Source organism: Veillonella parvula (assembly GCF_001553335.1).
GTDB lineage: Bacteria > Bacillota > Negativicutes > Veillonellales > Veillonellaceae > Veillonella > Veillonella parvula_S.
In genome coordinates, this window is record NZ_KQ960792.1 from 2,868 (window position 1) to 51,026 (window position 48,159).

Here is a 48,159-nt window from a genome sequence, read left to right on the forward strand (position 1 = left end):
TATCATAGCGAAAAATTACAGAGTACTAAAACCTCAACAACGAAGTTAAGCACTTTTGTAGCCTTTCGCTATAATAAATCAATAAACAAAAAGAGCACAGATCATAAGACCCGTGCTCAAAATTCCACACAAAAAACATTAGTAATATGTACTACTAACTCAATTTACATATACTATTGTTAATAACTACTTAAAAGTAGTGATTTCGACATAAAGTCTTATTTTAGTAGATTCTGTAACCTTTCGCTATGATAAAATCTAATTACATATTATATCAGTATTACTTATATGTCAACACTTTCTAATTTTTATTCATCAATTTATTATATTTTTTATCATATAACCTTAATTACTCTATTATTTTCTTGATAACAAAATAATTTAATATACTCAAAAGAAGAAAAGGACACAATAAATTGTGTCCTTTGATTTCGGCATAAGGCCCTACCTTAATAGATTCTCACGAGTATTAAGGCGAAACTGCAGCTCTATCCTTCTGGTGCGCCTAGAGGGAATCGAACCCCCAACCTACAGTTTAGGAAACTGACGCTCTCTCCGGTTGAGCTATAGACGCATGTATACTTTATTATATCGTTTTTAATAAAGTATACGCAAGACATCCTTATTGTTGTAGGTATTGATTATTTACTTGTTTTTGTTCTTCTGGGCTTAGGTTTTGATAGCCTTTCGCTAAAGAACTTACCCAGGATCCATAGGCAGGGTTTGGGAATATGACAAAGGTAGTACCAAAGTCCTCTTTATGATTGTCGATGATGGCATTTCTTTCAGCTAAGCTCTTACCTTTTGTACCAATAGGAAAATCACCGGCGTTATCACCCATGTATACAACGACATAATATTTTTTAGCAATCATATCAAAGCGAGGTTGTTTATCAGAGTCTTTTTCGAATAGTAGTACATGGTCTTTATCGACAGATGGGAATCCTAGTTCTTTAAAATTCTGTATCGTTACGTCAAGGTTTACAGGTGCGTAGCGGTTTGAAACATAGAAGATTTCTACCCCTTGTTTATGTACTTCATTTAAAAATTCAACGGCGCCAGGCATGGCTTGCGATTTTCCTTGATGTACGGCTTGGCGCCACCAAGGAGCATCAAAACGGCCATTACCATTTACAATGCTTTCACCCATCAACTTGGTATTGTCCACTACTGTTTCGTCCGCATCAAGAACGATAGCTAAAGGTTTTCTTTGATGAGATGGATCAGTAACGGCCATCTTAACGGCATTCATTGCCACATTGTACCCTTGATACGCTAGCGCTCTGTACTCTGCAGAGGTGCGCATCCATAACAAGCCCATCGTTTCAGTTTCGGCTTGGTACTGTTGCTTTTGTTTGAGCGCTTCCTGTGCCGCTACATCATTAGTTACTGCATTATTAACTACTGCATTATTAGTTACTGTATAATTTGATGTAGCACTAGCTACATCATTCTTAGTTGCTGTAACCGCCTGAGCTGCTTGGACCTGCGTTACAATAGCTACGGGAACAGAGTTATTTGCTTTCACCGTCGCTGGAGAATTCGCCTGTACTACAGATCCAACGCAAAGGCTCCCTCCCATGCAAGCCACCGCCACATACCATGCCAAACTACTAGATTTCATAACTGCCTCCTATTCACATGTAACATTTCGTGCAAATTCAACACATCATATAATTCTACATAGTTATACTAAAATCATTTTAAAATTTGTATATTTCTGAAAGTAAAAAAGAGCCTATGCACCATACCATAAATCGATTCGATTCAGGTAGTTGCTTAGGCTCTTTTAGAAGTTAATAAATACGGTTTTAAATCTATCTATGCAAAAACTATGCTATAATACAGCTATTGATGGTATTAGAGATTTCTTACTAAAGAGAGGTATATGTAATGAAACTATGTAAACGATCAATTATTGTCAGTTCACTATTAGCTGTATTAGCTATATCATCTGCATATGCAGCTGCCCCTGTGCAATCTACCGAAAACACAGATACTGCTATGGTTGATATGGATTACTCCAATCTTCCAGAACTAAAAAAATCTATCGAAAGTGCAACACCGGCTATGGTCCAATCTACTCTTGCTGCTTCTAAGGGAAAGCCTACTAAAGATAAGCCCGTCTATTCAACAGTCACTATGACCGGTAACCGTGTTGTATCCGTAAAGACCTACAAAACTAAAGCAGAACAAGAAAAGGCCATGTTAAAGGAACGTAAACGCTTAGACAAGGTCAGTGCGGAACGTCGTGCTAAACGGAAAAATGAAACTCGCGCGGATATGCTAAAAGGTTTAAAAGCAATACCTATGTATCCACCTGTTAATGAAACACGAACATTACAAAGCGAAATGTTCTCTCAACCATTTGGGAGACAGCTCGATTTGCGTTTAGTAGAGGCCTACACACAAGATTATGACAAGGCCAAACCCGGTGATATTTATGTCTATGCAGATTATGTGGACTATACATCTAAGTAGCTATTAGGCGAAAAAGATGGTACTACTGCTATTTCAGCCATGATTCTACGTACAATCATGAGAAAGGACGAAAATAAAGCTTTCAGCATCGATGTAAATGCATACTTCATAAACCCAACAACGCATACCATTTCTATAAGTCGTTCTGAAGATGTAAAAGGCATCGATATCAAGAAAAGTGAAATAGCTGAAACCGTATTTAAACTACCGACACACCAGCTACAACCGGGTGATCCACAATATGAAATTGCTAAGCTCATGTATCAAGACTTAACAAGTAAAAAATTTGATTAGTAATATTTAAATACACTCTCCACAACAAAAGCCCCTCCTTACTATGAGCTACATAGCAAGGAGGGGCTTCGTCTTAGTTTAAGGAAGTTCTTTTATTGCGTTAGTATTGTTTAGATAAACTATTTTAATGTTGTTTAAATAGTATCATTAATCTTATTTTACATCGCTAAAGTCGATGTTCATGCCCAAAGCTTTAGCAACGCCTTCACCATAAGCGGGATCACATTGATAGCAATGTTTTGCATGACGTTCTTTGATGAAATCAGGTACACCATTCATAGCCGCTGCGGTATTTTCAAACAAAACTTGTTGTTGTTCAGGGCTCATGAGGCGGAACAATTTACCTGGTTGTGTAAAGAAGTCAGAGTCGTCTTCATAGAAATCATATTGGTAAGCTGGACCAGATACATCGAGAGGAGGATTTTTGAATTCTGGTTGTTCAGCCCATTCACCAAAGCTATTAGGTGCGTAGCCAATTGTTGACCCATGGTTTCCATCTATACGACCTTGACCATCGCGATGATAGATATTTACAGGGCATTTTGGGGCATTAACAGGGATTTGATAATAATTTGCCCCTAGACGATAGCGTTGCGCATCGGCATAAGAAAACAAGCGACCTTGAAGCATTCTATCAGGAGAGAAGGATACACCTGGAATGATAGTTGTTGGTGCAAATGCAGCTTGTTCTACATCTTGGAAATAATTTTCTGGGTTACGGTTAAGTTCCATCACGCCGACTTCGATCAATGGGAATTCGTCATGATACCATACTTTTGTTAAATCGAATGGATTGTATGGCATATTGTTAGCTTGTTCTTCCGTCATCACTTGGATGCATAATTTCCATTTAGGGAAATCGCCTCTTTCAATAGCCTCAAAAAGGTCACGTTGGTGACTTTCACGGTCACTAGCCACCACATTAGCCGCCTCAGCATCGGAAAGATTTTCAATCGGTTGTTGGCAAACCCAATGGAATTTAACCCATACGCGCTCATCGTTTTCGTTGATAAGGCTGTATGTATGACTGCCAAAACCATGCATTGTACGGTAAGATTTAGGAATACCACGGTCACTCATAACGATTGTTACTTGGTGGATTGCCTCTGGCAAGCTAGTCCAAAAATCCCAGTTTGCTGTCGCATCGCGAAGATTTGTTTTCGGATTACGTTTTACAGCACGGTTCAAATCAGGGAATTGCAATGGATCGCGAATAAAGAATACAGGTGTATTGTTACCTACGAGGTCCCAGTTCCCTTCTTCCGTATAGAATTTTACGGCAAAGCCACGAATATCGCGTTCTGCATCGGCCGCACCACGCTCCCCGGCAACTGTGGAGAAACGCACGAATAACGGCGTTTGCTTGCCTACTTCAGAGAAAATTTTTGCTTTCGTATATTTTGTAATGTCATTGGTTACTGTGAAAGTACCAAATGCACCGGATCCTTTAGCATGCATACGGCGTTCAGGAATCACTTCGCGCTCAAAATGAGCTAATTTCTCCATGAGCCAAACATCTTGCATCAATACAGGACCACGTTTACCTGCTGTAGCAGAGTTGCGATTATCTGGTACGGGAGCACCAAAGGCTGTTGTTAGTTTCTTTTCATTATTCATGTTACAAACTCCTACTTAGAGATCAAAATGAAAGTAATTTACTTTACATAATTTTTAAATCATACATCTTAATTACGATAAAAATTATTAATGGATAATTATTATCCATTAATATGTAATTAGAATATCACAAATTTTTTAACATGACAACCCTAAACTTTTACAAATCTTGTATACACGATATCATTTATAATTTTAAAATGAGAATTTCAATGCTATATATTTAAAACCTATTAAGATATACCTACAAAAATACGCAAAACAAAAAACACCTTGTTTCTACTAACTTATAGATCACAAGGTGTTTTCATTCAATTTATGCTGGACGGCTCCAGTCAACTTGTACGTCGATAGCTTCCCACATGCGTGTTAAAGCTAACTTAAGGTTATCCAAAGATTCTAATGGTTTTACGGTCAACCGTTCATACGTATCAAGACCTGTAGCATGCTCAATAGCATGTTCATTATTTAAGTAAGCGATTACCTTATCAACCCACTCTTGTTCAGGTAGATCTACGGACACTGTTTTTGTTTCTGTATCATAAGACAAGAAACCATTGCTGTTTACGCCATAATGGATGGCCACACGAAATAAACTCATATCTATACCTCTCTTGCGGTAATTTATTAACACTACACCCATATTGTAACATGAACAATTATATTAGCGAAAGTATTCAATATAAACTTTATAAGTCCTTTTTGACGATCTTTTTAGGTTCTTCAATAGATGGCTGTGTATCTGCAATTATAGACCGATTAGCCTCTTTAGTCGATCCTACATCAACTTTAGTAGATGCCCCATCATCTTGAGCAGTCTGTGCATCCACGGCCGCTTTCAACTCTGACCGTTTTCTACGTATTCCATTGTCTCCATGAAAGCGTTGCCATAATGCGCCACTCATAACAGCAGTCTCACCAAATTTAGACTCTAAGGAGTCTAACACGCTAGCAAGCTTATCCTCTGTTTCATCCTGTGGGGAATCAAAGAGACTATCCTGCATAGGAACCTCCTCATCGAGACCACTCACAGTAAGACCTAATAGTCGTATAGGGCCAGGCGGATCCATACAGGTAAGCCCTTTAGAACTACTATATTTAAAATTCATAGACTTTACCTTTGTAGTAGCGCCTAACGGTTCCATATCTTTCTTAGACTCTTTAGGCCGCTTACTCGTCTTATCCTGCATCAATTTATTCCACAGAATCAATGCTGTTTCAAAAAATACATGTTCCTGGTCTGATGGTATATCTAGCCGCTTCTGCCGTGATACGGTGGTAAAATCATCATACCGAACCTTGATAGATACAGTATGTCCATGAAGGTTACGCCTCCGAAGCCGTTTCGATAAACGGTTTGCAAAATACCTAAATTCTAATTCAATAGCACGGCCCTCTGTGAGATCTTCTTCGTAGGTCTCCTCCGCTCCAATTGATTGTATCTTGCGATCTGTTTCAACAGGTCTATCGTCGATACCATTCGCCAGTTCCCATATGCGCTTTGCCTGATTCCCCACGAGAGGAATTAAACTGCTTTCATCAGACAAAGACTGAATATGACGCATCAGGTGAAAGCCACCTGCTTTCAAAATTTTCTCTGTCCGAGGACCAACACCCCAAATACGTTTAATCGGCAAAGGAGCCAGCACCTCTTTTTCACGACCATATGGGATGACTACAAGACCATCAGGTTTATCTAAATCAGAGGCCAATTTAGCAAGAAATTTATTGGGTGCTAAGCCTGCAGAAATAATAAGTCCTGTTTTCTCGAACACACGATCTTTAATGGCTCGCCCTAGCGCTTTAGGGCCACTATACATGGTAGACATGCCACTCACTTCAAGAAAAGCTTCATCAATAGATAGAGGCTCAATGTAAGGGGTAAATTCGTTCATAATGGAAAAAATTTGGTTCGACACCTCTTTATAGCGATCCATTCGAGGATATACATAGATCCCATCAGGACAGAGTTTCTTAGCCCTCGAGATTGGCATCGCAGAGTGAACACCAAATTTTCGGGCCTCATAGGAACAGGTAGCTACGACACCACGTGAAGAAAGACCACCCACGATTACGGGGTGGCCTTTATACTCTGGATGATCCAGTTGTTCTATGGACGCGAAGAATGCATCCATATCAACATGCATAATCCAACGTCTCATTGTTACGCTTCTTTTTCGTGCTCAGAAATGCGGCAGTATTTAATTTGCGCGCAAATGCACTCATCTTTAGTTTTGTATAATTGAGGGAGAATATCTAAAATATCCGCAAATGTAGCTTCATTAATGGAGTAACGCGTCCATAAACCATTACGTTGAGAGTTAACTACACCTGCATCAATTAAGATTTTCATGTGGTAACTCAACGTAGATTGAGACAAATTGAAGCTCGCTAAAATATCGGCTGCACATAATTCATTGCAAGACAACATATCGATGATGTGTAATCTTGTTTCATCGCTTAATGCCTTAAAAATCGTCGCTAAACGTTCGTAAGAAACTTCAACCATATCTTTAACTCCTCAGATCCTTATCAAAAAATATCAATCTACTTCTTGGTACTATTATATACTATTTCTTAATGTAAATCTATTTTTTTCTTTATATTTGTATCTTAATAATTTATTATGAATACAAAAAAATTATAGATAAGTAAATTTTGCCCTATTATAAACTAATTTAAGCACGTGCCTATTTGTATAAAATGAATATTTTAAACAATTTTTCATTCTATAGATTTATTTGGATATACATTTTTCTGTATATATAACAATCATGTTCTATTATTTGTTATATATTTCTCGATATACTCACGCTTTAATAACTATATAGCATACTTCGATATACCGCACTACTGTAGCAACCTAAAGGATTAGATATAGAGCATACACGTTTATATTCTATATCCATTCAATACAAAAGACCCCTCTATGAGGGGTCTAATCTGTATAATTCTATAAATCGATTGCATAGCGAGAAATGTTAAAATATATAACACTCTATCAATGCTACCACATGAAAATTTTCTATTATATCAAATTAGTATAACTTAGAATACATTTACTAAATCGATAGTTTGGCTACGGTTAGGACCGACGGATACAATACCTAAAGGCACACCTGTTACTTCTGCAATACGTTCTACATATTTACGAGCATTTTCAGGCAATTTATCATATTCACGGATACCAGAGATATCAGTTTCCCAACCTGGCAATGTTTCATAAACCGCTTCACAAGCTTCAAGATCTTTTAAATTAGCTGGGAATCCTTCTACGTCTTTACCATTCAATTTGTAACCTACGCAGATTTTCAATTCTTTAAACGTATCAAGAATATCCAAGCGTGTAATAGCTAAGTAATCTAGGCTGTTAAGACCTGCTGCGTATTTTACAACCATGAGGTCTAACCAACCACAGCGACGAGGACGACCCGTTACAGTACCGAACTCATGACCAAGTTCACGAAGGTTATCCCCAGTTTCGTTAAGAAGTTCTGTAGGGAATGGACCTGCACCAACACGTGTAGCATATGCTTTTACAACACCAAAGATATTTTTTAAGTAGTTAGGACCCACGCCAGCACCTGTGGAAGCACCACCTGCGATTGGATGAGAGGATGTTACGAATGGATAGGTACCATGGTCAAGGTCGAGCATAGTAGCTTGAGCACCTTCGAACAATACCTTTTTATCCTCTTTTATAGCTTTAAGAACAGCTGCATTAGTATCTGTTACATAAGGTTTCAACGCTTCAGCATATTTGATGTAATCCGCTAAGATTTCATCGTAATTAACAGGTTCAGCATCGTATACCTTAGTAAGCATTTTATTTTTAAACTCTACATTGTACGCTAATTTTTGTTTAAATGTTTCCATATCATACAAATCGCAGATACGGATGCCGATACGATTGATTTTATCAGCGTAGCAAGGACCAATACCATTTTTAGTAGTACCGATTTTAGCATCCCCTTTAGATGCTTCTTCCGCAGTATCTAGAGCGATATGGTATGGCATGATGACATGTGCACGGTTAGAAACTTGAAGAGATTTAGCAGATCTGCCTTGCTTTTCTAGACCTTCAATTTCTTGTAGCAGAACTTTAGGGTCGATAACAACACCAGTACCCACGATATTTTGTTTGTTATCGTATAAGATACCACTTGGCAAAAGGCGAAGTGCAAACGCTTTATCATCCACTACAACAGTATGACCCGCATTATTACCACCTTGACTGCGCACCACAACATCCGCACGTTCCGCAATCCAGTCAACAATTTTACCTTTCCCCTCGTCACCCCATTGAGTGCCGATAACCATACTAGTTGCCATATCTATATCCTCCATATAAAAGCCTAAATAATCCAATATCATTATACAACAATGTTCGGATTCTGTGAAAGTATTTATACAAATTCAATCTTTAGTTTCTTCCCAAATGCATGGGCTATTTTGGTTCTTTTAACCAAAAACTCATCAATAAGCCTATAACACCTACCGGTATCAAGGTCATCAATGCCGTTTGTACGTCATAGATATCTGCTAGATGTCCTACATAAGGTGCCACAAGGCCACCCAAGGTAATACCAAGACCTAGCGTAATACCCGACGCAAAGCCTGCATTTTTTGCAAGGTATTTTTGACCTAGTACCGTAATTGGTCCGTATTGTGAGAATACGCCAAAGGCCATTGGAATCATGGCTCCAAAGAAGCCCCACATATTAGGCACAAAAATAAATACTAAAACGGATGGCAAGAAAATCAGATTACCTAAGCGCACAGTTTTAAGAAATCCAAGTCGGTCAGATAAGGCCCCGCCCATATAGGTAAGAACGGCACCCATAGCAAAGTACGCAGTAAGGGCCAAACTAGATGCACTAGCTTCACCATTAATAACAGTAATATACAAAATAGGAATAAAGATAGCCAATACAGAGAAGAGTATAGATCGAGAAGCAATCACAAAAAATAACTTACCGAAGCTCACCCAATCATTTGTACCGGTACTAAGAACCTTAGCACGGCTTTCACGGTTACCAGTATCAGCAGAATCAGCAATATCAGTATCATCGGTATCAGCTTCACCCTCACCCATAAAGGCATAGAGATATAATAATACACCAAGTAGAGCGATAAGCGTAAATACCCAAAGGAATTGTCCCCCAAAGACGTAAACACCACCAGCAATAAAGGGTCCCAACGCAAAGCCCGCACTGCCGCCGACTGCAAAGCGGCCCATGGCGTTACCGATTTCATGAGATTGCGTACGATTTACAAGAAGAGCCGCCTTGGGATGGAATAACGCGGCCCCTACCCCGGCCAAGAGCGACAAAGCAAGAATCATTTCGTAACTCGTAGCCAATGCCATAGCGCTAATCGACACAAGAGTCACCGTAAACCCAACGGGAATAAACCAGGGTACGCGCCACCGATCTGCCACATAGCCCAATACGGGCTGTGCCACGGAAGCCACCACGGTATTACAGAAAATGATGGAAGCCGATTGATAATAATTAAGGCCAAAGTTAGCGATAAAAAACGGTATGAGGGCCGCCAGCGAACCTTGACCAAAGTCATTAATACAGTGAAAAATAGGCGGTCCGTACTTCCGTATAATACGTTTCATATAACCTCCTAAAACAAATAGATGGTTTCCTAATGTAAGACGAGTATATAAAAGCCTGCTAGAAAACTAATTTATAATTATCTGTTAAAATAATATACTTCTATCTAAAATGGTATATTGCTTTCAAAACAAAAAAGGTAGATATAGCCAACACCTAATGCATGTACCATAGGCTTGTTGATCTATACCTACCCTAGTCTTTCATATGTTATGTGGGAAGTACCCTACAATTATAGGCCAAAGCGAGCCATGATTGTATCTACATGTCTTAGCAATTTATATGGATCAAAGCATGCATCAATTTCCTCATCAGTCATGTACTTCTTAATATTTTCATCAGCTTTTAAACCTGTTGCGAAATCTTTGCCTTCAAGCCAGCGTTCCATAGCATGTTTTTGAACCCAACGATATGCTTCGTCACGTACCGCACCTTTGTCGACAAGATGTGTCAAAATTGTTTGGCTGAATACGAGGCCCCCTGTAAGGTTAAGGTTTTTAAGCATAGTTTCAGGGTATACCAACAACTTATCAATGGTGCGAATTGTTAGGTGTAGCATATAATTTAACGAGATTGTCGCATCCGGCAAGATCACGCGTTCTACAGAGCTATGAGAAATATCGCGTTCATGCCACAACGCTTGATCTTCGTAAGCAGATTGTGCATAGCCACGAAGTAAGCGAGCCATACCGCAAATTCTTTCACATGTGATAGGGTTGCGTTTATGAGGCATCGCAGAGGAGCCCTTTTGTTTAGGGCTGAAATATTCTTCTGCTTCGCGCACCTCTGTACGTTGTAAGTGACGAATTTCTAAAGCGATTTTATCCAATGTGCCACCTACAACAGCGATGGTAGACAACAATTCAGCGTGACGGTCACGTTGTACTACTTGTGTAGCGATTTTAACAGGTTCAAGGCCTAATTTTTCACACACATATTGTTCTACGAATGGATCGATATTGGAGTATGTACCAACAGCGCCAGACAATTTGCCAACAGCAACGCTTTTACGAGCATGTTCCATACGTTCAATATCACGTTCTACCTCTGCCATCCACAACGCCAATTTCAAGCCAAATGTAGTTGGTTCGCCGTGGATACCATGGGTACGGCCAATCATAGGAGTATATTTGAACTCCGCTGCACGACGACGCAATACTTCGTGCAAACGCTTTAAGTCATCAATTAAGATATCGCAGGCTTGTTTCATCATATACCCAAGCGCCGTATCTTTCACGTCTGTAGAGGTAAGGCCAAGATGGATGTATTTAGCCGCTTCAGGTCCTACGTATTCGCCCACTGCTGTTACGAAGGAAATGATATCATGATTCGTTTCCTTTTCGATCTCATGAATGCGCTCAACGTCGAAATTGCCCTTTTCCCGAATTGTTTTCGCCGCTTCTTTAGGAATAACACCCAACTCAGCTTGTGCCTCAGATGCGAGGGTCTCCACCAATAACATTGTGTCGAATTCGTTGCGTTCGCTCCAAATATGGCCCATTTCTTCTCGTGTATAACGTGGTATCATGATGTCTCCTTTGCATGATAAAAGCTAGATTTATAGGATTATTGTACCATATGTGAAAGCTCCATTCAACGAACAGAGCCAAATTTTCCGAATGATAATTATATTAATTTTACTTATCGTTCGACTTTAGTTATCAAATCTTAGTTGTTCAATCCTAGAAAAAGGATACCCATATTTAACTACAGAGTCTAAAACAGAAAAAAGACAAACACAATCATACCATTAATAACATAGATAACAATAACCTGAACTATACTCTCTCTTTAATTTCTCATATAGAATTCCACATATAGTTATATAGTAATAAATTAATCAATACTATATCATAGCTATACATTGTGATATATAATAAACATACAGACTAAATGTACTGCGAATAATTGCTCAATCTATACACGAGCTTTATACTAATAGTAACAAACATTTCTACTATGGGGAGGCTTTCATGGCAACTTTAAATCGTAAGGAACGCCGCGCACAGCGCAACGAATCTAATACTATAGGTATTCTATTACGTCTATTCTTTGGGCTTAGCTTTATCGGCTTGGCAGTAGTCCTTTTTGGTGAGTTTGATTATAACTTGATCTTCTCCATCTTTACGTCAGACATCGTCGTATCATTAATTTACGTAATGATGAATAAATCCCACATTACCACATCGTTAGCGGTACATACTAACGTACGCGTTATCATTGCATTTCTCATCATGTTGATTACCATGTTCTTCTATGCTTTCGCATTGTGGCGAGCCGATCAATTCAGCACACCTATGCAAGTCACATTATTCATCGGCGGCGCCATCGTATATCTAGCCGTCTTCAACTCTACAAAAACAATGCTTACCAATCAAAATTAATACAATACATATAATTAATCCTTGAAATATAACTCAGCATGACTCAGATAGAATAAGTATTTCATAGTAATACTTATTACCAATTAATACAATCATTTATTACAACCATAACAAAGAGGCATATCTTACATACATAGTATGTGATATGCCTCTTTATTGTCCTAATACAACAGGAACTGCTAAATATACAGGTTCCCCTCTTCGATTGACAATAGAACCACTGCTTTTAACGATGCGCATTGCTTCCTCTTTGACTGGTTGCGGTACATCCTCTGCGATGAGCGGTGTATGTTCTCCTACGATGACATGTCCATTAACATCAAAGTTAACACGCACTACAGCCTTACCTGTTACGATTGACCTCTTTCCCTGTTCTTGTACAGTTCGTAAATATTCTTGGGGGTTGATATCCGACTTCTGTAAAAGTGCTTGCTGCCCTGGTGTTAGGAGCCCCCACGCAAGATCAGATAGGAAGGATAAATCACTAGCTTCGGCAAAGCCGTTTCCATTGGCATTCGGATCAGATGTTATATCCTTACCCATAGGAGCATTATCAGGCTTAGAGGATTTCCCGTCTTTGGAATCATTTCCACCCGTAACTACAGCTTGTTCATTATTAGTCGTTTCCGATTCTATGGCCTTTGGAACGGACCATTCGCGACGAGCATTAGATGTAGTCTTATTGGCATTTAAATTATGAACACTTTCATCACCTGTATTTTCCGTTACAAGAGGATCCGCCTTAGGCGCAGGCCCTTCTGGAGTCGGAGATTCAACCGGTAGCTTATCCTTAGGTATAGGCTCAATAATGGCAGTCTCTGCATCGCTTTCACTATCCTCAGGCAGATGAAAGCTAACCTCTGCTGCATCATAAGCCACACCTGTTCCAACGATGCCACGTAAGGAAAGCCCCATACCAGAAATAAGCATGACGGTAATGCCTAAAGACACAATAAAAGGTTTCAGATAATGTGATTCAAACATGGAATCACTTCCGTTCCGTAGCGACGCTAATATATTTAGCACCGTTCACCTTGAGCATGTCCAAAAGCTCAATAACCTCGTTATAATACACATCTTTTGAAGCGCGAATCACAAAGGCCTGTTGAGGTGCTTGTGTAACAATAGATTTGACCTCTTGCGCTAAATGATCCGAAGAAATTTCCTGATTATCGATATACAGCGTGTGCGTTGTGGTCAAGGTGATGGTGATAGGTTCGATAGATTTCGCCGTAGACGTCGATGCAGATGGTAAATTAAGCGGAATTTGTTGCTCTGTATTCATGTACAGCGTGCCTACCATGAAAAATACTAATAAAAAGAATACGATATCAATCATAGGAATAATCATGATGGTAGGCTCTTTTTTAACCCCTAACGTGCGTCGTCTCATATATCATGTTCCTCGTTGTACGCATCAAGGATGTTGCCGCACTCATGTTCTAATGTCGCCACAGAATCATTGACCTTTGCTGCACAGTAACTGTGAAAGCCAAGGGCAATAATGGCCACGGTCAAACCTGTAGCCGTTGCCACTAAGGCTTCAGAAACACCACCTGTAATAATGGTCGGAGCCCCAATATCGCCGCCTACCACAGCAAACGCACGAATCATGCCGAGGACCGTCCCTAGCAACCCCAATAACGGAGCCATTGTTACAACCATGCTGAGCCAACTAAGGCCGCGTTTTAAACGTTCATCAGCGTACGACACCACATCTTGAAGGCGATTTTCCAAGCCATTATAATTCTTTGCATTGCGGATAGCACGGGCAAATAAAGAACCAAGTTCCTCTGTATCCCGTTCTAAAACACTTGGTAACAGAATCCAAGATTGGTTCTTCTCTAAGACCTTATTAAAACGGCGCAAGTCCTTTGTAAACTTGCGATATAGAAAGATACGTTCAATGCCAATCATCAAGGTAAACAGTAAAAAAATCACCAGCGGATACATAACAAATCCACCAGCTACAAATAAATGCGCTATACTACTCATACTAACCTCCAAAAGCCACATACCGTTAGGCTCTATCCGGGTTAATTATACCACGTTTTATCCCCTCTAAAACAGATATAGAGCGTAAAACCACAACATTAATAGATATAGGATGATTTGCAAGATAAATATAGACTAATTCGCTAGATAGACATAGGGTAGCTAACGTCCACAGGATAAAATTAGGGTTATAGGGCAAGACCAACTCGTTTTGTCCTATAACCCTAAAATTAAAATACAAAAAGGCTGCACTAGAAACGATATATATTCTAGTACAGCCTTTTATGCGTTCCTAAATAGATTAGTCTTTTTTAATAAAGCCTACAATGAAGCCACCTACTGACAGTGCAATGCCTAAACCGCTACAGAACATACCAATAGAATACCACAATGTGTAAGATTGGTTATTCTCAGAAATCGCCTTTGCTGCCGCTTGAGCATTTGTAGCGTTTCTCGCAATTTCCAAATTAGCCGCCCCTGGATCTGGATTTAATAATAGAATCGCAATACCAATAATTAGAACGACTACACCTACAGGTAATAATAATTTTTTGTTCATTTAAATATTCCTCTCCTAACAGTTCATAACATGGCATATACGATTAGGTATTATTTATCGAGTTTGTTCATATCCAAGCGATTTACACTGCCAATAAAGCTATTGTAGGATTCAATCATATCATTGTAATGATCAGCTGTTTGGTCACCTAAGAATGTACGAATTCTACCAATAGTTGTATTTAAATGAGATTTAGCAGAGTTATAGTCTGGACTAGTAATGCTGCTGGACACATCCATGATAGCTTGCAACTCTTGGTTCGCCGCATTTACATCGATTTGCTTGCCTTCTTCAAAGCTATCCAATAATGCAGTTAAACGTAAATGAACTTCTTGAGCAGCAGCTGCATTTTTCTTACCGGAATCTTTAAGTTCTTTCAACTGTTCTTGTTGATTTTCCGTATTATGTTTGTGAATTACAGCATCTAACTGATTATATGCTGCATAGAATTGATCATATAGTTGAACGTATTTAGGTCCTAATTGTTGTTCCTTAGCATAATTATCTGCTTGATATGAATTAGTTTGATAGTACGTATCCAATTCACTTGCTACTGGTACAATGTCCTTTAATACAGCTAATACGTTATCAAGAGGTTCCTTCATATCATCATATGGTATACCAGCATCTTTAGCGGCTTGTAATTTTTGTTGTAAACTATCAAATTTTGGTGTCATAAAGCTTGATAAATGTTGACCCTCTCTTAGTTTTTGAATGGAAGGATTAATAGCATATCCAAAGCGTACGGTGCCACTGTTAAAATTACCAACTGCTTCGATATACTGATTAAACACTTGAATGTCTTTTTGCGATGCCTTTTGAGCGCCTTGCTGCACCCCATTGGCAATCTTAGAAAAACTACATCCACTCATGAATAATGGTGCTGTTAGAGTAGATGCACACAATACGGCTGTTAACATTTTCTTTACTAGTGGTTTCATAATGACCCTCTCTTTTTAATCACACACAAGTAACAGTTTATGATTAAATTATATATCATATATGTTTTTTATGAAAGTATCAACCGTATTTTTTATGAAATTTGTTTCATGAATATACTTTCACAGGCACATAAAAAGGCATAGTATCTGACTACTACAAGTTTTAACCAATAATAGTTTCCATACTATGCCTTTTATGGATACATTTTATAGATCTAAATAAGCATGATAGCTAATCGGAATGTCTTAATAGATAAGTTACGCCAGCTTATCAAATAGGTATGTAGCTATCTACTTATTGTAAAGACTTATCGAAAACGCCAATAAGTTCTTCAACGGCTTGAGATTCGCTCATTTCACCGTCTAAGACAGCAGCTTCGACTTCGCCCATGCGACCTTGAATGACTACATTGTTAAAGAATAGGTTGTGCAAGTGTTCGTCAATCATATCGCGTACCCAACGGAGGGATTGTTCTTGACGGCGTTTTAAGAATACGCCATTCTCTTTACCTTGTTCAGTAAATTCTTGGATTACATCCCACAATTCATCGAGGCCATCCTTTGTGACAGCTGAACATGTATAGGCTTGAGTCTTCCATTTTTCCGTAGCCGGACGGATGTAATGCAACATCCGGTCATAATCGCTACGAGCAATGAGAGCTCGTTTGAGGTTATCCCCATCAGCCTTGTTGACCACAATAGCATCAGCAAGTTCCATAACGCCTTTTTTGATGCCTTGCAATTCATCGCCTGCCCCCGTTAAAACGATGAGCATAAAGAAGTCAACCATGGAGCGCACGGTAACTTCGCTTTGCCCAACCCCAACGGTTTCAACGAGAATGATATCGTACCCAGCAGCCTCGCAAAGTAGCATAGTTTCTCTACTTTTACGAGCCACACCGCCTAGCGTACCACCAGCTGGCGATGGACGAATATAAGCCTCTGGGTGTTTCGTCAACGTTTCCATCCGTGTTTTATCACCCAAAATACTGCCTTTTGTGACTTGACTCGTAGGGTCTACAGCCAGTACGGCAACCTTGTAACCCGCTTCAATGAGCATGTTACCGAAAGCTTCAATAAACGTACTTTTACCGGCCCCAGGCACACCAGTAATACCGATGCGTAATGCCTTGCCCGTACGAGGCAATACAGCTTGCAACACTTGTTGAGCTAGTTTGAAATGGTCCTTATTATTACTTTCTACCAATGTGATAGCCCGTGAAAGTATAACGCGGTCCCCCTGCTCGATACCGCGTACATAATCAGCGACAGTTAATTTCTTTCGCCGCTGTACGGGACGTACCGCTGGAGCCAGATGAGCAGAGCTGGATAAGAGGCCGTCATGCATTTCCTTGACGCCTTTCATTACGTGACACGCGTAAGTGTCATCTTTCTTCGCTTCTTCTGGCACCCAGTCGGGACGATAGGTACTACCCTCGGTGCTTGCGTTTTTTACACCTAATTCAGGGGCTTTGCCTTCACCAGTGGTGAAAGTTGCGTCCTGTGTATTGCGCAATTCATCCGGAGTAGGCCGTTTGTTATCAGTCATGAGACTCGTCTTGAACGTGACTAGTCAATGTTTCTAGTAATTTTTTCGCCGCTACTGGCAAAACTGTACCAGGGCCAAAGATAGCCACTGCGCCATGTTCGCGTAGGAATTCATAGTCCTGAGCAGGGATTACGCCGCCGATGGCAACTAAAATATCTCCACGGCCCCGCTTGTTGAGTTCCTCTACAAGTTGAGGCAATAATGTCTTATGCCCCGCCGCAAGAGAACTAAATCCGACAATATGAACGTCATTATCCACCGCATCTTGTGCTGTTTCTTCTGGAGTTTGGAACAAAGGTCCGATATCCACGTCAAAGCCCATATCCGCGAAGGATGTAGCGATAACTTTGGCACCACGGTCATGACCGTCTTGGCCCATCTTCGCAATCATGATACGAGGACGACGACCTTCGAGTTCTTCAAAGTTATCTGCCATTTGGCGTACTTCTTTAATTACATCGTCATCTTCAAATTCGCTGGAGTATACACCGGAAATAGAGCGAATAACCGCTTTATGACGACCGCATACCTTTTCAACAGCAAAGGAAATTTCACCCAAGGATGCACGAGCACGAGCCGCTTCAAGTGCAAGGGCAAGCAAGTTGCCTTCGCCCGATTCGGTAGCTTTTGTGATCGCTTCAAGACAGGATTGAACCTTTTCTTCATCCCGGTTAGCGCGCAATTGTTCGAGACGACGAATTTGCGCTTCCCGTACAGCCGTGTTATCTACGTCGAGGATATCCAATGGATCTTCTTTATCTAGACGATATTTATTGATACCGATGATCGCTTCACGACCAGAGTCGATACGAGCTTGGCGACGTGCAGCAGCTTCTTCGATACGCATCTTAGGAAGCCCTGTATCGATAGCTTTCGCCATACCGCCAAGGGATTCGATTTCTTGAATATGACCCCAAGCGCGACGAATCAATTCATCAGTCAACGCTTCTACATAGTAGGAACCGCCCCATGGGTCGATAACCTTACATACCTTAGTTTCATCTTGGATGTAAAGCTGAGTATTACGCGCAATACGTGCGGAGAAGTCCGTAGGCAACGCGATCGCTTCGTCAAGCGCATTCGTATGTAGAGATTGAGTATGGCCCAAAGCCGCGCCCATCGCTTCCATACATGTACGAGCCACGTTGTTGAACGGATCTTGTTCTGTAAGAGACCAACCAGATGTTTGGCTGTGCGTACGAAGTGCCATGGATTTAGGATTTTCAGAGCCGAAACTATTGATAATCTTAGCCCATAACATACGAGCCGCACGCATTTTTGCCACTTCCATGAAGTAGTTTTTACCGATTGCCCAGAAGAAGGACAACCGTGGTGCGAACTGGTCAACGTGAAGGCCTGCATTAACACCGGTACGGATATATTCAAGACCATCGGCCAATGTATAACCTAATTCGATGTCCGCAGTAGCGCCCGCTTCTTGCATATGATAGCCAGAAATGGAGATACTGTTGAACTTAGGCATGTACTGGGATGTGTACGCGAAGATATCGCCGATAATACGCATGGACGTAGCTGGAGGATAAATATAGGTATTACGTACCATGAACTCTTTCAAGATATCATTTTGGATTGTACCAGCCATAACCTTTTTATCAACGCCTTGTTCTTCACCAGCCAAGATGTAGAACGCCATTACTGGCAATACGGCGCCGTTCATTGTCATGGATACGGACATTTGATCAAGAGGGATACCGGAGAATAGAATTTCCATGTCGAGGATGGAGTCTACCGCAACACCCGCTTTACCAACGTCACCTACTACACGAGGATGATCGGAGTCATAACCGCGGTGAGTAGCAAGGTCAAAGGCGATAGACAAACCTTTTTGGCCTGCTGCCAAGTTACGACGATAGAACGCATTGGATTCTTCCGCTGTGGAGAAACCAGCGTACTGACGTACTGTCCAAGGACGAGTAACATACATTGTGGAATAAGGTCCACGCAAGAATGGAGGTACACCAGCCATATAGTCAAGGTGTGTCATCCCTTCATAATCCATCTCTGTATAGAGAGGTTTTAGTTGGATTTGCTCCATTGTTGTATTATATAAATCTTCAAAGCTTTTTCCTGTTTCTTTTTGAAGTTCAGCAAGCCATGCATCGCGAGATGTTGCTTTCTGAGATTCCAAGCCAAGAGAGGAGAAGTCTGGATTTTTGAACATGAGCTCACATCCCTTTCTTATCTTGTAACGTATTCAAGATTTCGTAACAATTTGCACGAACAGAAATGAAGTCGTCCACGCCAGCTTCACGGTACACAGGTTCTAAGTCCTTAGGCGGTGCCCCTGCTAAAATAACCGTTACATGCGGCATAGTTTCTTTCAATTCCTTAGCGAGTGGTGGCACCAATTCTGGATAGGTATCATCTGTAGAACAGATAACGACAACATCAGCACCACTTTCACGAGCAGCTTTCGCAGCATCAGCCGTTGTTTCATGGCCATCATTTTTGATAACTTCAAAAGCACCTACTTCGAAGAAGCCTGTGGAGAAGTCCGCACGAGGTTTATGTTGAGGGATTGGGCCCATATTAGCCAAGAATACCTTCACATTATCTTTCGTACGTTGTTTATAATTCTCGGTGCGCATGCGAAGTGCTTCAAACCGTTCAGTCCAACGATGAGCTGAAATGGATTCAATCGTTTCAGAAGCAATATCACCAGCGTCTAAAGCCTTCCGGATTTGACGTATTGTTAATTTATGTAATGCACCGAGTTCAATAAGGCCAATCAAAGCGCCTGGTTCCGTAGTACCTGCTTCTAGGGTAGCCTGTGCTTTCACAACCGCATCTGGCTCCGCACTCGCCAAGTACTCTTCGATTTGAGCAACCCGTTTTTGACGCAATGTTTCTTGATTTTCTGGTTTTGGATCAAGCAATTCTTCAGTCATGTTCGCATACATGTTGTTACCTACAGCCACATCTTTGCGGAATGCAAGGTTTTTGAAACGTTCATCAAGAACTGCTTTAACTTGAGCTTGTGGATAGCCTTCTTTCAAAGCTGCTATGATGCCACCTTTAGACTCAATAGTTTGGAACTCAGCCCAAATTTTTTCGCATAATTCAGCTGCCAATGTTTCCACATACCAGGAACCACCTACAGGGTCCACCGGTTGACGCAACTCGAACTCAGTTTGCAACATAACTTGGATGTTACGGGCAATACGACGAGAGAAATCGTCAGCCTTGCGAATTGGTTGGTCGAATGGGGACACTTCAAGGCTATTCAAACCACCTACAACGCCAGAGAATGCTTGTGTTGTATTACGCAACAAGTTTACATATGGGTCGTATACAGTTTTTGTGAAAGCCGATGTTCTGCCGTGTACATGAACGGCACGGTCAGCTTCTTCAGCTCCGAACGCTTCCATGATGCGCGCCCAAAGTACGCGCAATGCACGCAATTTAGCAATTTCCATAAAGAAGTTTGCACCCAAGGAGAATGTAAACATCATGCTGTTAGCAATAGTATGAATATCGATGTTCCGTTGTGCTAATTGACGCACGTAGCAAACGGCTGTTGCCAATGTATACGCAACCTCTTGCACATCATTAGCGCCGCCATTAGCATATACATCGCCAGATACGAGTACAGTTTTAAGCTCTGGAGCTTGTTCTTTAGCCCATACAACAGTATGTGCCATTTCATCAAAGGCTGTATCTAAAGACATATGCAATGTGCCATCTTTAGCCCAAACACCAATAGGGTCTGCACCAACGAGACCTTTCAAGTCAGAAGTCTGTTTTTTAGAGCCTTTCACCGTAGCCGCTAACATACCGAGCAAGATAGCTGCAGAAGCACCTGTTTCAATGTATAAAGGATTTTCCTTCAAATTAAAACGCTCAATCAATTGTCTACAATCATCCATAGTAGACAGAGATGTACCGCCGATACCAACAGCTGCGCCTACTTGCACATCTTGATCATGGCGTGTTGCTTCATCAAGGCGAATATTGTGAATGGTGCCACCTTTTACAATTTCGTATAAACTTGCATGATTAGCATCCTTAGGAAAGGATTCGTCTACATATTGGGATACGCCCCAAGAGTCTTTAATATAACCACTTGCCTTTGTGCCACGTAGGAACTCACCTGCTCCAGGATATACACCCTTTGGAATTTTTTCTCCATGCAATGCAGGCGTGTAAATTGGTTGTAACGTAATTCCCTCATAGGTTTTAGTGAACATCTTCTTATGGAAGTCGCCACCCTTTAACGCTTTTTCAACCTCGGTCTGCCATTGTTCATACGTAGGTTTCTTAAACTCATCAAAGGATACAGGTGCTAATAAATCGCGTTCAGCATCCTTTGAAGTCTTTTTGTCAGACATATATGTGCCTCCTTTTCAACTCGAAACCATACCGAGAAACAGCGCACCGTACCTGCGAATTGTTAGATATATGAATCAATCGAGCTTTATCTTATTGGACCACATCAACCTCAAAATGTGTCCATCTGTTTGATATCTATAAAACCTGATTCCTATACTCAACATCCACTCTAAGGGCAATAAAAAACGTGCCACCTAAAAGTGACACGTAAGGTTTCTTATTGAAAGGTACACTAAAAAATACTGTAGCCAGCATACCCCAATCCCCTTCCTATCGCTCGTAGGTACATAACGGTGATTATCAAATAGGCAGTTCTCCTGGCTCGGGATCGTCACCTCGCTTTCGCCTTCCCAGATTACTCCAGTGACATGTATAAAAGCAGGCTCATCCTTACAGTGGCGGGACCGCATCGGCTTATACCGATTTCTCTATTAAGTCTTGCGACACCTATTCTCTATATTCGTTGTTCTAAGTCCAATATAGTGTAACAATATGCACAAAGTCAATGAACATAACATTTAATCATAAGTACCAAAACTAAAGTTATAACTGAAAATCATATGCAATAACTAAAACGCATGATTTGAGAATTAGTGATATAATAAATACTATCACAAGGAGGCATTATGGAGCATACAAGTAAAAAAGGGTTAATCACAGCCCTTAGTTGTTATATAATTTGGGGCTTACTCCCTCTATATTGGGCATTATTAAACCATGTTTCACCGTATAATATACTGGCACAGCGCATTATCTGGTCAGGTGTTTGCATGGCTATCGTTGTATTTGGCCTACACTTTAAACAATTCAAAAAGGACTTTCAATTACTAAAAGAACAACGTTCACAACTATTCCTACTTTTAGTTGCGGCAGTCATCATCAGTGTAAACTGGTTCACCTACATTTGGGCCATCGCCAATAATCAAGTTATGAACACGAGCCTTGGTTATTACATCAATCCACTCTTTAATGTAGTATTAGGTGTCATCCTATTTAAAGAGGTTCTATCGATACCGAAAAAGCTGAGTGTCCTCATCGCTACCATCGGCATCGCCTTACTCACCTATCAAGTGGGATCCTTGCCATTAGTATCGATGATCCTCGCCGTTTCCTTCGGTCTCTATGGGGCCGTAAAAAAGAAACTACTCATCTCTCCCTTTACGAGCATCGCCTTTGAGGCCTGGCTATTAACACCGCTAGCCTTACTATATACAACCATGGTCGATAATACCGTGTGGTCCTATTTCGGCACAGACTGGTATACAACCATGTTGCTCATAGCCTGCGGTCTAACTACATCTGTCCCATTGGTGCTATTCTCCTATGGGGCGCAACTATTGCCGCTCAATCTACTAGGCTTCTTGCAATATGTATCCCCTACCATTGCCTTGTTGCTTGCCATCTTTTACTTTGGTGAAAGCTTTGGCACACCACAGATGATTGCCTTCGGTTGTATCTGGATAGCCTTAATATTATTCTCCTTATCGAGCCAAATTACAACGCGCATTAGCCTTAAAAAGTAATACATCTACTAATCAACTAAAAAGCTATATCAAATGATATCCTCATTTGATACAGCTTTCTTTTTTATAGACGTATTAATCTAACTTATTTTAATCTAATTTATTTTAATCTAGCTCATTCATATTGGTCGTATTCAGATTAGAAATGTAATGGTTATAGGCCTCAATCATACGATTATAATCGTTATCTTGTTTTGAACCCATATAGGTACGGATTGCACCAATCGTAGAGTTTACAGAGGTCTTAACAGAATCATACTTAAGACTAGTAATACCATTTGATACATCACCAATAGATTGTAATTCTTGATTGATAGCATTTACATCTAGTTGTTTTTCACTATCGATCTTTTCTAGGACCGCAGTAAGTCGCAAATGAACCTCTTGTGCTGCAGCGGCATTTTTCTTGCCTGCATCACGCAATTGTTGTAACCGTTGTTGCAAGCGGTCCGTATTGATTTTATGCATAACATTATCAAAGTCAGCATAAATAGGAACAAATTGTTCATACAATTGAACATATTTAGGGCCTAATTGTTGCTCCTTAGCATAGTTGTCTGTCGTATACCCTTTAGATTTATAATATGCATCGAGTTCTTCCGCTACCGGTGTAATTTCGTTCAATTTTGAAAGCAGCTTATCTAAAGGCTCCTTCATTTCATCATACGGAATCCCGGCTTGCTTAGCCTCTTCTAATTCTTTTTGTAACTGCTTAAAGTTCGGTGCATTAAATACAGTTAAATGCTGCCCCGCTTTTAACTCATTAAGAGTTGGCGTATTCGCATAATCAAACATGACAGCCATGCGATTGTATCGGCTTACAGCTTTCACATATTGATTAAATAACTGCACCTGATCCTGCTCAGACCGCTGCGCAATTTCCTTACGGCTCTGTTCAGTCCCCTGCCATAATTCTGACATACTACAACCGCTCAAAAAAAATGGGGATGTCAATGTCGCCGCACACAACACAGCCATTGCTACCCTTTTACCAAATGGTTTCATGATGAATCCTCTCCTTCCATCAATACACAACCTAATTTATACATATTAATTATATACTAATATGATTTTTATGAATAGGATTAATAACCAATGCACAAGAGGCTATGGAACTCTATATATTAGGCGCTTTAGAAGATGGACAAACTCTACCTACCCCCACATCTATTCGTAACTTACCTTGCACAGATACCACCTATCCTACATTAGTGCAAACAGATATTGATTTAGCTAAAAATAGTAAGTCCGTAAAGAAAACCTTAACCATTCCTGCATGGCTTAACGACAGAGCATTGGCTAAAGGAATTAATTTTTCTCAACTTTTACAAGAAGCATTAGTAGAGAAAACAATGTAATTTACATCATCAATTGCTCAGTAAAATTAGAACTATTGTCCATGTAATAGATGCTAAGGTTAGTAATAGTATACAGATCATCCACAGGATTGTTACAAAATAGAGCAGTAGCTTGAGTACATATAGTACATCAAACCATATACTATGTTGGTCCTCTAGACGGTCCATATAGGCACTAAGACATCGCACAAAATAGGGCGGTTTAACATTAGGATTCAGTTTTCTCCAATAAAACACCAAATAAGGCATAACAATACACCCTACCACCACTATATAGCTAAGGAAAATTGGTGTTTTAATATTGTACCGAGTCATAAACCCTGACCAGTCTACGACCATTAGACCGCCAAGGTATAGAAAAATAAGCCAATATATAAATCCTATCACCTTTATAATAAGGCGAATCATCTGTTTCACATCCATGTCTATAATTCTACCAATGTTTTAAATCGTCCGTTATTATGAAATCGTTCAAAATGGTCTTGTTCGGCTGCAACAGCTTTTACAGAAGGATCAATTTTTATAGCCTTTTCTAACCAATCAAGGGCCTTAGTATCATCCCCTTGGTCTGCATAAATGGTAGCAATTCCATACACAGACCAGGTGTTGCTAGGGTCCTTTTCTAATACCTTTTCAAACCATTGTTTAGAATCGTTTAACTGCCCTTGCAACTTATAGACCATGGCCATGTTATAGTAATTAGCCACATTGTTAGGGTCTAAATCATAAGCCTTTTTAGTATCTGTCAACCCTTTAGCCGCATCACCGTTTAATGCTGTTGCAAAGCCGCGTACAGAATAGGCTTCTCCGTTGTTAGCATCTTGTTTAATAGACGCAGTGGCTTCTTCTATGGCTTTCGCATACTCACCAGCGGATAAGGCTTGCTTTGCTGTAATTAGATGGTCATCTTGCTTGGTAGTCGCTTGGCTGTTTCCCGCAGCAGATGTAGAGAAATCAGTTGCAGTAGCAGAACTAGTTGCATTTGATTCTGTTTTATTACTATTCGTATTTTCATTCAATCCACATCCCGTAAGGGCTGTTATTAAAAGAAAGAAAAGCACAACCTTCTTCATTAAGAATTCTCCAATCATTTATTATATACAAGACTCCATAGCATGATGATATAATATAAAATACCTCCCGAAAGGAGGTGGTATATTGCAGGAGCTGTTTTATGCACTCTGGGGCACCTTGCTTGCCCCTATTATTGTTGCCTTAGTTGTAACTACCTACAGCTACTGGCTTAACAATAAAAACAAAAAATAAGCAAGAAAAAGGACGAGCTGCCACTCGTCCTTTTTTTTGGTTATATTGCAGGTAATTTCATACACTCTACTACCTACGTTTAGTATACCACATTTCTTAGAAAAATAAAGAATTAACAATAAATCTCATAAAACTCCTAAAAAACTATTAGTAGTTTTAACATAATTTACGAGCAATATTAAAGCAACATTAACATAAACTACAAGTTACTTTAACCCAACCTACTAGTAACCTCAATGTAAACTACTAACAACATTAACGTAAATAGCAATAGATATACAAGACTTATTTCTTAGCCTTAGAACAACGATCTAGTAGGAATGCAACGCCAATGAATGGGATGCCGCCGTTTTCGCCAAGGCCGATTTCACAGGTAGAGCTGGAGCTTACGCCTAGTGTTGCACCGTATTCAGCAATTTCGGCTGCAAGGTCTTTGGTAGCACATTTGTTGAGTTCTGGTGTGAAGAACCCTTTTTGACCAGCAAAACCATCACATGCAAAGGATTTAATGTTGAATACATGATCTGTACATAGACGAGCCAAATCTTCAATATATTGAGATTTATTCAAGGATTTGATCTTACATTGTTTATGTACGATGACCCGTTCATCACATTTTTCAATGTCGAGATGAGGCACAGCGTATTTGCACAAGAATTCAGAAATATCGTTGATTTCTAAGTCTGGCATATGTTTGAAAGCATGGTTAAAGCATGCACTATGGTCGATCACAATTGGATATTTACCATTTTGAGATGCTTTCATCAACGCATCGTGTAAGTCTTTTACAGCCCGTTCATGAACGTCATCGTAGTTTTCAAAGCTCAAGCCACAGCAAAGGTTTTCGATATGTTCAGGGTAGATAATATCGATATGGGCCTTGTTGCAAAGGCTTTCCACTACTTGTTGCAAGCTACGTTCATCGTCATAACCTTGATTAGGTTTGAAAGCGCGGTTCGCACAGGTACTAAAATATACAACCTTTTCAAAATTAGTCGGTTTAATGCAGCTTCTTAATCTGTAACGGTTGGCCTTAGGCGTAGTCTTAGGAATGTACGGAGTAATACCAGTTACACCATGTAAGCCTTCTGTAATCTTGGAAATCGCTTTTTGCGTAACGATAGAACCGGCAATACCTTCAAGACTTACGCCGGCACGAGCCATTTGAAGTGTAGTAGGGAAATTATCGTAAATCTTCTTAGCCAATTCTGGTGCTGGAGGATCGATGCGGCGCATGGATAATGCAATTTGAGCCGTATCAATGCTGAGCGGGCAAAGACCTTTACACATGGAGCACGCAGCACAGGTATCTACACCAAAGTATTCATAGCCTTTTTTAAGCTCCGCAGCCAATGTGAAATTGCCTTCGTTTTCAAGGCGTTTCGTTTCGCGCAACAATGCGATACGTTGGCGTGGAGTCAATGTTAAATTGCGGCTTGGACAATGTTTTTCACAGAAACCGCATTCCATACAGATTGTAAAAGCATCATCAATAACACATTGAGCTTTAAGGTTTTTCTTATGCACATCTGGGTCATCAGTAATGATAACATCAGGATTCAAAATGCGTTCAGGGTCAAAGATAGCTTTGATACGACGGTTGATTTCGTATGCTTTACGGCCCCATTCCATTTCAATGAACGGTGCCACCATGCGGCCTGTACCATGTTCAGCTTTCAAAGAACCACCGAAGCCAGAAACGCGTTCGGACATTTCTTTTACTAAATCGCCAAAGTTCTTAGTATCTTTAGGAACACTAAAATCAGGGGTAATGTTAAAATGAACGTTACCAGATAACGCATGACCGAAGATTACGCCACCGTCTACGAAATCGTATTTGTGGAATAATTCGGTAAGCATTTCGATGCCCTTCGTGAAATCTTCGATTTGGAAGCATACGTCTTCTGTAATAACAGTAGTGCCTTTTCTACGTTGACCACCAACGATTGGCAAGATACCTTTACGGATTGCCCACCAGGAATCGTATTCTTTAGGATCTTGAGAGTAAAGACTTGGGATAGCCGTTGGAATATCTTTCAATTTGTCTTTAATGAAAGCTAAGTTTTCATCGACAGTTTCTTTGGAGTAGCTTTCAGTTTGGAACAGGATAGCACTTGTACCTTCAGGAACTTCACGAACAAATTCAGGCACATTATCTAGCGATTGAACGGCCTTAAGGGATTGATAGTCCATCATTTCAGCAGCTACAACCTTGTCACGACCCATATTAGCCAAGGCTACAACCGCAAGAGATGCATCATTCAATGTTTTGAAGAACATGAGACCGCAACCTTTGTAAGGTACGTCCTCAACAGTGTTATATACGATTTCAGATACGAAACCCAATGTACCTTCAGAACCGATGAACAAGTGGTTGATGATATCAATAATATCTTCAAAATCAACAAGGGAGTTCAAGCCGTACCCTGTGGTATTTTTGATTTTGTACTTATGGTGAATCAAGTGTGTCAATTCTTCATCGGCCAAAATATCCTTACGCAATTGTAAGATATCCTCTACCATTTGAGGTTTTTCTTTAAGGAATTGATCAATACTCTTTTGGTCAGACGTATCAAGGATGGAGCCATCTAATAATACAACGCGAATGGACCGAATTGTTTTATAAGAGTTTTGCGCCGTACCACAGCACATACCAGAGGAGTTATTATTCAAGATACCACCTACTAATGCTGTAGCAAGCGTTGCAGGATCTGGACCAATTTTACGATTGTACGGTTTCAATAAATCATTCGCATCGGAACCGATAACACCGCATTCACATTTCAAGGCTTTCCCATCATCAATAACTTCCATTTTCTTGAAGCCATCATTACATACGATGAGCACATCTTCACTGGAGCATTGACCAGACAAGGAGGAGCCGGCCGCACGGAATGTAAATGGTGTCCCACATTGTTGACACAAACGAATGAGACGTCTTACTTCTCGTTCATCCTCCGCTTTAACGACTACCTTTGGTAAATAGCTATAACAAGACGCATCAACGCCATATGCATAACGACGTAAATGATCGGTGTATACGCGACCTTTACAAATCTCATTTGCCTCCTTGGCAAAACGTTCATAATCTCTAATAAGTGTACTCACTTCTATTTCCTCCTATCCTTTCTTAAGGAATCTATTACTTTTAGTATACGCCGTTCTCATTCTCCTCACTATAATTATGCATAATTTATATCTCTTCTAATAAAAATCGATATGCATTCCCCTTTTATTCCCTCAGTTGAAAGTACATCTCATTAGCATTATCATGTACCCATTTTTCCTCATATACAATCAAGAATCCTTATTTATTAAGCATGTATAGATATAGTCAGTAATTATATGCTAAAACCTCTCTAAATAACGATTCGTACTACCTATAATTCTATAGTAAATACATTACTAACATTATGCATAAAAATAGTATGATTTATATATTTTAAATTTTTCATTCTCATTTATAGTTCTCTATGACTTTTAGTTATACCCTTTTATAAAATGCTGAAAATACAGAAAGCCCTCTAATGATAAACGCTTACGAATCACCATTAGAGAGCTTTACTAAATTATGCTTATTAAAGATAGATTAATTATAAAACTATATTATCCCAAAATACCAGATTTAAGAATGAGGCGTACCGCCAATGCAAAGACAGCTATGCTCATGAGGGCGAGGATAGCTTTTGCTTTGAGACGTTTTGCAATACGGGCCCCCGCTTGAGCTCCAAAGATAGCGCCAATACTAGTAGGGATAGCAATGCTAAATACGATGTGACTTTCAATTAAATGTGTAATAACCCCCACCGTTGTTGATACGGCAAGAATAGATTGACTTGTAGCCGTTGCCATATGTGTAGGGAAACCCATGAGATAAATTAAAGCCGGCACATGAATAAGTCCTCCACCAATACCAAAGATACTAGAAATAAAGCCTACAAAGAAGCTAATACTAATACCGATGGGCTTACTATAGCTCAACTGCTCAAGAGTCAGAGACTCTTCCTTTCGTTCCCCTTTTCTAAAATTTTTAAAACCAATCAATACAGATGCACACAGCATAAAGCATCCAAAGGCAAACATAAATCCCTTGCCGGAGAACCATCCAGACATTTGGGCCCCTAAAATGGCGCCTGGGAAGGTAGCTAAACTAAAGACAATAGCAGCGTTAATATATACCTTTTTTTGTTTCAGATACGCTATAGATCCAGAAATAGCGTTACACATAACAGAAAAGAGTGACGTCCCTACAATCATGGACGGAGACCACTCAGGGAACCAATACATAAAGAGAGGCACGAATACGAGACCCCCACCGGCACCGATGATGGTGCCCAGCATAGCGGCTAAAAAGCCAACTATAGTAAAGAATATATAGAATACCACTATATTATCAAGCACATTAAGACCTCCCATGCCGTTTGAATTATTGTTTCTCCATATATACAAAGGATAGTCCCGTGTCATCTTGTATTTCTCTAACGGCTTTATACCCCATTTTTGTATATAACTTTATATTGATCCAGCTTTTCGTACATGTATATAATACGCGCCGATCTTGGCTGCATTGTTCATCTACGAAGGCTAATAATTTCCGAGCCAGCCCTTGTTGCCGATAGTCTGGATGCACCATCAAGCGACCGACCTCTACCACTCCATCGTCATATTGATAGCGAATACCTCCGATGATTCTTCCCGCATCATCTACCAGTTTATAGGTATGCCATTGGGTGAAAGTAGCTTTAAACTCCTCTTCCGACTCCATCAATGCAGGAACCATTCGACTGCCAATCATCTCCGCTTCGCTTTCAAAGGTAAGCAATTGCAATCGATACAATTCTAATATATCTGACTCAGTAGCGTTCACAATTTTCATAAACTACTCCTAATATATACCACGAATCAACGATTAACTTTACATATAATGGCTAATTTGATTGGAAAAATTCTTTCGCCGCCTTCAATCGGCCCCGTTCACAAGAGACTTGTAATTCATCCCCCGGTTCGAGTTTCACGTCTCCTAGTGGCACAATGTAGGTACCGTTACGTCGAATGCTTACGATGAGTGTACCATCTGGTAATGCTAAGTCTTGTAGTTGTACATCTGTATAGTTTGCCACCACAGGCACCTTCGTTTGAAAGAAGGTTTGCACAGACTCTAGATTATTTTGACCACTCATGGCTTGTAATAAAGAATCGTAAATCGGTGGTTCTTTTAAAAGTTCCGCCACAAGATAGGCTACGAGCGTAACAATACCGATGGCGTAAATGTTGGAGAAACTATTGGTCATTTCAAGAACGAGTAGAATCGCTAAAATTGGGGTCCGCATAGCGGCCGCTAACATGCCACCCATAGCACAGATAACAAATTGCGGTACAAAATCAGGAGAAATGAGTCCTAATGTTGAAAGTAAGCTTTCACAAAAAGCACCTGCAGAAGCACCTATAACAAGCATAGGCAAAAATATGCCCCCTTGAGCACCACTGCCATAGCAGAAGGTGGTGAGCAAAATCTTGCCTAATACGATGCCACCTAAGAGCAATACACCGTGGGATTGAAAGGCAAGCTGACCCACGAGGTCATTGCCTCCGCCCAAGAGGAGCTGCGAATCAAAGCCAATGGCCGCCACCGCCACGAAAGTAAGGGCTAATTTTAAGAACCTAGAACATCTGAGCCAGTCAAAGAACCTCTTGAAAGCAAAAATCATACGGCAGAATAACACGCCACATAGCCCCATGATCACACCCACCATGAGCAATATCGGAAAATATTCAAGAGGAACCCCTGAGGTCACCGTAAAGCCCAGTGCTGGTGTAAGACCAAAGATACTCACCGTAATATAGTTAGAAATCAAGGTCGCCACAAAGGTGGGCACAACAAGATACGGATAAAAGCTTTTATGTACCTCTTCAAAGACGAACATCGCCCCCGATACGGGCGCACTAAAGGCGGCTGTTAAGCCTGCTCCAGCACCTGCAGATGTCAAAATACGCTGTTCTCGTAGCCCCGAATTCATCCAATAGGACACGATTTTCCCAGCAGAGCCACCAATCTGTACGGCTGGTCCTTCACGACCTACGGAAAATCCTGCAAAGCCGGTCAGTACGCCACCAATCATTTTAGATACTAGTGTCCGATAGGGCTTCATATCAAAGAGTCCAAGCATTTCCCCTTCGATTTGAGGAATCCCTGAACCACCGGATAATGGCGCCCACGCGAGCAATCGATCTACAATAAACGCAAAAATGACCATGGCCACAAGCCAACCTATGGCCCATTCCATAGTAATACCATCCATCAGATGCCACCTGATATGCTCTGATTCAAGTATCAAATAACGGTATGATGCCCCAAAGAAACCTGCAATCACCCCAACAAGGGCCCCCTTTGCAATGAGCTCCGTTAAAAGCACGCGATTCATAGACATATCTGCCAAGGTAGAACTACGCTTATTAAATTTCCATAATTTCATAAGATTCTCCTTAGCATTACTATCTAACACCTATCTAAACATCACATGTAACCATCTCAGTGATTTAACGGGTTGAACTAAGCACCTAGTCATTGAGTGCCATCTACCGAAATCGCTTTACTCTCAGTCAAACTATCTATTCATATCATTAGTATACTTATGTAATCCACCATTTTCAAGAAAGGATTATGTATAAAAATAGCTTTCTTACTGAACACGAGGTCAAAGGTCCGAGTCATAAAACAATAGATAGCGCTTTAAACACAAAGCTAGCCACCTCTAACATGAGATGGCTAGTTTTGTTATGTGAGTGTGTAAATATATTTACTTTACATATTCGGAGACATTTGAAATATGTAAAAACACTAATTAAAATATGGATTCATAGATAGCGATGATTTCTTCTAAGGATGCATCTCGTGGGTTACCAGGTGTACATGCGTCATTGAAAGCAGATTCAGCGAGGAATGGAATATCTTCCCGTTTTACACCTGCTTCGCTAAGAGATTTAGGAATACCTACGTCATCAGCTAATTTTTGGATTACATCGATTGCTGCTTGACGATAGGTTTCTTGATCCATGCTATCTACATCAGGAACGCCCATAACACGAGCGATTTCACGATATTTTTCACCTGTAGCAGGGGCATTGAATTTCAATACCGCTGTTAACAGCATGGCACAAGCCTTACCATGAGGAATATCGTACACGGCACTCAATGGATGCGCCATAGAGTGAACGATACCAAGGCCTACGTTGGAGAAGCCCATGCCCGCAATGTATTGACCTAAGGACATGGCTTCACGGCCTGCATAATCACCAGCCACGGCACTGCGCAAGGAACGGCTGATGATTTCGATAGCTTTCAAGTGAAGCATATCCGTTAGTTCCCACGCCCCTTTTGTGATATAACCTTCTACGGCGTGTACGAGGGCATCCATACCTGTGGCAGCGCAAAGACCTGTCGGCATAGACACGGACATATCAGGATCCACGATGGCAACAATTGGGATGTCATGAGGATCAACACAAACGAATTTGCGGTTCTTTTCAACGTCTGTAATAACGTAGTTAATAGTAACCTCTGCAGCCGTACCAGAGGTAGTAGTAACAGCGATAATCGGTAAGCAAGGATTCTTGGTAGGTGCTAAACCTTCAAGGCTGCGCACATCGGCGAATTCAGGGTTCGTAATAATAGTAGCAATCGCTTTACTTGTATCGATTGGACTACCACCACCAACGGCAACGATAACATCAGCACCAGCCGCCTTACAAGCAGCCACACCAGATATTACATTTTCGATGGTAGGATTTGGTTTGATACCGTCATAGATTTCATAAGCAATACCCGCCGCATCAAGTAGGTCTGTTACCTTTGTAGCTACCTTAAACTCAAACAAGTCAGGCGTAGACGTAACGAGAGCTTTTTTAAAATGACGATTCTTAATTTCGTTTACAATCTCCTGAATCGCACCTTGCCCAAAATAAGACGTACCGTTCAACATTATTCTCCGAGCCATATACCTCACTCCTAACGAAAAACAAACCGATAGAGAATCACTTTACCTATTAATTCTCTATCGGTTTAATAAAATCCTTGATAGCTCGTTATGTATACACTATATATTTTTATAAAGAATGTAGATTACAATCCTCGGCTCATTTTCATAAGCAAAATCCGTTTCACCGATTCATCGAGTCGTTCTTTTGAGATGCGACCGTCTTTCACAGCTTTCATAAGGCCATTGTAAGCCGCTTGCATGTGTTCGTATTCGTGGCACACAAGCAAGATGTCACTGCCTGCGAGGATGGATTGCACAGCCATGTCACCAAAGGTATAGTGTTTAGCGAGGGCTCCCATATCCATATCGTCTGTTACGACAACGCCATTGTAACCCATGTCCTTGCGCAACCAATCAGTAATAATCGTCTTCGATAAACTAGCGGGATGGTCTGGATCGATTTGTGGGTACATCGCATGAGACACCATAATTGTATAGGTATTCGGTTTAGACTGTTTGATAAGGTCTACGAATACCTTTGTGTCCTCTGAAAGCAATGCTTCTTTAGATACAGGAACAATGCTTGTGTCCGCGTGCAAGTCTACGTCAGTCTTGCCAATGCCGGGGAAGTGTTTATAGGAATACCACAAGCCCGCTTCATCGTAAGCCTTACCAACGGCACCTGCATAGCGCACAACCTCATCAGGGTTCGTACTATAAGAACGACCATAGGTTAATCCCAAGTCCGCCACAGGAGCAAAGTTAATGTTAAAGCCCAAGTCTTTTAGTTCCGCACCAGACTGTTTTGCCAAGGATGCAGCCTGTTCAATAGGTGCATTACCTAGCTCCTCAGCAGGAGGAACCTTGATAAGTTGATTCTCCATGCGCGCTACCGCACCGCCTTCTTGGTCGATGCCGAGGAACAACGGCGTTAAACCCGCACTTTTACCAGCCTTATTAATGTCTGCAATGAGCGTTTTAACTTGATCCTTGGACTCCATGTTCCGATCGAACAAAATAATGCCGCCTACGCGGTACTCGTTGAGCATAAACTTTGCGTCATCGTTTAACGTTGTGCCGTGGATGCCAATCATCAACAGTTGACCCACCTTGTCTGCATCAAACATATTCGCCACTAGCTTGTCCACCTTTTGCTCTGGTGAAAGCTCGCTTTGTACTACGGACTCATAGGTCACAGGCTCTGCCTTTGAAGTAAATGGATTATGTAAACCACAACCCGTTGTAAGCGCTAAGGCGCCGATCATCGTAGCTGCCACGAAACGTCGAAACATATATACCTCCAAAATCTCTAAAAAGTATTATGTATAGTATATCAAAAAATAAAGACCACCCCAACAACACAAAAAGATTGTTACCCAACCCCTGCGGATACGTCCGATAGCGGGATTAAGCAACAATCTTTATGTATTTAATCTAATCTTTGAAGTTTACTACTTACAGCTTATAGATTCAACTTTTAAATTTATATTATATTGCTTATAGTTCTTAGCTTTGACTTTGTAATTTGAAATTTCGTAATTTACATTTCATATTTTGGATGTTTTAATTTAAATTTTGCCTTGTTCTTTCATTTCAGCTAACAACTTTACGATGCGAGGCCCACAGCCTTTACCACCGCAAGCGCCCGTGCCAGCACGAGTTACTTCTTTTACTTGTGGAAATGTATGAGCACCATTTAAAATGGCTTCTTTAATCGTTTTGCGCGTAATACTACGGCAAGTACACACCTTTGTAAGCTTGTCCAAAATCGCCTCTGGCACTTGATTTTCTTCAAAATTCATATGTAATTCCTCTTCTATTCACTTGAATATCTATATACAGTATCAATTTAGTATATCGATTTAGTGTATCAATTTACTATATCAATAGTATCTAATGAAACACTATAATATTGCTATATCGAAATTTTACGATTTCCGTACTTATTATAACACAATCGAGGAACTATATCGATAGTTTTTAATATAAAGTCTAAAGAACAGTCAAAAGTTAACCTGCTACTATAAAAAACAGTAGAATGTACAAATACACAAAATATACGGATAGGCTAAATATATAGATAAGCTAAATATACAGATAAACTAAATCTAGCTAAAAAAATCTACCATAAAGATATTCCTTTATGGTAGAGACTTTCACAAAATATAATTATAGTATGAGCCCAATAATGGCAAAGTAGATTTTAAATATCGTTTGTTGTAATGGACGAATAACCATAGAAATAATGGGTGTGTTAATAAGGATGATAAAGAATAGTAAATTAAGCATCCCTAATTGGTAATATCTCATCTGCCACTCTGTAGGCAACCACGGCAAGATAATATTAAAACCAGGCAATGGTGGGAACGGAATCAAACAGAAGATTGATAAGCCAATACTATATAAAATAATATATTGCATAACCATGGCAAGACCTTGGGACTCCATGAGGCCTAATTTTCCAAGAAGCATATATATAAAGGTGAATATGAAGCCTGCTATAAGACCTGCCACAGGCCCTGCAAAGGCAAGCAAGCTTATATCACGTCGTGGATCTTTAAAGTAAGATGGATTAATTGACATAGGTTTTGCCCAACCGAAGCCAACAAGAATAATACAGATGGTACCAATTAGATCAAGGTGCGCCATTGGTGACAATGTGAGGCGTCCCGCCAAACGCGGCGTTGGATCACCAAACCAAGTTGCTACCTTCGCCTCTGCATATCCAAAGATAGAAAAAACGATCATAATAGCAGGAATACTTGCTAATATCTGAACCGGATTTAAATCAAACATAGAACTCCTTTATTGTTTAGCTTCCCATGCGGTGTAGCCTTCTTGAATGCAACGAAGGGCATTCAAGGTACGAGGATAGCCGATATACGGCACGCATTGGGATGCGATGTTAATCAAATATTGTTTGCTGTTCCCTACGTTCAAATTACCCTCTACATGAGCCTTGAGTTGAGCTTCACAGCCACCTTGAGCCGCAAGGAAGCAGAAAGTAATCATTTCACGATGAGCCACGCTAAGGCCTTTACGCGTATAGTAATCGCCGAACATATTGGCAAGCCATTTGTTGATGTGACGAATATCTTCTGGACCTTCTTGGTAAGAATTACGCATAGACTCGCCAAAGATTTCCACTTGTTTTTCTACGCCTTTTTCAAGACGAGACTCGCCAGTAATCGTGCTACGAGATGGATCAACAATAGCTTCTCCTCGATAGTCAAAAATCTTATTGGTCACCTTAAAGAATGGGCGCACACGTCCGATGCCAAGATAGGGCACCGCTTGATAAATGAGCTCTACCACTTCATCAGGAATAAGACCAAAGTTTAATGCTGCCGGTAGCATTAATGCATATTCATCAACAGCAGAGGCGCCTACTAATGTTGCAAGAATGGCTAAGAAGCGATCCTTTGCCGGTACATTACGGCCTTCTTCGGTGATGACTTCATCAAAGGCGAAATTATCAAACAATACTTCAAACTCTGGGTCAATATAACCTGCTGGGGCTGCAATATCAGGGAACATACGCTCAGTGTAGGCTTGAGCAAATTCAGATTTAGACATAAAAAACCTCCATAAACAACACTGGTGAAAGCCCAAAAGGAGCTTTCACCAGCAATAGTTATGTAATTATTACGGTACGGGCCATCAAATTATAACGCTGGGAATTCGAAAGTTGTGCCGTATACTTCTTTCCAAGCAGCCATGAACATATTGAACTCATTTGTTCCAGGTTGAATTTGGTAAACTTGACCATCTGGAGCGTAACGATATACAGTATGTAAGCTTGGATGAACAAGATATTTGAATAATGTAGCTTCCCCGTATTGGTTATTATGCATATTAATTACATTAACACCAAATACATGGTTACGGCTGCTATCGATACCTTTAAACTCAGATGCTTTATCAAAGAAATACGTTTCTGTACCATTTGCACTATTTGGAACCTCTGGGTAGTTAGCTAACCCATTCCAGTTTGCTGCGTTTGCAACACCACCTACTAATAATGTACCGGCTAATACAAATGCACCTAATAAATTTTTATTCATAATGCTCTCCTTTGTGCCGCGAGGGCAAATCACAAATTAGTCATACTCTCACATGACCTGAATACAATACGCTATAGGTATAGTATATCACATTTTTAATAAAATTTTTAGATTTCCAAGGTTACAGAATATATGCATATGAGGTTGTATCAAATTAGCCCTTCATGTTCTCTGCTGTTTTTGCGTTTGCGTTATCGATTGCTTCTAGTAATTTATTGAGCAACATACGCAATTGACGTGTTTCTTCTACGTCAAAAATAGGACCTGACGCTTCAGCCAAGCGGCGTGGTATATGAACAGCTACATCACGTAATTCTTTGCCCGTATCAGTAAGGGTTACCATAACTACGCGTTCATCTTGACGACTGCGTTTACGTTTCAAGAATGCTTTCGCTTCTAATTTCTTTAAAAGCGGTGTTAATGTACCAGAATCAAGACGCAATACTTGGCCCAATTCCTTAACGGATAAATCACCATATTGCCACAATGCCATCATTACGATGTATTGAGTATATGTCAAATTTAAAGGATCTAAGTGATTACGATATGCATTAACAATTTCCTTCGCCACTACATAAAGTGGAAAGCTCAATTGATTTTCCAATCTTAAATATTCTGAATCAGGAACATCTTCTTTATGTTTATACCCTTCAAGTACACCAATTTCTGCCATATTCTACCTCCATATGCACACAATTATCTACTAATTAATTGTACACAATTTTACGGTAAACAGTCAACGCAAAAAGCCTACTTTGAACAGATATTTTTAAATTTGTCAATTAATTAATATTTATTTTCTTATTCGTTAAGAATTAGGCAATTCTATAGAATTTATGGGTAAAAATCATACCATAAAATTGTTACTTTATTTATAAGTTTATTTGATATTAAATTAGAAAGTTATAACTTCTGTTTTCAATGAAATCTTTTTTCGTTGCAGAACCGTCTCCTAATAAATGACTTAGTAAAAATACGCCCCCTACTAGGTCCTTCCTTGTAGTATAATAAAAGAAATTCTATATCAAAGCTAACTTATAATAGGAGGCCTATATGAACACCTTAGAGTGCATCAAAACTCGTCATAGTACGCGTAAATTTAAAGCAGATCAAGTATCTCGAGAACTTATTAATCAAGTCCTCGACGCTGGTCGCCGCGCTCCATCTGGCGGTAATACGCAATTAACACATTTCATGGTCATTACGAACCAAGATGTGCTTCAAGAACTAGTAACACTCATTCAAGAAGAATACGGCAAAATGCCGATTACAGAAAATACTTTACCTTACATGGTCAATATCATTAAGATGTCCGCCGAAGGCAAATTTGTATTCCACTATAATACACCTGTGCTCATCGTATTAGCTAGTAAAGCAAACTATGCTAATAACTTTGCTGATGTATCTTGTGCTATGCAAAACATGATGCTTGCTTGCAATGAACTCGACCTTGGCAGTTGCTGGGTTAACCAAATCCGTCATCTTCAAGATAATGAACGCATCCAAGCCAAAATGCGTGAACTAGGTCTTAGCGAAGACGAAAAAGTCTACGCTAGCCTCGCTATCGGCTACCCAGATCTACCAAATGGCCTTAACCGCCGTGAAATCGAAGCCAAAGGTTATCCTGTAACATATATTGATTAATCAACACTAGAAACCATCGATTTTATACTATAAGTGAAACAAAAGCGCTATCTATCCCACAACTCTATTTGAGTTTCGTTAGGGATAGATAGCGCTTTTTATTGACTATATTATTTTTTAACGCTCATCGATTTAGTAATCAAATCGATACACACACTCCATACTTATATTTATAATGAACTACTATTAAGCCTCAAACACGCGTTTACGAGCTGCATTCACGAGGACGGAATCATCGTCTTCTACTGCGTGGTTAGATTTGTAAGCCCAACGCAACAATAGTGCAGAGTTTGCCACTACGAGAAGGCTACCGCCGTTGTGAACAAGGGCACCCCACACGATAGGAAGGCCACACAATACTATTGTGAACCAAGCCCAGTCGAAAGGCAAACCTAAACGAACACCTAATACACTAAATACTACGCCGATACCGCCGGCTACTAATGTAACTTTTTCACGATTCAAATCGAACCATTCTGCTATTTTGCTCCACCATTCAATAATTACCTCCTGTGAAAGCTTATATATAATGATATGTACACATTGACTATGGTCTCTATACATGCGTCCATGTATATAGGGACCGTAAGGTAAACATTTTTATGTATCGTTCTGTTTACCATTTTTATTGTTTTTATACCCATAGGGGTATGTCTTATGATTATGTTATACCCATATGGGTATATTTGTGTCAATAACAAAATATGCACAATCATTCATATATACTAAAAAAACACAGATAGATACTGGATCTATTGAGATTATATTATTCTTGCATAGCCTCATTACGCAAATGCATGAACAGTTATTCATATATGTATTTACAAATCTAATAATTTTTACATAGAAGATATTTTGATGATTTTCAACCTATTCAATACTATTTCACCCTAATCAATACTATCTATAATTCAATTTTCTAATAACTATTTATTATAATAGAAAATTAAGTATAATCGACTACATACCCTACATGGTATTATTACAAATGACATGTTGTAGAAAGGATGTGTAACGATGTCGATTTTCTCTCCTGCTCCTCATATTGAACGTTTACCAGAGGCGCAAATCGATTCCACCTACAAACGTCTTCGTCACGAAGTCTTTGCAGGTACATTTATTGGTTATGCTACATTCTATTTGATCCGCCAAAACTTTAGTTTGGCTGTTCCGTACATGATTGCTGAGTACGGCTACACCAAAGCGGATCTCGGTATAGTTATGACCATCTTATCCGTAGCTTACGGTGTAAGTAAATTTGTTATGGGTAATGCGTCTGACCGCTCTAACCCAAAATACTTCTCCACAGTAGGTCTATTGCTGAGTGCTTTAGTTATGTTATTATTCGGCACCTTACCAGGTGTTATGAGCAGTATTCCTATCATGTGCGTTCTTGCCTTATTAAACGGTTGGTTCCAAGGTATGGGCTACCCTCCATATGCAAAAAACATGGTAACTTGGTTCTCCCGTTCCGAACGTGGTGCTTGGTGGTCTTGGTGGAACGTTTCCCACAACCTAGGTGGCGGCATTATCGCTCCTCTTGCTACGCTTGGTATCTACCTATTCGGTACATGGCATAGTATCTTCTTCTTCCCTGCCCTTATCTCTATCGTGTTAGCGATTATTACCTTTGTATTGTTGAAAGATACGCCTCAATCCTGTGGCTTACCTCCTATCGAAGAATACAAACACGAAGTCGTTCATACACATACAGAAAATGAAGAAAAAAGTACTTTCAAAGAAATCTTCTACAAATATATTTTGCATAATAAATACTTATGGTATCTTGCGATTGCAAATATCTTTGTATACTTCATCCGTTACGGCGTAGTTAGCTGGGCGCCGACCTATTTAACCGCTGTGAAAGGTTTCACAAAAGAAGGTTCCCGTTGGGCTTACTTCTTATACGAATGGGCTGGTATTCCAGGCATGCTTGTAAGTGGTTACTTGAGCGACCGCGTATTCCGCGGCCGTCGTGCTCCAGCCACAATTTGCTTTATGTTATTCGTTATCTTGGCGATCCTTGTATACTGGTTTAACCCTGCAGGCAATGTCCTCATCGATAACTTAGCACTCATTGCTATCGGCTTCCTCATTTACGGTCCTGTTATGATGATTGGCCTTCAAGCAGCGGACATGGTACCACGCGTAGCAACAGGTGGTGCTACTGGCCTTACAGGCCTTCTTGGTTACCTCATCGGTTCTGCTGGTGCTGGTGCTTTCATGGGTCTCATGGTTGACCTCTACGGTTGGGATGGTGGTTTCATTGCCCTCGTTGGTGCATGTATCCTATCCATCATATTCCTACTCCTCACACTTGGAGACAAAGGACAACAATAGAATACGTACTGTATAATACGTACTATATAATACGTAATGTAAAATACATACTGTGCAACTCACTGTTGTATATACAAAACTCCCCTAGTAATACTTATGATTACTAGGGGAGTTTAATTTTTTATGCGACGCACAAGGAGCCGTTTAATACTTTCAAATTATACACAAGACCAAGTCGCGCCAAGCCGTGCAATGCAGCCGCTGTTACAGGATTAATAGATCCTAACACGCCAGCACCGATGATGGCAACGTGGAACAAAATGGACACGATGAGTAGTCCCAAATGGCATTGTTTCGCCTCTTTTGAAAGTCCCGCTGTCGGAGAGTTTTCATCTACAAGGGACCCCATCATGAGTGCTACAAGAACGAGTTCCAAAGAGCATGGGCAAAGGATAACTAGCAATGTAATGGTATGCATAAAGTTCTGTGTCAATGCATAGGAACCCATGGAAAGTAACATGACGGCCACAACAATGACGGATGAATAATTGTTGATGCCCTGACGCAAGGCTACAAGCTGTGTAGGCATGGTCGGCAACATGTCATCATCCAATGTATAGTGCACGTCGCCCGTGATAAGCTGCTCTAAGAAGAAGCCACCATGTACGATGAGGCCCACATAAGCCGCCGTATGGTAATCTCCAATGGCAATGAGCGCCACCATGGCTATCACGATGAGAAAATTAGCATGAATCTCTAAATGATCCCAAATACTTTGCACGCTGTTGATGAGCAATGGCAAGCCACAAATGATGACCGTCACCCACGCCAAATCAATAGCTGGGTCCATAGGCTCCGTAAGCGCATCTAATATAATAAATAACAAGCCGAGTGCCAAAATAGCCCCCTGCGTGCGCAAAGACACCTGCGCTGATAAAGACTGTAAAAACTTCATATAGACCTCTCTATAAATGAAATACCGGCCTTACTTAATCCGGAAATACCTTTTACTTCTATAAATAATATTACCAACACCCAAAATACCCATAGGGGTATCTATATGGTGTAATTATTATACAAAACATAAAAGAAATATACAAATCAAATTTTTTAATAAATGAAAGGACCTATCTCTAAAAATAACTTAGCCGTAAAGAGGTCTTAGTTGTGAGCTCTAATTTCTTTATTAAAACGTAGAAAGAACAGGTCCCTAAAAACGACTTAGCTCGCTATGGAGGCTTTTAGGGACCTGTTCTTTCGGTTAACTAATATGAAATCAGAGCTTCAACGCCTCAATCCATTCTGCTTCTTTAAATCCAACGAGTACTTTGTCTTCAAGAACCAAGATAGGACGTTTTACAAGCATGCCATTAGATGCTAATAAAGCTAGTTTTTCTTCTTCGCTAAGGTTTGGCAATTTATCCTTTAATTGTTGTTCACGGTAAATCATACCAGACGTATTAAAGAATGCTTTCAAATCCTTACCAGATTGTGGATACCAAGCAGCAATTTCCTCAGCTGTAGGGTTTTCGGACTTGATGTCACGATCTGTGTACTTGATGTTATGATCATCTAAGAATTTCTTTGCTTTTTTGCATGTTGTGCATTTAGGATATTCAACGAATAACATAGGTTCTCCTTATATCAATATTCAATGTTATAACAACTTACTAATTTAAGATAATTGTACCAAATACATCGAAAATTATCAATCTCTTATTGACAATCTACGGGTTCTAATGAAGCACAATGTGCAATAGAGGATAATACTTCATCCATCCCCTCACTAAGTTTTGCAGTACGCAAATCAACATCCATCTGTAAACGCAAGAAATACCCTTCCGAAACATCAAAGTATTTCGCTAAACGCAACGATGTATCTGCTGAAATGGATCGTGTACCATTCAATATTTCTTGAATCCGTGAAACAGGCACATGTATATCCTTAGCCAATCGATATGCAGATAGTCCTAATGGATCCATAAACTCTTCTTTTAATATTTCACTAATGGTAGGTGTAGGAATAAACTTTTCCATATTAATTTCCTCTCTATTAATGATAAACTACAATTTCTACATCATAAAAACTACTACTATCTTTCACTTTAAAACACAGTCTATATTGACCATTAATCCGCAAACTATACTGACCAAATCGATCTCCTTGCAACAACTCCAAGCGATTACCTGGTGGCCAGCGTAAATCTTGTAATGATTCAGCATTATCTAACAATAGTAATTTACGAAGAGCTAACCTTTGTATAAACGGAGAAAAGCGTTTAGAAAAGCTTTGATAGTAAACTTTTTCTGTTTCCTTATCCTTAAATCCGATAATCATAGAATCTCTCTTTCAATTATACCTGTTAAACAGGTATAATTCAATAACATATACTTGATGAAAAACTATACATAGAATTAAAATTATTCTACAAATAATTTTAATAAAGAGATTCTATAAAACATCATCTAATTCCTACACTTGAGATGACTCTATTGGCCACCTATTTCGGAATGTAATCAATTTACCCTATCGTCATAATTGAATTAAAACTATCATTAATTCCCACTTCAACTAAATTAATTTTAAAAAGTAAAAAGACCTACATCCTCGACCGTATCATGTATAAAATACATATTAAAGGTTGAGAGAATATAGGTCTCTTATGAAAATCTATGTATTATTTATAATACTAGTTATAGCAAAAATGTAAGTCCCATTGCCACGAAGATGGCTGGCAGAAGGTTTGCAATACGTACTTTGCCAGGCCAGATGAGGTCGATACCAACGCAGAAAATTAGAATAGATCCGACATAGGATAAATTATCGATAGCACTAGGTGTCATCAACGGCGCCGCAATATGTGCCATAGCCGTAATGAGCCATTGCGTAATACCTACTGGAATAAAGGAGAACAGCGCCCCTTTCCCCATAGAGGATACCATAACCATAACGATGATGCCGTCGAGGATGCCTTTTAAAAGTAATGTCTGATAATTTCCAGTAAGACCGTCTTGAATAGAACCAAGTACGCCCATAGCACCTACGGTAAACGTCAGAGATGCAGTGATAAAGGCGTGCGTAAACTTTGGATCACCAGCGTTGCCAGTGCGAGCTTTCACCCAGTCACCAAACACAGTAATCCAATGATTAAGGTCGATAATTTCACCAATAACGGCGCCTACAACCATGCTAATAATCATCAACAGCGGGCCCGTTGTCTGTAGAGATCCATTGACAATGACAAGCATATACTGCATGGCCCCACTCATACCGAGGAGGAGCACGATAATACCGCTCACAATCATGAGCGTTTGCTTTAAATTTTCTTTCATAAAGCGACCAAACGCGAGGCCACATAGGCTACCAGCTATGATAAGGCCAATGTTAATGGCCGTTCCCAAACCAATCATATATTTCCCTTCTTTAATTATGAAAGTAACACTATCAATTTACTTCAGTATAGCAATCATATCGAAATAAATCAATTTATATGGCATAAAATATACAGCAAAAAGCCTCTACCCAATAAGGGTAGAGGCTCTGTATAGTTTATAGCGTTGAGAGAGAACTAATGATAGACCCGCTTAGGAGAGAGAGAGTATATGTGTTTATATATAAAGCGGGCCGACATGAGATGAGTCGCTATCGCCTCATCGACTTTAGTGTACACCCAATTCCACATAACAACAAATTCAATTATGTAAACACAAGTATGCGTAAAAGCTATTGTTAACCAATCTATGTATCTCCCTTACGCTTCATCGTCTACAGGTAACCGTACGATATCTGCTGTTTTATTAATCTCCTCAAAGCAAGGGCAGTCTTTACCGTGATCATTGATAAGGCCACTAGCTTGTAGATGCGAATAAATTGTAACAGGCCCTACAAACTTAAAGCCCCGCTGCTTTAAGTCTTTGCTAATCCGCGTAGATAAACCATTCTTTGTAGGAAAATGACCTTCTGGATGGTTTTCATAAATAATCGTTTTATGATTGGTAAATCCCCAAATATAGTTACAAAACGAACCAAATTCAGATTGAATACGTTTAAAAGCAGCAGCATTATTGATAATGGCTTCAATTTTAGGACGATGCTTAAGCATCCCCTCCGTCTGCATGATGCGTTCAATGTCGCTTTCACCATAAGTAGCCACCGCATCAATATCAAAATGATCAAAGCATGCTCGAATGATGTTCCGTTTATTCAAAATCGTAAGCCAACTGAGTCCACATTGGAGACTTTCAAGACAAAGATGTTCAAATTGATGTTGGTCATCATGAATTGGTCGGCCCCACTCGTAATCGTGGTAATCCTGATATAAAGGCGTCGTCGGCCATTCACAAGTCGTCATCACACACCTCCATGAGCCCATACGAGGACGTCATACATGAGCGCTACTACGAGGCCCATTATGAGATGACCACCCACATAAAATGGCACTAGATAATAAATGAATAAAAGCAAGGAATGCAAGGCTTTACGAAGCCATATAATCGGCGTAGATGTGTCGCCACCCACCTTACTATCAAGCCAATTATGGACGGTGTAAATAGGCATTCCTAAACGGCGAATCCAGTCTGGAACACGTACCCCAGGATTCAAGCCAGGGCAATAGAAGATCACTAAGGGCAACGCCACCACATCAATGACGAGCAATAGGGTTAACATAAAAGCAAACCAATCTAATTCGCCTTCCCACGTGAAGGGTTGTGCCATGAAACGGGCACCCCACAAATAGGCTTTGTATACGATATACGGTTCTAATAGCCATAATAAAGGCTTCACTACACTCATGGGACTACCTACACCAAACAAAAAATAATAAAAACTACGCATTTGCGTAGTCATTTCATATATACAACATTCCGATTATATCGACTGAATACCAAGGATATAGCGATTTTCTAGGCTAGAAAATCACTTCATACACACCATTTTTAGTCCTTACATACATCGATTTTCATATTAATATTATATCAGATTTTGCAGTTCTTGTGGGATTATATTTTATAAAAATTTTATCAATTTACACTATTTATAGCACTTATCACTAAAAGAAGTCACTATATAAGCCATTTTCTGTAGTCAGCTCTTGTATATTCATTTTTCATCAAAGTCATGACCTCTCTTAATCATGGACTCTAAAAAATATAGGATTCAAATCAGATAAATTTATTCCAATAATATGTGTCATTTTATACTCATTAACTATGTTATTATAAATGCAGGTAGTAAATACCTTCTCACTTTCTCCTTTTGATAAAAATAGCAAAAAAGGCAGTCCCTAACGTAAACTGTACCTCTCAAAAATTGTGTCCAATTTTTAGGGATACAGCTCAGGGCTGCCTTTTTTGTTTGTCGTTTATTTATCTGTATTTATTTTATCTATCGTCTACACAATCATATGTTATATAGGATCTATCTATTATGCATTCTGCCCTATCTTGCTAAGTAGCTATTAACTAAACAACTATTATTCTATATTTCTATTGTTCTATAGCCTCTACTACTTCGCCAATGTACATATAATGTGGTTCCCAACGATCATGCCCAGCTTGTGTATATACAGCAGGATTAGATGCGTAATAGTCTTTTATTTTTTCCGCCAAATGGGCTTCATCGAATTGGTGTTCATATAGCTTTTTACATACAAAAGTTAACTCTGCTTCTTTGAAAGTTACCCCATCGCCTGCCGCAACTGGCGTTAGGCCAGAATTTGCCACCTTATTTTCGTCGCGGCCAGAATGAGAACCTAAATAACCAAGAGCCTTGCGATAACTTTCAGGGAAAAAGCTAACTGTAAAGGTATCATATTTCGCCATAAACTCTTGAGTGTAACGCGCTGGATGAATGTACACTGTCACCGTGGATATATCGCCACCATTAGGGCCCCATATATTGCCCATACTACCCCAACTAACCGTACACGTATTAAAATTATCAAGCGTTCCAGCCGTAACAAGAGCCCAACGATTCTCAAACATAGTAAAAGCTTTATAATCCTTTGTTTCAAATGGTTTCATAAGAACCTCCAGTTTATCTCAATTTGACGATATAAATCTTTATCCCTATAATATAGGTAGATAGTCAGACGAGTAGTGCCGTCAGGCTCATCTCTGAAAACAAAAAAGCTTGAGAAATGGCCTTTCAGTTATCGAATCATCTAAGATAACGAAGGGCTATTTGTCTTTTGTGAGACAAATAAGCGCTATTAAAGCTCCAAAAGCAATAACCACAGTTATCACCTGTAATA

The 48,159-nt window shown here is 39.9% G+C and carries 46 protein-coding genes, 1 tRNA gene and 1 riboswitch; of the genes, 8 read left to right on the forward strand and 39 right to left on the reverse strand.

Features of this window, described 5'->3' with window-relative positions:
* Positions 1–497: 497 nt before the first annotated feature.
* Positions 498–574: transfer RNA gene (locus HMPREF1865_RS05415), tRNA-Arg, on the reverse strand.
* Between the two features lie 48 nt (positions 575–622).
* Positions 623–1,624: a 5'-nucleotidase, lipoprotein e(P4) family gene (locus tag HMPREF1865_RS05420; protein ID WP_060919460.1), complete on the reverse strand. Its 1,002-nt coding sequence runs from the start codon at positions 1,622–1,624 to the stop codon at positions 623–625.
* Between the two features lie 269 nt (positions 1,625–1,893).
* Between HMPREF1865_RS05420 and HMPREF1865_RS05425 the strand changes: the two genes are divergently transcribed.
* Positions 1,894–2,481, forward strand: coding sequence for a hypothetical protein (locus HMPREF1865_RS05425; RefSeq protein ID WP_230949604.1), 588 nt, complete (start codon positions 1,894–1,896; stop codon positions 2,479–2,481).
* Positions 2,482–2,538: 57 nt separating this feature from the next.
* Complete coding sequence (locus tag HMPREF1865_RS09640) at positions 2,539–2,775, forward strand: hypothetical protein (RefSeq protein ID WP_230949605.1); 237 nt, start codon at positions 2,539–2,541, stop codon at positions 2,773–2,775.
* A 153-nt stretch (positions 2,776–2,928) separates the two neighbouring features.
* On the opposite strand, the gene HMPREF1865_RS05430 is transcribed toward HMPREF1865_RS09640, so the two are convergent.
* The 7 genes from HMPREF1865_RS05430 to purB form a co-directional block, all read right to left on the reverse strand.
* Positions 2,929–4,392, reverse strand: coding sequence for a catalase (locus HMPREF1865_RS05430; protein WP_060919461.1), 1,464 nt, complete (start codon positions 4,390–4,392; stop codon positions 2,929–2,931).
* Positions 4,393–4,708: 316 nt separating this feature from the next.
* On the reverse strand, positions 4,709–4,993 hold the full coding sequence (locus tag HMPREF1865_RS05435) for a hypothetical protein (RefSeq protein ID WP_004694573.1): 285 nt from the start codon (positions 4,991–4,993) through the stop codon (positions 4,709–4,711).
* 88 nt (positions 4,994–5,081) lie between these two features.
* Positions 5,082–6,554: a DNA polymerase IV gene (gene dinB, locus HMPREF1865_RS05440; RefSeq protein WP_072270798.1), complete on the reverse strand. Its 1,473-nt coding sequence runs from the start codon at positions 6,552–6,554 to the stop codon at positions 5,082–5,084.
* A gap of 2 nt (positions 6,555–6,556) precedes the next feature.
* Complete coding sequence (locus tag HMPREF1865_RS05445) at positions 6,557–6,901, reverse strand: ArsR/SmtB family transcription factor (RefSeq protein WP_004694570.1); 345 nt, start codon at positions 6,899–6,901, stop codon at positions 6,557–6,559.
* A 539-nt stretch (positions 6,902–7,440) separates the two neighbouring features.
* Complete coding sequence (locus HMPREF1865_RS05450) at positions 7,441–8,724, reverse strand: adenylosuccinate synthase (protein WP_060919462.1); 1,284 nt, start codon at positions 8,722–8,724, stop codon at positions 7,441–7,443.
* Positions 8,725–8,839: 115 nt separating this feature from the next.
* Positions 8,840–10,018 (reverse strand): MFS transporter, encoded by a 1,179-nt coding sequence (locus tag HMPREF1865_RS05455; protein WP_060919463.1) that lies wholly within the window; start codon positions 10,016–10,018, stop codon positions 8,840–8,842.
* 230 nt (positions 10,019–10,248) lie between these two features.
* Positions 10,249–11,544, reverse strand: a complete 1,296-nt coding sequence (gene purB / locus HMPREF1865_RS05460) for an adenylosuccinate lyase (RefSeq protein WP_008714679.1) — start codon at positions 11,542–11,544, stop codon at positions 10,249–10,251.
* A 445-nt stretch (positions 11,545–11,989) separates the two neighbouring features.
* On the opposite strand from purB, the gene HMPREF1865_RS05465 reads away from it, so the two are divergent.
* Complete coding sequence (locus tag HMPREF1865_RS05465) at positions 11,990–12,400, forward strand: hypothetical protein (RefSeq protein WP_060919464.1); 411 nt, start codon at positions 11,990–11,992, stop codon at positions 12,398–12,400.
* A 153-nt stretch (positions 12,401–12,553) separates the two neighbouring features.
* On the opposite strand, the gene HMPREF1865_RS05470 is transcribed toward HMPREF1865_RS05465, so the two are convergent.
* The 8 genes from HMPREF1865_RS05470 to HMPREF1865_RS05505 all read right to left on the reverse strand — a co-directional run bounded on the left by HMPREF1865_RS05470 (position 12,554) and on the right by HMPREF1865_RS05505 (position 21,793).
* Positions 12,554–13,384, reverse strand: a complete 831-nt coding sequence (locus HMPREF1865_RS05470) for a hypothetical protein (RefSeq protein ID WP_060919465.1) — start codon at positions 13,382–13,384, stop codon at positions 12,554–12,556.
* Between the two features lie 4 nt (positions 13,385–13,388).
* Entirely contained in the window at positions 13,389–13,793 is a 405-nt protein-coding gene (locus HMPREF1865_RS05475) for an ExbD/TolR family protein (protein ID WP_060919466.1), read from the reverse strand.
* On the reverse strand, positions 13,790–14,395 hold the full coding sequence (locus HMPREF1865_RS05480) for a MotA/TolQ/ExbB proton channel family protein (RefSeq protein WP_060919467.1): 606 nt from the start codon (positions 14,393–14,395) through the stop codon (positions 13,790–13,792). The genes HMPREF1865_RS05475 and HMPREF1865_RS05480 overlap by 4 nt, the downstream gene beginning before the upstream one ends.
* Before the next feature lie 301 nt (positions 14,396–14,696).
* Positions 14,697–14,954, reverse strand: coding sequence for a hypothetical protein (locus HMPREF1865_RS05485; protein WP_004698152.1), 258 nt, complete (start codon positions 14,952–14,954; stop codon positions 14,697–14,699).
* 50 nt (positions 14,955–15,004) lie between these two features.
* Positions 15,005–15,895 (reverse strand): DUF3829 domain-containing protein, encoded by an 891-nt coding sequence (locus HMPREF1865_RS05490; protein WP_060919468.1) that lies wholly within the window; start codon positions 15,893–15,895, stop codon positions 15,005–15,007.
* A gap of 295 nt (positions 15,896–16,190) precedes the next feature.
* Positions 16,191–17,444 carry a methylmalonyl Co-A mutase-associated GTPase MeaB gene (meaB, locus tag HMPREF1865_RS05495; RefSeq protein ID WP_004694551.1) on the reverse strand — a complete coding sequence of 418 codons (1,254 nt, stop codon included), beginning with the start codon at positions 17,442–17,444 and terminating at the stop codon, positions 16,191–16,193.
* Positions 17,437–19,626 carry a methylmalonyl-CoA mutase gene (gene scpA, locus HMPREF1865_RS05500; RefSeq protein WP_060919469.1) on the reverse strand — a complete coding sequence of 730 codons (2,190 nt, stop codon included), beginning with the start codon at positions 19,624–19,626 and terminating at the stop codon, positions 17,437–17,439. The genes meaB and scpA overlap by 8 nt, the downstream gene beginning before the upstream one ends.
* A gap of 4 nt (positions 19,627–19,630) precedes the next feature.
* Complete coding sequence (locus tag HMPREF1865_RS05505; RefSeq protein ID WP_060919470.1) at positions 19,631–21,793, reverse strand: methylmalonyl-CoA mutase family protein; 2,163 nt, start codon at positions 21,791–21,793, stop codon at positions 19,631–19,633.
* A 291-nt stretch (positions 21,794–22,084) separates the two neighbouring features.
* A riboswitch (cobalamin riboswitch) is annotated at positions 22,085–22,260 on the reverse strand.
* A 160-nt stretch (positions 22,261–22,420) separates the two neighbouring features.
* Between HMPREF1865_RS05505 and rarD the strand changes: the two genes are divergently transcribed.
* Positions 22,421–23,317 (forward strand): EamA family transporter RarD, encoded by an 897-nt coding sequence (rarD, locus tag HMPREF1865_RS05510; RefSeq protein WP_060919471.1) that lies wholly within the window; start codon positions 22,421–22,423, stop codon positions 23,315–23,317.
* Positions 23,318–23,422: 105 nt separating this feature from the next.
* On the opposite strand, the gene HMPREF1865_RS05515 is transcribed toward rarD, so the two are convergent.
* The gene (locus tag HMPREF1865_RS05515; protein WP_060919472.1) at positions 23,423–24,322 is read right to left on the reverse strand and encodes a DUF3829 domain-containing protein; all 900 of its coding nucleotides are present in this window, start codon (positions 24,320–24,322) and stop codon (positions 23,423–23,425) included.
* 104 nt (positions 24,323–24,426) lie between these two features.
* Here HMPREF1865_RS05515 and HMPREF1865_RS05520 point away from each other — a divergent pair, with 104 nt between their 5' ends.
* Positions 24,427–24,675 carry a type II toxin-antitoxin system HicB family antitoxin gene (locus HMPREF1865_RS05520; RefSeq protein WP_230949606.1) on the forward strand — a complete coding sequence of 83 codons (249 nt, stop codon included), beginning with the start codon at positions 24,427–24,429 and terminating at the stop codon, positions 24,673–24,675.
* A 425-nt stretch (positions 24,676–25,100) separates the two neighbouring features.
* Here the strand turns inward: HMPREF1865_RS05520 and HMPREF1865_RS05530 are convergent, their stop codons facing one another.
* Positions 25,101–25,748: a tetratricopeptide repeat protein gene (locus HMPREF1865_RS05530; protein WP_060919474.1), complete on the reverse strand. Its 648-nt coding sequence runs from the start codon at positions 25,746–25,748 to the stop codon at positions 25,101–25,103.
* Between the two features lie 118 nt (positions 25,749–25,866).
* Here HMPREF1865_RS05530 and HMPREF1865_RS09535 point away from each other — a divergent pair, with 118 nt between their 5' ends.
* Positions 25,867–25,941, forward strand: coding sequence for a type I toxin-antitoxin system Fst family toxin (locus HMPREF1865_RS09535; protein WP_229039624.1), 75 nt, complete (start codon positions 25,867–25,869; stop codon positions 25,939–25,941).
* A 285-nt stretch (positions 25,942–26,226) separates the two neighbouring features.
* On the opposite strand, the gene HMPREF1865_RS05535 is transcribed toward HMPREF1865_RS09535, so the two are convergent.
* The 11 genes from HMPREF1865_RS05535 to HMPREF1865_RS05585 form a co-directional block, all read right to left on the reverse strand.
* Positions 26,227–29,049: an FAD-binding and (Fe-S)-binding domain-containing protein gene (locus HMPREF1865_RS05535; protein WP_060919475.1), complete on the reverse strand. Its 2,823-nt coding sequence runs from the start codon at positions 29,047–29,049 to the stop codon at positions 26,227–26,229.
* 498 nt (positions 29,050–29,547) lie between these two features.
* Positions 29,548–30,342, reverse strand: a complete 795-nt coding sequence (locus HMPREF1865_RS05540) for a sulfite exporter TauE/SafE family protein (protein ID WP_004698223.1) — start codon at positions 30,340–30,342, stop codon at positions 29,548–29,550.
* Between the two features lie 25 nt (positions 30,343–30,367).
* Complete coding sequence (locus tag HMPREF1865_RS05545) at positions 30,368–30,817, reverse strand: GNAT family N-acetyltransferase (RefSeq protein ID WP_060919476.1); 450 nt, start codon at positions 30,815–30,817, stop codon at positions 30,368–30,370.
* A 52-nt stretch (positions 30,818–30,869) separates the two neighbouring features.
* Positions 30,870–32,414, reverse strand: coding sequence for a ClC family H(+)/Cl(-) exchange transporter (locus HMPREF1865_RS05550; RefSeq protein WP_060919477.1), 1,545 nt, complete (start codon positions 32,412–32,414; stop codon positions 30,870–30,872).
* A 369-nt stretch (positions 32,415–32,783) separates the two neighbouring features.
* Positions 32,784–33,935, reverse strand: coding sequence for a lactaldehyde reductase (gene fucO, locus HMPREF1865_RS05555; protein ID WP_060919478.1), 1,152 nt, complete (start codon positions 33,933–33,935; stop codon positions 32,784–32,786).
* Positions 33,936–34,060: 125 nt separating this feature from the next.
* On the reverse strand, positions 34,061–35,209 hold the full coding sequence (locus HMPREF1865_RS05560) for a glycoside hydrolase family 3 N-terminal domain-containing protein (protein ID WP_060919479.1): 1,149 nt from the start codon (positions 35,207–35,209) through the stop codon (positions 34,061–34,063).
* Between the two features lie 276 nt (positions 35,210–35,485).
* Positions 35,486–35,719, reverse strand: a complete 234-nt coding sequence (locus HMPREF1865_RS05565) for a (2Fe-2S)-binding protein (RefSeq protein WP_024061575.1) — start codon at positions 35,717–35,719, stop codon at positions 35,486–35,488.
* Between the two features lie 367 nt (positions 35,720–36,086).
* Positions 36,087–36,713: a site-2 protease family protein gene (locus HMPREF1865_RS05570; protein ID WP_004698228.1), complete on the reverse strand. Its 627-nt coding sequence runs from the start codon at positions 36,711–36,713 to the stop codon at positions 36,087–36,089.
* Positions 36,714–36,722: 9 nt separating this feature from the next.
* Positions 36,723–37,493: a carboxymuconolactone decarboxylase family protein gene (locus HMPREF1865_RS05575; protein WP_060919480.1), complete on the reverse strand. Its 771-nt coding sequence runs from the start codon at positions 37,491–37,493 to the stop codon at positions 36,723–36,725.
* An 89-nt stretch (positions 37,494–37,582) separates the two neighbouring features.
* Positions 37,583–37,981 carry a hypothetical protein gene (locus HMPREF1865_RS05580; RefSeq protein WP_021148759.1) on the reverse strand — a complete coding sequence of 133 codons (399 nt, stop codon included), beginning with the start codon at positions 37,979–37,981 and terminating at the stop codon, positions 37,583–37,585.
* A 154-nt stretch (positions 37,982–38,135) separates the two neighbouring features.
* The gene (locus tag HMPREF1865_RS05585) at positions 38,136–38,654 is read right to left on the reverse strand and encodes a MarR family winged helix-turn-helix transcriptional regulator (protein WP_008714655.1); all 519 of its coding nucleotides are present in this window, start codon (positions 38,652–38,654) and stop codon (positions 38,136–38,138) included.
* A 380-nt stretch (positions 38,655–39,034) separates the two neighbouring features.
* Here HMPREF1865_RS05585 and HMPREF1865_RS05590 point away from each other — a divergent pair, with 380 nt between their 5' ends.
* A complete protein-coding gene (locus tag HMPREF1865_RS05590) occupies positions 39,035–39,625 on the forward strand; it encodes a nitroreductase (RefSeq protein ID WP_060919481.1) in 591 nt (196 codons plus the stop codon).
* Between the two features lie 186 nt (positions 39,626–39,811).
* On the opposite strand, the gene HMPREF1865_RS09645 is transcribed toward HMPREF1865_RS05590, so the two are convergent.
* A complete protein-coding gene (locus HMPREF1865_RS09645; protein WP_230949607.1) occupies positions 39,812–40,090 on the reverse strand; it encodes a hypothetical protein in 279 nt (92 codons plus the stop codon).
* Positions 40,091–40,642: 552 nt separating this feature from the next.
* Between HMPREF1865_RS09645 and pgtP the strand changes: the two genes are divergently transcribed.
* Positions 40,643–41,965, forward strand: coding sequence for a phosphoglycerate transporter protein PgtP (gene pgtP / locus HMPREF1865_RS05600; RefSeq protein ID WP_060919483.1), 1,323 nt, complete (start codon positions 40,643–40,645; stop codon positions 41,963–41,965).
* Positions 41,966–42,086: 121 nt separating this feature from the next.
* On the opposite strand, the gene HMPREF1865_RS05605 is transcribed toward pgtP, so the two are convergent.
* From HMPREF1865_RS05605 to HMPREF1865_RS05640, 8 genes are all read right to left on the reverse strand, one after another.
* Entirely contained in the window at positions 42,087–42,860 is a 774-nt protein-coding gene (locus HMPREF1865_RS05605) for a hypothetical protein (RefSeq protein ID WP_060919484.1), read from the reverse strand.
* 321 nt (positions 42,861–43,181) lie between these two features.
* Positions 43,182–43,535, reverse strand: coding sequence for a Spx/MgsR family RNA polymerase-binding regulatory protein (locus HMPREF1865_RS05610; RefSeq protein ID WP_005384960.1), 354 nt, complete (start codon positions 43,533–43,535; stop codon positions 43,182–43,184).
* 86 nt (positions 43,536–43,621) lie between these two features.
* The gene (locus tag HMPREF1865_RS05615) at positions 43,622–43,942 is read right to left on the reverse strand and encodes a HigA family addiction module antitoxin (protein ID WP_058948305.1); all 321 of its coding nucleotides are present in this window, start codon (positions 43,940–43,942) and stop codon (positions 43,622–43,624) included.
* 16 nt (positions 43,943–43,958) lie between these two features.
* Positions 43,959–44,243, reverse strand: a complete 285-nt coding sequence (locus tag HMPREF1865_RS05620; RefSeq protein ID WP_060919485.1) for a type II toxin-antitoxin system RelE/ParE family toxin — start codon at positions 44,241–44,243, stop codon at positions 43,959–43,961.
* 356 nt (positions 44,244–44,599) lie between these two features.
* Positions 44,600–45,316 carry a DUF554 domain-containing protein gene (locus HMPREF1865_RS05625; protein ID WP_008714647.1) on the reverse strand — a complete coding sequence of 239 codons (717 nt, stop codon included), beginning with the start codon at positions 45,314–45,316 and terminating at the stop codon, positions 44,600–44,602.
* A gap of 341 nt (positions 45,317–45,657) precedes the next feature.
* On the reverse strand, positions 45,658–46,257 hold the full coding sequence (locus HMPREF1865_RS05630; RefSeq protein ID WP_060919486.1) for a DNA-3-methyladenine glycosylase I: 600 nt from the start codon (positions 46,255–46,257) through the stop codon (positions 45,658–45,660).
* The gene (locus tag HMPREF1865_RS05635) at positions 46,257–46,700 is read right to left on the reverse strand and encodes a hypothetical protein (RefSeq protein WP_060919487.1); all 444 of its coding nucleotides are present in this window, start codon (positions 46,698–46,700) and stop codon (positions 46,257–46,259) included. Before HMPREF1865_RS05635 ends, HMPREF1865_RS05630 begins: the two co-directional genes overlap by 1 nt.
* A 692-nt stretch (positions 46,701–47,392) precedes the next feature.
* Positions 47,393–47,929: a flavin reductase gene (locus HMPREF1865_RS05640; RefSeq protein WP_060919488.1), complete on the reverse strand. Its 537-nt coding sequence runs from the start codon at positions 47,927–47,929 to the stop codon at positions 47,393–47,395.
* Between the last annotated feature and the right edge of the window lie 230 nt (positions 47,930–48,159).

Bases quoted from the DNA above. Each gene is read 5' to 3' on its own strand.
- HMPREF1865_RS05505 (WP_060919470.1), bottom strand. From the start codon at position 21,793: ATGTCTGACAAAAAGACTTCAAAGGATGCTGAACGCGATTTATTAGCA.
- HMPREF1865_RS05545 (WP_060919476.1), bottom strand. From the start codon at position 30,817: ATGAAAATTGTGAACGCTACTGAGTCAGATATATTAGAATTGTATCGA.
- fucO (WP_060919478.1), bottom strand. From the start codon at position 33,935: ATGGCTCGGAGAATAATGTTGAACGGTACGTCTTATTTTGGGCAAGGT.
- rarD (WP_060919471.1), top strand. From the start codon at position 22,421: ATGGAGCATACAAGTAAAAAAGGGTTAATCACAGCCCTTAGTTGTTAT.
- HMPREF1865_RS05610 (WP_005384960.1), bottom strand. From the start codon at position 43,535: ATGTTATTCGTTGAATATCCTAAATGCACAACATGCAAAAAAGCAAAG.
- HMPREF1865_RS05635 (WP_060919487.1), bottom strand. From the start codon at position 46,700: ATGAGTGTAGTGAAGCCTTTATTATGGCTATTAGAACCGTATATCGTA.
- HMPREF1865_RS05570 (WP_004698228.1), bottom strand. From the start codon at position 36,713: ATGTTTGATTTAAATCCGGTTCAGATATTAGCAAGTATTCCTGCTATT.
- meaB (WP_004694551.1), bottom strand. From the start codon at position 17,444: ATGACTGATAACAAACGGCCTACTCCGGATGAATTGCGCAATACACAG.
- HMPREF1865_RS05470 (WP_060919465.1), bottom strand. From the start codon at position 13,384: ATGTTTGAATCACATTATCTGAAACCTTTTATTGTGTCTTTAGGCATT.
- HMPREF1865_RS05580 (WP_021148759.1), bottom strand. From the start codon at position 37,981: ATGAATAAAAATTTATTAGGTGCATTTGTATTAGCCGGTACATTATTA.
- HMPREF1865_RS05445 (WP_004694570.1), bottom strand. From the start codon at position 6,901: ATGGTTGAAGTTTCTTACGAACGTTTAGCGACGATTTTTAAGGCATTA.
- dinB (WP_072270798.1), bottom strand. From the start codon at position 6,554: ATGAGACGTTGGATTATGCATGTTGATATGGATGCATTCTTCGCGTCC.
- HMPREF1865_RS05515 (WP_060919472.1), bottom strand. From the start codon at position 24,322: ATGAAACCATTTGGTAAAAGGGTAGCAATGGCTGTGTTGTGTGCGGCG.
- HMPREF1865_RS05480 (WP_060919467.1), bottom strand. From the start codon at position 14,395: ATGAGTAGTATAGCGCATTTATTTGTAGCTGGTGGATTTGTTATGTAT.
- HMPREF1865_RS05490 (WP_060919468.1), bottom strand. From the start codon at position 15,895: ATGAAACCACTAGTAAAGAAAATGTTAACAGCCGTATTGTGTGCATCT.
- HMPREF1865_RS05585 (WP_008714655.1), bottom strand. From the start codon at position 38,654: ATGGCAGAAATTGGTGTACTTGAAGGGTATAAACATAAAGAAGATGTT.
- pgtP (WP_060919483.1), top strand. From the start codon at position 40,643: ATGTCGATTTTCTCTCCTGCTCCTCATATTGAACGTTTACCAGAGGCG.
- HMPREF1865_RS05530 (WP_060919474.1), bottom strand. From the start codon at position 25,748: ATGAAGAAGGTTGTGCTTTTCTTTCTTTTAATAACAGCCCTTACGGGA.
- HMPREF1865_RS05590 (WP_060919481.1), top strand. From the start codon at position 39,035: ATGAACACCTTAGAGTGCATCAAAACTCGTCATAGTACGCGTAAATTT.
- HMPREF1865_RS05520 (WP_230949606.1), top strand. From the start codon at position 24,427: ATGGAACTCTATATATTAGGCGCTTTAGAAGATGGACAAACTCTACCT.
- HMPREF1865_RS05425 (WP_230949604.1), top strand. From the start codon at position 1,894: ATGAAACTATGTAAACGATCAATTATTGTCAGTTCACTATTAGCTGTA.
- HMPREF1865_RS05605 (WP_060919484.1), bottom strand. From the start codon at position 42,860: ATGAAGTTTTTACAGTCTTTATCAGCGCAGGTGTCTTTGCGCACGCAG.
- HMPREF1865_RS09640 (WP_230949605.1), top strand. From the start codon at position 2,539: ATGAGAAAGGACGAAAATAAAGCTTTCAGCATCGATGTAAATGCATAC.
- purB (WP_008714679.1), bottom strand. From the start codon at position 11,544: ATGATACCACGTTATACACGAGAAGAAATGGGCCATATTTGGAGCGAA.
- HMPREF1865_RS05465 (WP_060919464.1), top strand. From the start codon at position 11,990: ATGGCAACTTTAAATCGTAAGGAACGCCGCGCACAGCGCAACGAATCT.
- HMPREF1865_RS05620 (WP_060919485.1), bottom strand. From the start codon at position 44,243: ATGATTATCGGATTTAAGGATAAGGAAACAGAAAAAGTTTACTATCAA.
- HMPREF1865_RS05485 (WP_004698152.1), bottom strand. From the start codon at position 14,954: ATGAACAAAAAATTATTATTACCTGTAGGTGTAGTCGTTCTAATTATT.
- HMPREF1865_RS05450 (WP_060919462.1), bottom strand. From the start codon at position 8,724: ATGGCAACTAGTATGGTTATCGGCACTCAATGGGGTGACGAGGGGAAA.
- HMPREF1865_RS05475 (WP_060919466.1), bottom strand. From the start codon at position 13,793: ATGAGACGACGCACGTTAGGGGTTAAAAAAGAGCCTACCATCATGATT.
- HMPREF1865_RS05560 (WP_060919479.1), bottom strand. From the start codon at position 35,209: ATGTTTCGACGTTTCGTGGCAGCTACGATGATCGGCGCCTTAGCGCTT.
- HMPREF1865_RS05455 (WP_060919463.1), bottom strand. From the start codon at position 10,018: ATGAAACGTATTATACGGAAGTACGGACCGCCTATTTTTCACTGTATT.
- HMPREF1865_RS05565 (WP_024061575.1), bottom strand. From the start codon at position 35,719: ATGAATTTTGAAGAAAATCAAGTGCCAGAGGCGATTTTGGACAAGCTT.
- HMPREF1865_RS05550 (WP_060919477.1), bottom strand. From the start codon at position 32,414: ATGAAATTATGGAAATTTAATAAGCGTAGTTCTACCTTGGCAGATATG.
- HMPREF1865_RS05420 (WP_060919460.1), bottom strand. From the start codon at position 1,624: ATGAAATCTAGTAGTTTGGCATGGTATGTGGCGGTGGCTTGCATGGGA.
- scpA (WP_060919469.1), bottom strand. From the start codon at position 19,626: ATGTTCAAAAATCCAGACTTCTCCTCTCTTGGCTTGGAATCTCAGAAA.
- HMPREF1865_RS05625 (WP_008714647.1), bottom strand. From the start codon at position 45,316: ATGATTGGTTTGGGAACGGCCATTAACATTGGCCTTATCATAGCTGGT.
- HMPREF1865_RS05630 (WP_060919486.1), bottom strand. From the start codon at position 46,257: ATGACGACTTGTGAATGGCCGACGACGCCTTTATATCAGGATTACCAC.
- HMPREF1865_RS05430 (WP_060919461.1), bottom strand. From the start codon at position 4,392: ATGAATAATGAAAAGAAACTAACAACAGCCTTTGGTGCTCCCGTACCA.
- HMPREF1865_RS05615 (WP_058948305.1), bottom strand. From the start codon at position 43,942: ATGGAAAAGTTTATTCCTACACCTACCATTAGTGAAATATTAAAAGAA.
- HMPREF1865_RS05435 (WP_004694573.1), bottom strand. From the start codon at position 4,993: ATGAGTTTATTTCGTGTGGCCATCCATTATGGCGTAAACAGCAATGGT.
- HMPREF1865_RS05575 (WP_060919480.1), bottom strand. From the start codon at position 37,493: ATGTCTAAATCTGAATTTGCTCAAGCCTACACTGAGCGTATGTTCCCT.
- HMPREF1865_RS05640 (WP_060919488.1), bottom strand. From the start codon at position 47,929: ATGAAACCATTTGAAACAAAGGATTATAAAGCTTTTACTATGTTTGAG.